Raw genomic sequence first — 57,671 nt, forward strand, 5'->3', positions numbered from 1 at the left:
GGAGCAGGGAGGAACGTGCCAATCAAGGCTCAAACCCCAAGAGAGCCGACACTTCCCTCCCGCGCCCCCACCACACTTCCGCCTGCGGGGATACAGGCAGACCTCTCTCGTTTCCGCCCAGGAAGGGAGATGAACACAGCAGGGCAGGCAACAGGGCTTACTACCCGGACAAGTCTGGCCGCCGCCTGTTCTCCCCGTCCTGGCATAATTCCGTAACGTCAGCTGCCGAACTCGTTGTCTTCGGACGGCTGGCTCTGGCTTATGTGTGTTGTCTGCGGGCTGGGTGGTAGGGTGAAAAGCGGGGGATGTCGAGAAGACGACTGGCTTGCGCCATGGTTCCTGCAATCCGATGCAGGGCTGGCGTTGACAGGCAGCACGGCTTTCCGACAGGAAGAACTTTACATTGACAAGCGGCTTTGGTCCCGCTTGGTGTTTGGTGAAGGGGTTTTGGTTTCATGCATCTGGTTTCCCGTCTGCGTCGCATCCTGGCGATGACGATCGTCCTGATCAGCCTGCTGGCAGGCCTGGGCGTCGCATTCGCCCAGGCGGACGCTCCCATACTCACCGGGGGGGGGGGGTCGTCAGACCCCTCGCGTAGCTAAGCAAACCCCCGGCACCCTCCCCAGCAATGCAACCAGCACCCCACTGCCCTCACCATCACCAATACAGACCACCACACCGTTAAGCCCAACAGCAAGTCCAGAAACCACGTCATCGACGACGGGAACACCTGACAGCGCAGAACCCACTCCGGCTAAATCAGCCGAAAAGACAGATGCTCAGGCTTCACATACAGTGCGCTTCGACCCGAATAACGGCAGCAAGCCAACACAGTCAACCGTGCAAACCGGTACTCTCGCCGCTCCCTTGGGAATGAACCCTGTGCATGATGGCTTCCGGTTCGACGGGTGGATGCTTGACGGCCAGCCCTTCGACTTCCAGACCCCCATACTCCAGGACATGACCCTGATAGCCAAATTGACCAAGGTCACGGACTGGACGCTGAGCCCGGATCATGGGCCTGCTTCCGGAGCCCGGCTGACCATCAGTCCGCCCAGTCGACAGGAGCCATGTTATGTCAACATCTATGCCACTGGAGACCGGTTTATCGGTCTGACAGGCGACGGCCGCATCTACACATGGGCGCAAGACGGCACACCCAAACAGGTTCCCTTCCCCGCCCATGCTCCCGACGGGTTCCATTACCTGCAGGCCACAGCCGGCAGCCGACGGCAGGCCGCACTGGGATCCGACCAGCACATCTACACTTGGGCCAACGAGCAAGCGGCACCCGAGATTCTCCACTCCAGTCAGAAAACCAAGTTCAGCAGCATCAGCATAAGCGACGACCGGCTGCTGGCCGTGGACCAGCAGGGACAGATCCACACTTATCAGGCCAGTCAAAATCCGAACCCGAAGCCCACCGAGCAGGAAACAATCAGCCTGCCCGGAAAGGTGCAAGCCGTCCTCGCCGCCGCCTCCAGCAGCCGGATCCTCATCGTGGACTCTGATGGGCAAGCCTGGAGATGGGATGTGGACAACACCGGAAAAGCCAAAACTACAAGCATCAAGCATGACCCGGGCATGCGCATCATCCAAGCCCAGGCCCTCAACCAGGGGATCCTCCTCCTGGACGCGGACGGGCAGGCCAATTACCTGGCCGACAGCACCAACAGTCTCGCACCCGTCAGCCTACCGGACGGCGCGCAGATCGGCAGAATCAACAGCAGTAACGACCAGGTCATGATCACCAGCAAGGACGGCCGCCTCTGGGCGTGGAAGCCCGGAAAAGCGCCCAGGCACGCAGACAACGGGAACCAATTATACGTGCAAGCCGCGAGCACCGGCAGCAGGATCACCGCCATCAGCAGGCAGGGCGACATATTCACGTGGAACCTCGACGAGCAGGGCAAGGCCGGCAAACCCGACAGGATCGACACCAGCACCGCGCCCATCCTGGAGTCAGCCAGTATGGACAGCCAAACATTGACGCTCGGCAAGAACAACGGCTCATGGCAGGCGGACATACCCGCACGCAAGCCCGGGCAAGCCGCCATCCTCATCGCCGGCAGGCAGGACGGCCAGTCCTTCACCAGGAGCCTTACGTACACTGTCGACCGGCCGTTGATGCGAGGCGCCGAACCACGATCCACGCTTACGGTCCACTTCGACACGGGCGGGGGAAAACCACAACCAGCAGACCAGCATTTCCCCACCACCAACGGCAGGGTGAAACGGCCCTCCCCCGATCCGGCGCGCGAAGGCTTCCAGTTCGACGGATGGTTCATCGGGCAGGCTGCCTACGATTTCAGCAGGCCCGTCACCAAGGATCTGACCCTGACCGCGAAATGGTCGCCGGAGAGCCGGAACAGCTCGTGGAGCATCAGCCCTAATAAGGGCAGCCAGCTGGGCAGGGAGTCCACGACCATCACCCCGCCTGACGGCGCCAGCCGGGGCATCAGGTTCAGCCAGGTCAGCGGATCACAAGCAGGAGCTTTTTCTTTGACTGTGGGCAGCGACGGGAACGCCTACGCCTGGGGAGACAACAGCTATGGCCAGCTCGGCAACGGGACGAGAACCAACCAGAATGCGCCGGTCAGGGTGAAGACACCCGACCGCAACACGTACCCGGACCTGCCAGGGGATTTCACCTACGCGCAGGTCAGCGCCGGAGAATATCATTCGCTGGCCCTGGGCAGCGACGGCAACGCCTACGCCTGGGGATACGGCAGCTATGGCCAGCTCGGCGACGGGACGACCAGCTACAGCCAGGCTACGCCGGTCAGGGTGAAGACACCCGACCGCAGCACGTACCCGGACCTGCCCAAGGATTTCACCTACGCGCAGGTCAGCGCCGGAGACCGGCATTCTTTGGCCCTGGGCAGCGACGGCAACGCCTACGCCTGGGGGTACAACACGTATGGCCAGCTGGGCGACGGGACGACCAGCTACAGCCAGGCTACGCCGGTCAGGGTGAAGACGCCCGACCGCAGCACGTACCCGGACCTGCCCAAGGATTTCACCTACGTGCAGGTCAGCGCCGGACGCAATTATTCGCTGGCCCTGGGCAGCGACGGCAACGCCTACGCCTGGGGGAGTAACGACGATGGCCGGTTCGGCGACGGGACATACACCGACCGGAATACGCCGATCAGGGTGAAGACACCCGACCGCAACACGTACCCGGACCTGCCAGAGGATTTCACCTACGCGCAGGTCAACGCCGGATGGCAGCATTCGCTGGCCCTGGGCAGCGACGGCAACGCCTACGCCTGGGGATACGGCAGCTATGGCCAGCTCGGCGACGGGACGAACTTCAGCCGGTATACGCCGGTCAGAGTGAAGACGCCCGACCGCAACACGTACCCGGACCTGCCAGAGGATTTCACCTACCTGCAGGTCAGCGCCGGGGCCGAGCATTCCCTGGCCGTGGGCAGCGACGGCAACGCCTACGCCTGGGGATCCAACAGCTATGGCGGACTCGGCAACAACACCACCAACGATTCGTATGTTCCTGCGCGCGTGCGCGACCCCGCCGACCCCACTAACACAAACAAAGAACTGCGAGCCACACAGGTCAGCGCCGGACTCCATGATTCGCTGGCCGTGGGCAGCGACGGGAACGCCTACGCCTGGGGATTCAACTGGTACGGCCAGCTCGGCAACGACAGCATCCCCACAGGAATATATAACAGTAGCGCTAGGAGTCTTGTTCCTGTGCCGGTGTCGTTCAACCTGCAGCTAGTGATCATCGGCGTCAGGTTCGACCAGACCGCCGCATCAGGGCTGACGCGCGGCGACGGCAGCAGTGTCAGCGTGTTCACGCCCGCGCACCAGCCGGGCATGGTCACGGTCAGCGTGGACTACACGCTGGGCGGCGCAGGAAGCACGCTGACCGACACCTCGCTCAAATACACGTACCTGCCCGCAGGCGTGCTCCCCCAGGCCGGAGGGGAAGGCATCCTGCTCGCCCTGGCCACAGGCATGACCGGCATGGGCGGCGTCCTGGCCTCACGCCGCCACCGGAAAGAAACACACCAACTGCTACACGCTTCACCCGAGTAAGAGCGGCCGGGCGGCGTATCAATCCCCCCGCCCCCGGCCCTATATAGGGGGAGCAGGGAGGACAAGTGCCAATCACGGCTCAAACCCCAAGAGAGCCGACACTTCCCTCCCGCACCCCCACCACACTCCGCCCAGCCTGCAAAGTCTGGACGGCACATCAGGAGAGGGGCAACCGCCATGGCGGGATGTGGGCATGCAACCACCCCACCATGGCGGCCATCCCCGCCTGATTCCAACCAGAGCAAACACCTGTTATATGGCCAAACCGGCCATGTAGAATTGAACAAGACGACCATCCCGCCACAGGTGGGAAGACAAGGAGGAGCAGATGGCTTTCAACGGGAATCCGCGGCCGCAGGCCCCATACGGTCAGTACACACAGCAGCCGATGCCGACCATGCAGGGCGGTGAGCCCTACGGCATGGGCGCGCCCATCGACACCAACGCAGCATACAGCTTTGAAAAGGCGGAGCGGGTCTCCATGTCCCGCGCCTATGCGGAGATGGCGGTCGGCCTGCTGGTCACCGCCCTGACGGCCTACCTGACCGCCCGCACCGGACTGCTCCTGGCCTTCATGCAGGCCACGGGCACCCTGGGGTGGATCGGCATGGCCGTGGTCCAGGTGGCCTTCGCCATGATTCTGAGCTTCCGGGTTATGCGCATGCGCACCTCCACCGCCCGGGTCATGTTCTACCTCTATGCGGCCATGATGGGCTTCACCCTGAGCACCATCTTCATGACCTACTCACTGCCCTCCATCATGCTGACCCTGGTGATCACCGCAGGCTTCTTCTTCGTCCTCAGCATGCTGGCGCTGACCACACGGCGCAACATGCTGGGCATGGGTTCCATCTTCATGGCCGGCCTGCTCATGCTGATTCTGGTCGAGGTGGTCATGCTCTTCGTGGCCCCCTCCGACACGGCCCTGCGCGTGGTCTCGGCCATCGGCATCATCCTCTTCGCCGGGCTGACCATGTATGACGCCCAGCAGACCAGGGTCATCTTCGCCACCTACCGCAGCCAGGGGCCGGAGGCCATCAAGCGGGTCTCCATCCTCTGCGCCCTCAACCTCTACCTGGACTTCGTCAACCTCTTCCTCTACATCCTGGATCTGGTCGGCGACCGCAACTGATATAAGAAATCCCCGCCCCTAACGTTGGGGGCGGGGATTTCTTATATCTTCAGGCCTCCTGATCGGCCCTGGCCAGCAGACCACGCAGCACGTACTGCAGGATGCCGCCGTTGCGGTAGTACTCAGCCTCACCAGGGGTGTCGATGCGCACCTTGGCCGCAAACTCCACCCTGCTGCCGTCGGGCCGCTGGGCCCGCACCTGGACCTGCTCGGGCAGGGAGCTGTTCAAGGCGTCGACGCCGATCAGGTCATAGGTCTCCTGGCCGTCCAACCCCAGGCTCTGGGCCGACTGACCCGCAGGGAACTCCAGCGGCAGCACGCCCATGCCGATCAGGTTGCTGCGGTGGATGCGCTCAAAGGATCTGGCTATGACGGCCCGCACACCCAGCATCCTTGTGCCCTTGGCCGCCCAGTCCCTGGAGGAGCCTGTGCCGTACTCGCTGCCGGCCAGCACCACCAGGGGCGTGCCCTGCCTGGCATAGTCCTGCGCCGCCTCGAAGATGGTCGTCTCCTGGCCGTTCAGGAAGTCGTAGGTGAACCCTCCCGGCCGCACGTCCAGCCCCACCGAGGCCAGCAGCTGGTTGCGCAGGCGGATGTTGCCGAAGGTGCCCCGGACCATGACCTCATGGTTGCCGCGCCGGGAGCCGTAGGAGTTGAAGTCCCTGGGGGCTATGCCGTGCTCCTGCAGGTAGCGGCCGGCCGGCGCGTCGGCCTTGATGGCCCCTGCGGGCGAGATGTGGTCGGTGGTGACCGAATCCCCCAGCAGGGCCAGCACCCGGGCCCCGTGAATGTCCTCCAGGGGGTCGGGCTGGGCCTTCATGCCATCGAAGAAGGTCTGGCGGCGGATGTAGGTGGAATCCTGATCCCAGTGGAAGAGCTCGCCCTCCGGCACCTCCAGCTTCCGCCAGCGATCATCCCCGCCGAAGACGTCCGCATAGTCGCGCAGGTACATGTCCCGGTCCAGGGCGGTGCCCACCACGGACTCGATGGCCTCCTGGGAGGGCCAGATGTCCGCCAGCATGACCGGCTTGCCCTGGCTGTCCTGGCCCAGGGGGTCCCGCCAGGGGTCGAAGTCCATGGTGCCTGCCAGGGCGTAAGCCACCACCAGGGGCGGCGAGGCCAGGTAGTTCATCTTCACATCCGGGCTGATGCGCCCCTCGAAGTTCCTGTTGCCCGAGAGCACGGCCGTCACCGTCAGGTCGTGGTCGGCGATGGCCTGGTGGATGGCCGGGTCCAGGGGGCCGGAGTTGCCGATGCAGGTGGTGCAGCCGTAGCCGACCAGCTCGAAGCCCAGGGCGTCCAGGTCCTTGCTCAGGCCGGTCCGGTTCAGATAGTCCGTCACCACCTGGGAGCCGGGAGCCAGCGAGGTCTTGACCCAGGGCTTGGGCTTGAGGCCCCGGGCGCGCGCCTGGCGGGCCAGCAGACCGGCGGCCACCATGACCGAGGGGTTGGAGGTGTTGGTGCATGAGGTGATGGCCGCGATGACCACATCCCCGTCCCGCAGGCTGAACTCCCTGCCGTCGGCCTTCTTGACGGGCACAGCCTGGCCGTCTGCGTCCCTGCCTTGGTCGCTGTAATCCTTCAGGTCCCGATGGAAAGTCTTCTGGGCCTGGTCCAGCAGGATGCGGTCCTGGGGCCGGCGGGGGCCGGCGATGGAGGGACGCACCGTAGACAGGTCCAGTTCCAGCACCTGCGAATACTCGGGTTCAGGGCAGTCGGCATCCTCCGGGTCCATCCACAGGCCGTTAGCCTTGGCATAGGCCTCCACCAGGCGCACATGCTCGTCGCTGCGGCCTGTCAGACGCAGATAGTCCAGGGTGATTCGGTCGATGGGGAAGATGGCGCAGGTGGAGCCGAACTCGGGGCTCATGTTGCCCAGGGTGGCCCGGTTGGCCAGGGGGACCTGGGCCAGGCCCTTGCCGTGGAACTCCACGAACCGGCCCACCACGCCCACCTCGCGCAGCATCTGGGTCACGGTCAGCACCACGTCGGTGGCGGTGACACCTTCGGGAATGGATCCGGTCAGCTTGAAGCCCAAGACCTGAGGCACCAGCATGGAGATGGGCTGGCCCAGCATGGCCGCCTCGGCCTCGATGCCGCCCACGCCCCAGCCCAGCACGCCCAGGCCGTTGACCATGGTGGTGTGGGAGTCGGTGCCTACGCAGGAGTCCGGGTAGACCAGGGCCGGCCCCTCCCCTTGGGTCCTGTCCCTGCGCATGACCACCTGGGCCAGGTACTCCAGGTTGACCTGGTGGATGATGCCGGTGCCCGGGGGCACCACGCGGAAGTTCTGGAAGGCCTGCTGGCTCCAGCGCAGGAAGCGGTAGCGCTCACTGTTGCGCCGGTATTCCATGTCCATGTTGTGTTCCAGGGCGCCGGACACGCCCGAGCTGTCCACCTGGACGGAGTGGTCGATGACCATCTGCGCGGGGATGAGCGGGTTGACCAGGGAGGGGTCGTCGCCCAGGGCCTTGACGGCATCGCGCATGGTGGCCAGGTCGACCATGCAGGGCACGCCGGTGAAGTCCTGCATAAGCACCCGGGCGGGACTGTACTGGATCTCCCTGTCGGGCTGGGCCTTGGGGTCCCAGTCCAGCAGCTGGTCCAGCTGGTCCCGGGTCACCGTGGTCCCGTTCTGGTGCCGCAGCAGATTCTCGACCAGGATGCGCAGGCTGTAGGGCAGGTGGTCGATGCCCGGCAGGTCGCTGATCCGGTAGTATTCGAACTCCTCGGAGCCCACCTTGAGCTTGGAACGACCGGCATCTTGTGCGGATTCTGACATGCACCACCCCTTCCTTGGACGCTCAGGCACTGCCCTTGCGCCCATGTGGACCGGCGGCGGGAGGACCCCAGGCCGTCAGTGACGCTTATCTGTGCTTGTGAGGTTCATTCTTAGCGCCTATGTGTTACCTGGCCTATGTAACGTGCACATGCCGGATAGCCCAGGACGGCCAGGACCATGAGCAGGGCACCCGCCAGGGCGAAGGCCACGGTGGCGGCCAGGGCCGGACCAGTGGGCAGACTGATGGCGAAGAACCGCGCCACAACGGGGATCAGGGCCCCGATCACCCCGGCTGCGGCGAAGAAGAGGACCAGCAGCCCCCTCCAGGAGCGCAGGGGCCGGGCCACCTGGGTCAGGACCAGCACGCCCATGCAGAAGAGGACGATGGCGCAGACCGAACGCCAACGCCCCAGGTCGTCGGGCCGGGCCAGGTCCAGTCCCAGCAGGCCGGGCAGGCTCCAGGCCGCCGCCAGCACAATCAAGGCCGTGGCGATGCCCGAGGGCAGGGCGAAGGTGACCACACGCTTCAGGAAGCCGGGCCGGTAGCGCCTGGTGTTGGGGGCCAGGGCCAGGAAGAATGCCGGCGTGCCGATGGTCAGGGCGCCGATGTAGGTGATGTGCCGGGGCAGGTAGGGGAAGGGTATGCCGGTCAGGACCACGCCCAGGGAGATCAGGGCCGAGTAGACGGTCTTGACCAGGAAGAGGCCGGCCACACGCTCCATGTTGGCCATGACCTGCCGGCCGCGGGCCACCACGTCGGGCAGGTGGGAGAAGCGCGAATCCACCAAGACCAGCTGGGCCACGGCCTTGGTGGCGGCCGCCGCATTGCCCATGGCGATGCCCAGGTCCGCCTCCTTCAGGGCCAGGGAGTCGTTGACCCCGTCGCCGGTCATGGCCACCGTGTGGCCCTTCAGGTGCAGGGCCTGGACGATGGCCTTCTTCTGGTCGGGCAGGACCCGGCCCAGCACGTCCACGTCCTCCAGGACATCGGCCAGGGCTGCGGTGTCCTCGGGCAGCTGCCGGGCATCCATGGCCCGGGGCGCCCGGTCGCCGGTCAGGCCCACCTTGTTGGCGATGGCCGCCACCGTGGCCGGGTTGTCGCCCGAGATGACCCGGCAGCGCACGCCCTGCTGGCGGAACCAGGCCAGGGTTTCGGCAGCGTCGTCGCGGATGTGCTCCGAGCAGGTGATCAGGGCCAGGGGCTTCAGGTTCCCGGGCAGGTCGGGGCTGCTGGTGAAGTAGTCAGGCTGGTCGGTGCCCGGGTACCCGTCGGGGGCGGCCAGCATCAGCACCCGGTAGCCGCGGTCGGCCAGGTCGGCCACCTGCCGGTCCACCTGGGGCCAGCTGCCCGCCTGGGATGCCAGGAGCACCTCCGGGGCGCCGAAGTACCAGATTCTGCCGGACTGGTCGGCCACGGCGCTCCACTTGCGGGCCGAGGAGAAGGGCAGGCGGCTGACGGCCCTGCCCGGGTGCAGGTCGTCCATCCCCTTGAGGATGGCACGGCCGGTGGCGTTGGGGCTCTCCTCCGCGCAGACGTCCACCAGGGCCTGCCGCAGCTGCTGTGCCGGCAGGTCCTCGGCCAGCGGATGCAGGTCGTCGTAGACGATGCCCCCGTCGGTGATGGTGCCGGTCTTGTCCAGGTTCAGGGCATCCACACGGGCCAGGGTCTCCACGGACTCCATCTGCTGGACCAACGTTTGATGCCGGGCCAGGCGGATGGCGGCCAAAGCGAAGTTCAGGGAGGTCAAGAGGACCAGACCCTCGGGGATCATGCCCACGACCCCGGCCACGGCAGACACCACGGCCTGCCGCCAGGCTCCGGTGGCCAGGGCAGTCTGGAAGCCGCCCACGGTCCGCATCTGGGTGAAGATGAGCAGCAGGCAGAGGGGAATGACCACCACGGTCATGACCTTGAGGATGGTGTTGATGCCCTCGTTCAGGTCGGAGCGGACCTTCTTGTAGACCTTGGCCTTGGCCGTCAGCGTGGCGGCGTAGGAGTCGGCGCCCACGGCGGTCACCTGGGCCAGGGCCATGCCCGAGACCGCCGTGGAGCCCGAGTAGACCTGGTCCCCCGGCTTGTGCTTGACCGTGCGCGATTCGCCGGTCAGCATGGACTCGTCCAGCTCCAGGCCGTAGGTGTCGATGATCTGCGCGTCGGCGGGCACCTGGTCCCCGGAGCGGATCCAGAGCAGATCCCCCTTGACGATGGCATCGTGGGGCACGGTCAGGTTGCGCCCATCCCTGCGCACCGTATAGTCGGAGGCCACCAGGATGGACAGCCCGTCCAGGGTGTGCTTGGCCTTGAGCTCGGTGGCCACACCGATGCCGGTGTTGATGATGATGATCAGGCCGAAGACCGCGTCCTTCCACTGCCCGGTCAGCAGGACCACCACCATGGCGGTCAGGATGATGCCGTTGAAGAGGGTGAAGACGTTGTCGCGGATGATCTGGCCCAGGCTGCGGGACGTTTGGTCCTGGGAGACGTTGACCAGGCCCTGGGCCTTCAGCCGCTCCACCTCCTGGGAGCTCAGCCCCGGCCGGTCGGTCTCCGGAAAGCCTGTGTCCGCCGTTGTGCTCATCCTTGGCCCCCCTCTCAGTCGGCGCTCAGGCGCACGGCCATGATCCTGGCATGTGGTCCGTCGTCCACAATGGTCTGCAAGGCGTCGGCCAGCAGGGGCGCGTGCGGATGCCCGGCAGGGTCCACCGGATGGACCGTAGCCGCATAGTAGAGCCTACCCGGGTCAGGGGTCCAAGCCTTGGCGCTTTGAGCGAACTCTACCACAGGGATGCCCGCCTTCCGGGCTGCCTTCAGGGCGGGGGTCCAGTCGCCGGCGCCGGGCCGACGGATCAGAATCAGACTGACACCCCGGTTGATGGCATCCTGCACCCCTTCCTGCTGATCGCTGGTGGACTGCGCTGAGGAGAAATAGCCCTTCATGCGCTCGGCCTTCAAGGATGCCAGGATGCGGCTGTCCAGACCGGCATCCGGGTCTTTCTCGCCCCTCTGCGGGCAGCCAATCAAAGCCACGAGCGTGTCGGAGCGATCCACGCCGTCGTGGGGCACGGTGCCCTCGTGCCAGGAGTCGCCCACGGCCCTGTCCTTGGGGGCGCATCCGGTCAGCGTGGGCAGGCCCGCCAGCAGGGCGACCGCCAGCAGCAGACCAGCCAGCCGCCTGACCACTGCCAAGACCCGCCCCGTGCGGCTCATGTCAGCGCTGCCTTCCCGCCGTGCGGGTGAAGACCGCCACGGTCTCCACGTGGTGGGTCATCGGGTAGATGTCAAAGGCCTCGAGGTGCTTGGGGCTGTAGCCCAGGGAGATCAGGGTGGCCGTATCCCTGGCCAGGCTGGTCGGATCGCAGGCTACATAGATGATGGTCCCCGCCCCGCTGGCGGCCAGCAGTCGACAGACTCGGGCCTTGGCGCCGGCCCTGGGCGGATCCAGCAGGATCAGGTCGGGATGGCCCAGCCCCTTGGGCGCACCGCCAGCCAGGACCTTGGCCACGTCCCCTCGACGCAGGACCACCCGGTCCAGTCCGGCCTGCTTCACGTTGTGTTTCGCGCTGGCAATGGCTCCGGCGGATCCCTCCACGGCCAGGAGCCGGGCCCGTCCGTCGGCCAGAGCGGCCAGCGGCAGGGTGAAGAGCCCTGATCCGCAGTAAAGATCCCAGATGACCGGTTCGGCCACCCCGTCCAGGGCCTGCCTGGCCTGGTCCAGGACCGCCTTGGTCAGCACGACCGGTGCCTGACGGTGGACCTGCCAGAATCCGTCGGACCGGACCTGGTATTCAGGCCCTGCTCCGGCCTCCAGCCGCTCTGTCAGCAGGCGGCTTCCCTTGCTCAGGCGACCATCCACCAGCAGGGCGTAGTTGTCGCCTACCGGTCCCCCGTCGCGCGGCTGGGGCACAGCCAAGCGCACGCGGGCTCCGGCGGGCAGGCCGCCCTCCCAGATGTCCAGGTCGTCGGCAAGGTCCAGCAGCTCCTGGGTGGCCAGGGGCATGGTCTGGATCGGCAGGCGGTCATGCGATCCCCGCCGGCGCATGGAGGGGCGGCCCTGATCGTCGGCCACCAGCTCGATTCGGGTCCTCCAGTGCAGGCCGCCCAGCTCCTCATCGCCAGGAACCCTGGCCACCGGCACCTGGACGTCCACCCCGCCCAGGCGGGACATCTGCTGGCCAATCAGATCAGCCTTCCAGGCCAGCTGGCCGGACAGGCTGACGTGAATCAGATCGGCGCCGCCCAGGCCTCCTCCCCAGGCCAAGGGTCCAGCCAGAGGCCAGACGGGTTGGCGGCGGTCAGGACTGGCCTCGAGCACCTGGGTGACCTCGCCCGTGGCGAATCTGCCGGCCCGGCCGTGAGGCTCATCCAAAAGGACATCCACCAGCTCCCCGGGCAGGGCGAAGCGGACGAAGACCACCCGCCCGTCCTCCAGGTGGCTGACACAACGGCCTTGGTCGGCGTAGCGTTCGATGCGCAGACGAACCCTGGTTTCAGTCATGATCGGCGTGAACCTCCTGGTCGGTCTGAGCCTGGTCGGCTTGGCGACGATGGTAGGGGCCCCCGATCAGCAGCCAGCTGATCCAGATGCCCAGTGCAAACAGGGGCAGGCCCAAAATCAGGCGTGCGGCGCCCAGCAACCCGACGGAACCGGCCAGGTAGAGCGGCACTTGAACCAGCAGGCGCAGCGCGAAGACGGCGATCCAGACCAGAGTGGCCTGGGTATAGGCCCGTGCCAGTTCTGGCTCGCCCCGCCAGGAGGCCAGCCACTGCCTCCAGCCTGAGACGACGGGCCGGCGCAGGTACTCCACCAGCAGGCCTATGCCGGGCATCCGTGCCAGCAGAGAGGCCCCAAGAACGATAATCCAGAATCCGTTGGTCAAAAATCCTGGCAGATAATAGTTGCGTGCATCCCGGGTCAGCCATGCGGCCACCAGGCAGATGCCCACCGAAAGCAGACCGGCCAGCGCCCCCAGGAAGGACTGCCGCTGGATCAGACGAATCAGCAGCTGCACCAGGGCCAGGGCCGCCGAAACCGCCACGGTCAGCCCCAGACGGCCGGTCACCAGGAAGACAACCAGAAATACCAGCCCCGGCAGCAGGGACTCGACGATCCCCCGCCATCCGCCGATGGCCTCCATGACGGAGAAATCGTCGTCGGCCAGTGCTGCCAGCCCGGAATGCTTCTGCTTCACAGCCTTAGCGGACCTCCGAGAACATGGGTCCGCGCGACAGTGTGGTCTTCACCTCGGTCTGCTGGTCCGAGTCGAAGGGGCCCTCGGGCCTGCCGGGGATCTGCGCACTCTCATCGTCCTTGGACTCCGAGTCTTCGTCTTCTCCGCGGCGCTGGTTGGGGGTGATGGGCGCATGCATGGGCACCAGGTCACGGGGGGCCAGGGGCTCATCGCCACGGACCACCACCAGGTCGGCCAGGTAGCCGTCGAGCACATCCTTCTCCTTGCCGCCCTTGGCTGCCGGGCCTGAGAAGATGCCTCGCAGCATCCAGCGAGGTCCGTCGACGCCCACCACCCGGGTCAGCAGGTTCTTGCCCTTGACCTTGACGGGCAGGGTCAGCTCCTTGCCGAAGACGCCGTCCACCTCCTTGCAGGAGGGGTTGGCCTTGAGCAGGTCGGCCCGGACCTCGTCCCAGAGGCCCAGGGACTTGGGGGCCGCGAAGGGCTCCAGCTCCAGACTGGAGGACCCGTAGGTGATGGTGGCTCCCAGCACGTCGCCGGTCTGCGAGTTGGCCTTGAGCCTCAGCTCGCTGCCCTTGAGGAAGGGCAGCATCAGGGCGCCGATGTCCAAGTACTCATCGGTGTCGGGGGCCTCGGAATCCAAACTGTCCCAGGGGCCTTTCCCGCTCTGCTCGGCTTCATCGCGGTCAGCCTGAGATGTTTGGTCGGATTTCTCCGCGGACTCCTCAGCGTCCTTGGACTCGTCGAGCTCCTTGGACTCCTCGACGGCCTCCTCAGCCTGCTTCTTGGCGCGTTTCTTGCCGAAACCAAACAATCCCATGATGCCTCATTTCCTTGTGAGTCTGTGCAAAGGATACCTAGTCAAGACCCAGGCGCAGCTTGCCGCCGGGGATGGCGTCCAGCAGATCCTTGGTGTACTGGCGCTGGGGGTGATCGAAGACCTCGTCGGTGGTGGCGTGCTCCACCAGCCGGCCGTGCTGCATGACCACCACCTCGTCGGCGATCTGCCTGACCACGGCCAGATCGTGGGTGATGAACAGGTAGCTGAGCCCTTGCTCGGCCTGCAGATCGTTGAGCAGCCGCAGCACCTGGTCCTGGACCAGCACGTCCAGGGCGGAGACGGCCTCGTCGCAGATGATCACATCCGGATTCAGGGCCATGGCCCGGGCGATGGCGATGCGCTGACGCTGTCCGCCGGAGAGCTCGTTGGGGTAGCGCCCCATGACCGATTCAGGCATCTCCACCATGTCCAGCAGCTCCTTGACCCGCTTCTGCCGGGACTTGGCGTTGCCGATCTTGTGGATGCGCAGGGGCTCCTCGATGGATCGGTAGATGGAGTACATGGGGTCCAGGGAGCCGTAGGGGTTCTGGAAGACCGGCTGCACGTGCCGGCGGAACTCCATGAGCTGACGGCTGCCGAAGCCGGCGATGTCCTGGCCCTCGTAGGTCACCAGGCCCGAGGTGGGCTTGAGCAGGTGCAGGACCATGTTGGCCACGGTGGACTTGCCGGAGCCGGACTCCCCCACGATGGCCAGCGTGGTCCCCCGCTTGACCGAGAAGGAGACGTCGTCCACGGCCTTGAACATCTCCTTGCGCCGGGGCAGCCTGAACTCGCGGGTCAGGTGCTCCACGGTGATGACGTGCTCGCTGCGCTCCAGGGTGCTCTCGCCCTTGACGTGATGCTCCAGCAGGTCTTCGGCATCCTGGCCGCGCTGCTTGGCGGAGATGATGCGCTGGGAGGCCAGCGAGGGCGCGGCCTGGACCAGCCGCTTGGTGTAAGGGTGCTGAGGGTGCTGCAGGACCTCCAGGCTGGGCCCGGACTCCACCACCTGGCCCCGGTACATGACCACGATGTGCTGGGCGCGCTCGGCTGCCAGACCCAGGTCGTGGGTGATGAAGAGCACGGCGGTGCCCAGGGATTCGGTCAGGCTGCGCAGGTGGTCCAGAATCCGCTTCTGGACGGTCACATCCAGGGCGCTGGTGGGCTCGTCGGCAATCAGCAGGTCGGGCCGGGAGGCCAGGCCGATGGCGATCAGGGCGCGCTGGCGCATGCCGCCGGAGAACTCATGCGGATACTGTCGGGCCCTGGTGGCAGCCTCAGGCAGCCCGGCCTCGGACAGCAGGCCGGCGATGCGGTCGTCCATGTCCGAGCCGGTGACATGCTCCTTGGCCAGCGTCCAGGCCGCATCGTCATCCACACCGGCGTCGATCAGGGACTTGGCCACGCCCCATCGGGTCTCGGAGCCCACGTCCCACTCGGCCTTCAGGGCCTCCATGGTCTGGTCCACGTCAGCGACCCCGGCATCGCTCAGGGCCTGGCGGGCGGCCTGAAGCAGGCCGGGCAGGTCCTTGGAGGAGATGAAAAGCTCGTCGTCCGACTTCTTGAGCGTCACCTCTTCGTCGCTGGCCAGGGCCTTGGCCAGCCGGGAGCGCTTCTCCCGGGAGACATCCATATGGTTGGCGGTCAGCGCCTCTTTGACCTGGGAGCCGATGCGCCAGACCGGGTTCAGGTTGCTCATGGGATCCTGCGGGACCAGGCCCACCTGGGAGCCGCGCAGCGCCTCGTAGTCCTTGCGGTCCAGGCCCACCAGCTCGCGGCCATTGAGCCGGATGCTGCCTCCGGTCACCTTGCCGGTGCCGGGCAGAAGACCCAGCACAGCCATGGCCGAGGTGGACTTGCCCGAGCCGGACTCCCCCACGATGGCCACCCACTGGCCGGGGTAGACGTTGAAGGAGGCGTCGCGAACTGCGTGGACGGTGCGCCCATCGGCGGTGAAGTCCACCTGCAGGTCCCGCACGTCGAGCAGAGGCTGCTGCTCCTGATTGGTGGTCATGTTCTTGTCTGCTTCAGTCATGCTTCCTCCGCTCAGGCCGTTCTGCTCTTGGGATCCAATGCATCCTTGACCGCGTCGCCCATCATGATGAAGGCCAGCACGGTGATGGCCAGGGCTGCGGAGGGATAGAAGAGGACCGAGGGGTTGGTGGTCAGGAGGTTCTGGGCCGTCGAGATGTCCCCGCCCCAGGAGACCACGGTGGAGGGCAGGCCGATGCCCAGGAAGCTCAGCGTGGCTTCAGAGACGATGTAGGTGCCCAGCGACATGGTGGCCATGACGATGACCGGGGCCAGGGAGTTGGGCATGATGTGCCGGAAGAGGTTGCGCAGGGGCGTGGAGCCCAGGGCCGTGGAAGCGGTGTTGAACTCCAGGTTCTTGGCCTCCAGGACGGCGCTGCGGGTGATGCGGGCCATGTTGACCCAGCCGAAGAGGGTCAGAGTCAGGATGATCTTCCACAGGGAGGTGGAGGTGCGGAACATCTGCAGGAGCACGATGGCGCCCAGGATCATGGGAATGGCGAAGAAGATGTCGGTGATGCGGCTGAGCACGGCGTCAACCCAGCCCCCGAAGAAACCGGCGATGGCGCCGATGAGGCCGCCGAAGACGGTAACCAGGATGGTCGTCATGATGCCGATGGCCACTGAGGTCCTTGCCCCGTGGATGACGCGGCTGTAGACGTCGCAGCCCTGCAGATCGAAGCCGAAGGGATGCCCGGGCCGGCCGGGCTCCAGGGAGTCGGACAGGCTGCAGGCCATGGGATCCTGCCTGGCGAAGAGGTTGGGGAAGAGGGCCACCAGGATGACCACGATCGCCAGGATTGCGGAGATGATGAAGAGCGGGTTGCGCCTCAGGGTCTTCCAGGCGTCGGCCCACATGCTAGTGGGCGGCACGTCCTCATCCACCGAGTCCACCTCGCGCAGGGGCGTCTCGTCGATGGGGGCCACGAACCGCTCCTGGCCCGGCAGGGGGTCGGGGAAGTAGACGCGGGCCTGGCTTTCGTTCTGTTCGCTTGACTCGTTCATTGCCGTTTCACTCATAGTCGGTCCCTCTCCCTCACGCATACCGGATCCGCGGATCGAGCACTGCGTAGAGCAGGTCGACCAGGAGGCTGGTGATGACGAAGATCAGGACCAGAATGGTCACGATGGAGACCACCAGGGTGCCTTCGCCCCTCAGGATGGCCTGGTAAAGGGTGTTGCCCACGCCCTGGATGTTGAAGATGCGCTCGGTGATCATGGCCCCGCCCATGAGTCCGCCGATGTCGGCGCCCAGGTAGGTGACCACGGGGATCAGGGAGTTGCGCAGCACATGCCGCACGATGACAGACCGATTGCTCATGCCCTTGGCCCGGGCCGTGCGCACGTAGTCCTCGGAGATGTTGGAGGTGATCTCCGTCCTGGTCAGACGGATGATGGAGGCCATGGACACCGACCCCAGCACAATGGCCGGCATGAGCAGATCAATAAAGCCCGGATTGGCCCCGGCTGTGGCTGGCAGCAGATGCCATTTGACGCCGAACAGGTACTGCAGGATGAAGCCGGTGACGAAGGTAGGCACCGAAATCAGCAGCAGGGAGAGGACCAGGATGATGTTGTCCGACCACTTGCCCTTGGTCAGGCCGCCGATGATGCCGAAGATCACGCCGAAGACGCCCTCGAAGACGAAGGCCATCAGGGCCAGCTTGATGGTCACCGGGAAGGCCCTGCCGATCACGCTGATCACGGGCTGGCCGGCGAAGGTGTTGCCGAAGTTCAGGGTCAGCGCGTTCTTCAGGAAGAGCACGTACTGCACGATGAAGGGCTTGTCGAGATTGTATTCCGAACGTATCTGTGCGGCAACGGCCTGATTGACCGGCTTGTCCCCGAACATGGCGGCCACGGGGTCGCCGGGAAGCGCGAAGACCAGCGCGTATATCAGCAGTGTCGTGCCGAGAACGACGGGGATCATCTGCAGAATACGTCGCAGAAGATATTTTCCCATCGGCTATTCTCCTTTGTCATCCGCGACCGGGATCGGCATGGGGATCGGGGCCGCCGCAAAAATTCTTGTTTGAGTCTACCAGCACACCTCAACAGGGGTGCAAAGACGCCAAGGCCGGCGCGGAGTGGATCCTTCCGTGCCGGCCCGGGCGATGTCAGCTGTCAGGTGCGGGATTCAGGCTCCCGTCACCTCACTTGCTGATGTTGTAGTAAGCAGGGACGCCCTTCCAGGTGAAGGAGAATCCTTGGATGTTCTTGGCGGCCACGCCGTTGGAGTTCTGGTAGTAGAGCGGGACTGCGGGCAGATCGCGGAAGAGCAGCTCCTCGGACTGCTGGTAGATCTTGTTGGCCTCGTCGATGCTCTTGGCGGAGGCTGCCTTGTCCATCAGGCCGTCGAACTCGGGGTTCTTGTAGTCGCCGTCGTTGGACCCGTTGCCGTTGGCTGCCGAGCTGGCGAAGTTGCTGGACAGGTAGCTCTCGGGCGAGGGGTAGTCGGGCTGCCAACCGGAGCGGAAGGCCGAGTCGGTGAACTTGCGGTTCTGCACGTTGGAGCGGAACTCGCTGAAGGTGGGCAGAGGGTTGCCCGAAGCCTGGATGCCCAGGGCGTTCTTGATGGAGTTGGTGACGGCGTCATAGATCTCCTTGTGGGCGCCATCGGCGTTGTAGGCGATCTTGAAGCTGTCGCCCTCGCCCCAGGGGGAGATCTTGTTGGCCTCGGCCCAGAGCTCCTTGGCCTTGGACGGGTTGTACTTGAGCACGTCGGATCCCTTGATGCTGGTTGAGTAGCCGGGGATGACGGGGGCGGTGAAGTCGTGGACCTCCTTGGCGGTTCCGGACAGCACCTTCTTGATGATGGTCGGCCGGTCGATGGCCATGGAGATGGCCTGGCGACGGAGCTTGCCCTCCTGATCCTGGCCGAAGTGCTTCATGTAGGTGGGGATGGTGAACATCTGGATGACCGAACCCGGATCGTTGATGGCCTGGACCGTGTTATCGGTCTGGAAGGTCTTGCGAGCCGAGGCGGGCAGGGTGTCCAGCACGTCCAGGTTGCCGGCCTGCACGTCGCGGTAGGCTGCGGTGGCATCGGTGTAGGAGCGGAACTCGACGCCGCCGTTCTTGACCTTGATGCCGCCCTTGTAAGCGGGATCCTTGACCAGCTTGATCGACTTGTTGTGCTCCCAGGACTGGAACTTGTAGGGTCCCACGGTCACCGGCTTCTCGCCGAAGGCCTTGGTGTCCTTGTAGAAGGACTCGGGCAGGGGCGCAAACGCGGTGTAGCCCACCTGGATGGGGAAGGTGGAGGAAGGCGAGGTCAGATCAACGGTGAAGGTCTTGTTGTCGATGACCTTGAGGCCGGACAGCTGGGCATCGCCAGGGGTGCCCTCCTTCTGCAGGTCGTCATACCCCTTGATGTTGGCGAAGAAGCTGGAGCCCAGCTGCTTGTTGGCGATGTCGGCCGCCCAGGACCAGGCCTTGGTGAAGGACTGTGCGGTGACCGGGGTGCCATCCGAGAACTTCCAGCCGTCGTTGATGGTCACGGTGTACTGGGTGTTGTCCTCGTTGGCCTTGATCTGCTTGGCGATCTCGTTGACCGGCTTGCCCTTGTCGTCAAAGCGGACCAGCTTGGAGAACATGACGTCGATGGGGTTGCCACCCCCCACCTCGTTGGTCATGCTGGGGATGAGCGGATTGGCCGGCTCAGGGTTGAAGACCGAGATGACGGCGTTCGAGCTGCCGCCGTTGCTCCCCTGGGCAGAGGAGCCGGATCCGCCGGATCCGCCGCAGGCGCCCAGCGTGAGCGCCATGACGCACAGTCCGGCGCCCGCAATGGTCAGGGCCGATTGCTTCTTCATATATCTTGCTCTTTCCTTTGGTTGGTTTCCCGAACCGCCAGTCATCGACGGCGGTTTATGCCGTTTCCGGCACGATCATTACTGGTCCTTGGACAGCTCCGAGAAGATCGGATAGCCATCCCAGCCCAGACGCATCCCATGAACCTTCTTGGCGGACGCGCCGATGTTGTTTCCATAATAGAGCGGAACCGCCGGCATGTCCTGCAGAAGGATCTCCTCAGCCTGCTGGAAGAACCTGTTGGCTTCATCGGTGTCCTTGGCCTTGGCAGCCTGCTTCAGCAGGGCGTCGAACTTGGGGTTCTTGTAGTCGCCATCGTTGGATCCGTTGCCATCGGCCGCCGAGCTGGCGAAGTTGCTCATCAGATAGCTCTCAGGCGATGGGTAGTCGGGTGACCAGGAGGATCTGAAGGCCGCATCCGCGTAGAGGCGCTTTTTGATGTTGCCGCGGAACTCGCTGAAGGTGGGCACAGGAGTGGCCTCGGCCTTGATGCCCAGCGTGTTCTTGATGGAGTTGGCCATGCCGTCGTAGAAGTCCTTGGCGCCGCCATCCGAACTGTACAGCATTTGGAAGCTCTTGTCGGCTGGCCACTTGCTGATGGCATCGGCCTTGGCCCAGTACTCCTTGGCTTTCCTGGCGTTGTACTTGAGGTTGTCCGAACCCTTGAGATCCTTGGCATAGCCTGGGATGGTCGGCGCGGTGAAGTCGGTGGGCTGCACGCCCAGACCGCCCAGGACCTTGTCGATCAGCATCTTCCGGTCAATGGCCATGGAGATGGCCAGGCGGCGCAGGTGGCCCTCCTGGTCCTGGCCGAAATGCTCCATGGTGGCAGGAATGGTGAACATCTGCAGGGTGGAGCCAGGCTTGTTATAACTCTGCACCATGCTGTCGGTCATGAATGTCTTGACAGCGGAGGTGGGAATCCTGTCGATCACATCCAGGTTGCCCGCCTGCACATCGGAATAGGCAGAATTCAGGTCAGTATAGACCTTGTAGTCGATGCCGCCGTTCTGGACCTTGACCTCCCCGCCATAGTCGTTGTTCTTGCGAAGCCTGATCATGGCGTTGTGCTGCCAGGACTCAAACGTGTACGGACCCGAGCTGACCGGATTCTCCCCGTAGGCCTTGGGATCCTTGTAGAAGGACTCAGGCAGGGGCGCAAAAGAGGTATAGCCCACCTGAATGGGGAAGGTGGACGAGGGCGATATGAGGTCTACGGTGAAGGTCTTGTCATCGATGACCTTCAATCCGGAGAACTGGGCATCCGCAGGCACACCCTGCTTCTGCAGGTCATCAAAGCCCTTGATGTCAGAGAAAAAGCTGGCGTTCAGCTGGCCGTTGGACACATTGGCGCTCCAGGACCAGGCCCTGGTGAAGGACTTGGCGGTGATGGGGGTGCCATCCGAGAACTTGCGCCCGTCAACCAAGGTGACCTTGTACTGGGACATGTCGTCGTTGCCCTTGATCTCCGCGGCCAGATCGTTGTGGGCCTTGCCCTGATCGTCGAAGCGGATCAGCTTGGAGTTGATGGCATCCACGACCTGCCCGCCGCAGCTTTCCGCAGTGCTGCTGGGAATGAGCGGGTTGGCCGGCTCGCACCCACGGACCGACACCACGGCGTTGTTGCTGGGCTGGCTGCTGGACGACTGCTCGGCACCCTCGGTATTGGTGCTGCTGCCTCCACTGCCGCAGCCGCTGGCCAAGAGCGCCAAGGCACAGATGGCGGCTGACGCCACCGTGAGCTGTGAATTCTTCTTCATTCCTGCTGCTCCCTTTAGCTGGTTGCCAACATTGCGCCTATGATCCCGAAAGTCTTTGACTGATGTTCAAGCTAGAATACGCCATATTCTGATACCAGGATGTTTCCCGAGACAAGTCGTATCTCATTTACCGGATCTCAGGCCCGGGGAAAAGCCTGCCTGTACCGGGCCCGCAGCTGCTCGATGGAGACGTGGGTGTAGCGCTGGGTGGTCCGCAGGGAGGAATGGCCCAGCATCTCCTGAACCTCGCGCAGGTCGGCTCCCCCATCCAGCATGTGCGTGGCGGCCGAGTGCCGCAGGGCATGGGGGGCGATGTCGGGCACCCCGGCCTGACCGGCCGCCTGATGGACCACCTTGCGGACCTGTCGTTGGCCAACTCTGCCGCCAAGCTGACCCAGGAAGAGGGCCTGACCTGCCTTGCGGGCCGATCTGGCCCTTGAGCCCGCCAGGACCGGCCGCCCCTCCCCCAGCCAGCGGTCCAGGGCGCGATCGGCGGGCAGGCCATAGGGCAGGACCCGCTCCTTGGAACCCTTGCCCAAGACCTTTACGGTGCGGCTGTGCCGGTTCACGTCATCCAGGTCCAGCCCGCAGAGCTCGGCCACACGCATGCCCGTGGCGTACAGCAGCTCCAGCATGGCCGCGTCCCGGGCCTGCAGGGCCGCCTGGACTTTCTGGTCCTCCCGGGGCTCGACCGGATCCTGGTCGACCGTATCCATCAGGGTGCGGGCCTGGTCGTGCGTCAGGACCCGTGGAAGGTGCTCGGACTGCTTGGGACTGCTCAGGGCCAGGGTGGGGTCGGTCTTGATCCGGCCGTGCCGGCTCAGCCAGCCGAAGAAGGATCTCAGTGCGGCCGTCTTCCGGGCCATGGTCGAACGGGCGTGGGTCGATGCCTCGTGGGCCAGCCAGGACCTGATGGTGGCCAGGTCGATCTGCGCGGGGTCGTCGAAGCCGTGCAGATGCATCAGGTGCAGAAAGCCCGACAGGTCGGCCCGGTAGGAACGCACGGTGTTGGGACTCTTGCCTGCCACCCGGGAAAGATAGTCGGTGAAGTCCTGCAGATCCTGGTCCACTGCGGGCACTCCCTTCGCTTGGCTGTGCAGTATGTGCAATACAGTCTAGGCGCTTTCGCCCTCGTCGCAGCCGCAGGCGATACTGACCCCGGAGGTGGATGGCCATGCGTTTGCCAGCAACCATACCGGCCGGAGCGCGGCTGGTGGTCAGGATCGCCCTGGGGTCGGACCCGGAAGATGGAAGGCCCAAGTTCCGAGACTACGTGGGCCATGTGGTCGACTGGGACGGACACCGGCTGATCCTGGACAGGGACCCGGCGGCCAATGGGTCGCGTCCCGGGGAACGGGTGACCCTGCAAGCAGAAGACATGGTGGCCCTGAAACCGGTCCCGGAACGCCGTTCGCCCCGTCCGGACCCACCTGATCTCAGTCGATGACCGGCGGGTGCAGCACCCGGGCACGGCTGGTGGTCAGGAAGGCCGAGACCTGCTCGCCGCGCAGGGCCGAATCCAGCAGCTCCTGCCGCCAGTTGCCCTCCTGCGGATCCAATTCAAGGTCGGTGGTGGGCATCGGCTCCTGGCCGGCCAGGGCAGCCTTGTAGCGCCGGAAGGGATCGGCCTGGAGGAAGAAGTCCCGGCGTTTTTCATCGGACGCCGGCTCCTGGTCCCGCAAGAGAGAGGCCATGCCCTGCAGATTCTCGGCCAGGGCATCCAGAAGGTCGGCCACCTGGTCGGCGTTCTCCTCCACCATGGCCCGGGTCCGTTCCGGATCGGTCAGGGCCACCCGGGTCATGTCACGCCAGGATCCGGCCGACAGGGCCGAGGCCACACGGCGGTCAGGCGACCTGGTCAGCATGTTGGCCAGGGCGGTGGCCACCACATGGGGCATGTGCGAGATCAGCGCAGCGGCCCGGTCATGGGTGGCATCGTCCAGGGCGATCAGCCGGTTGCCCAGACCCTGGGTGACCATGTCGGCCACGGTTAGGAATCGGCTGTAATCCGTTTGCTCATCGACGCAGAGAGCCCAGAGGGCATCATCCAAGAGGGCCGGGTCCGAGTCCTCGTAACCGGAGCCCTCGCTGCCCGCCATGGGATGGGCGCCCACATACCGATCGGCCAGACCGGCCTGCTCGACCTGACGGCGGACCGGCCCCTTGACACTGCCCACGTCGGTCAGGGTGGTGCCCCGGGTCAACACCGGAGCCAGGGCCTTGAGCACCTCGGGCATGGCCCGCAAGGGGGTAGCCAGCACCAGCACGTCTGCCTTGCCCTTAGCCAGCTCTTCCAAGGTGTCCACACAGTGAATTCCCTGGCTGCGGGCCTGCTCATAGGGACGGTCATTGTGGTTCCATGCGATCACGAACCGGCCCCGGGCGGCCAGGCGGCGGGCCAACGATCCGCCGATCAGACCCAGCCCTGCCACGGCGATCTTGTGGGCCGAGGTCAGCACCGGCGAGGCGGCCATGCCTGCCATGGGGTGCATGTGCTCGGGACCGGACAGGTCCATGTGTGGAAAGGGTGCGGATTCATCTACCATAACAACTCCTTGCTGATCGTCTCGGTATCGGGGTCCTCACCCCGGAAGGCCCCCGCCCTGGGCAGCATCCATTCACGGATGGGGGGCGCTGGATGCGGGGTGCGCGGATGGACCGCCAGGGTCTTGAGCCAGTCCCCCCTGTCCAGCAGGTCGGCCAGCACCTGATGGAGCCCCTTCTGCCATGGTGCGGCGTCGATGCTGGCCACGAAGCTGTAAGTCCCGTCGTGCCCCTTGATGGGCCGGGACATGAATGAGGTCATGTTCAGGCCCGCATCGCGCAGACGGTCCAGCAGGTTGGCCAGCACGCCCGGCCCGGTGTTCAGGGGAATGAAGGTGACGATGGACTCGAAATCCCCGCCCGGCGCCAGGCGGCGTGCCAGTCGGGCGGCCCGATCTCGGGGAGCCAGCAGAAGAAAGTCGGTACGGGCCCCCTGATAGTCCTGCACCTCGCGCCGGTAGGTCTCCAGTCCGTAGAGGCTCCCGCATATGCGCGGCCCCAGAGCCACCTGGTCGGGGCCCAAGTCACGACAGGCCGCAGCGTTGGAATTGGCCGGCACCGGATTGAGGCCGGTCTCTGCGATGAAGCCCTTGCACTGGGCCAATCCATGGGGATGGGCGCCAACCTGGCGCAGGGGGCCATGGTCGGCCCGGACGAAGGCGTCAAAGACGATGGGCAGACGGACCATGCCGAAGCCCGCTACCGATTGAGCGTCGATCAGGGCGTCCATGTTGGGCACCACATGGCCCTCCACGTTGTTCTCCCAGGCCAGCACCCCCCAGCCCCGGCCCTCCTCCACGGCGGCCACGATGGCCGCCGCATCCGTGCAGGGCTTAAGTTCCGCCTGGCAGCCCAGCCTTGTCGCCATGAGGCTGGCGGCCTCAAGGGCGGCCTGATGGGTGAAGGTCCCCTCGGGACCCAGGAAGTGCAGGGGAATTCGGTCGGATGAAGTCGCCGGCCTCGCTGACGGGTCCTGGCTCATGCGGATCGCCCCTGACGACGCAGGGGGCCATCGGCAAACCAGGAGGCCGGCAGACAGATGGCCAGGGTCTGGATCAGGACCAGCCCGCCCATCCAGAGGAAGACCGCATACTTGGCAAAGAATGTCGGGAAGTTGGCATAGGGCATGAGCACGTCGCCGCCAGGCCCCCGCATGGAGAGCAGCCAGACCGTGACCGTCGAGGCCACCAGATGCAGGGCCAGCCCCATGGTGCCGCTGTCGCAACGGACCCACCAGGAGGCCAGGGCCACCAGCAGATAGGCCAGGACCATCCCCCAGGGCAGACCCTGAGCGGCCCCGGAGCGCTGGACCAGGGTCCCCAGCACCCCCACCGCCAGGCCGATGGGCAAGCCCAGCAGGCAACGGAAGGCGCTGACCTTGCCATTCTCCCCCGTCGAACGGGAGGGGGCCTGATCCTTGGATTTGGAAACCTGAGACTTCATGGGTTCCAGACTAGTCCGACCCGGTCACCGTGGGACGGCCGGGTCGGACTAGTCTAATTGTGAGAGCAAGCTTACTTCTTGTTGGCCCTGCGCTGGCGGGCGTTCCACTTGTACCAGGCATCCCTGTCCAGGATGATCTTGCGCACGCGGATGGACTCGGGGGTCACCTCCACGCACTCATCATCGTTGGCGAAGTCCAGGGACTCCTCCAGGCTCATGTCGATGGGCGGGGTCAGGGTCTCCAGCACGTCGGCGGTGGAGGAACGCATGTTGGTCATGTGCTTCTCCAGGGTGATGTTGATGTCCAGGTCGCCGGGCTTGTTGTTGATGCCCACGATCTGCCCCTCGTAGACGGGCGACTGGGGCTTGACGAAGAACTCGCCCCGGGCCTGGAGCTTCTGCATGGCGTAGGGGCTGGCCTTGCCCGAGCGGTCGGAGACCATGGATCCGTTCTGCCGGGTCTTGATGTCGCCAGCCCAGGGGGCGTAGCCGGCGGAGATTGAGGCGGAGATGCCGGTGCCGCGGGTGGCGGTCAGCAGGGCGGTGCGGAAGCCCAGCAGGCCACGGGAGGGCACAGTGAACTGCATCCTGACCCAGCCGGAGCCGTGGTTGGTCATGGTCTCCATACGGCCCTTGCGGTCGGCCATGAGCTGGGTGACCGCGCCCATGTACTCCTCGGGCACGTCGATGGTGTCGGACTCCATGGGCTCCTGAAGCTTGCCGTCCACGGTCTTGGTGACCACCTGGGGGCGGCCCACGGTCAGCTCGTAGCCCTCGCGGCGCATCTGCTCGGCCAGGATGGCCAGGGCCAGCTCGCCACGGCCCTGAACCTCCCAGGCGTCAGGCCGGTCGGTGGGCAGCACCTTGATGGAGACATTGCCGATCAGTTCGCGGTCCAGACGATCCTTGAGCATGCGGGCGGTCAGCTTGTGGTCCTTGCCCTCGGTGCCGGCCAGGGGGGAATCGTTGGTGCCGAAGGTCATGGAGACGGCAGGGTCGTCCACGTGGATCAGCGGCAGGGGGCGGGGGTCGTCCTGGTCGACGATGGTCTCGCCGATCATGATGTCCTCCACGCCGGCCACAGCCACGATGTCGCCGGGGCCGGCCTCCTCCACAGGGAAGCGCTGCAGGCCCTTGGTGCGCAGGATCTCGGTCAGTTTGAAGTTCTCGATGGAACCGTCCACGCGCGACAGGCCGTACTGGCGGCCCTTGGTCAGGGTGCCGTTGTAGATGCGCACCAGGCCCAGACGGCCCAGGTAGTCGGAGGCGTCGATGTTGGTCACATGGGCCTGCAGGGGGGCGCCCTCCTCGTATTCCGGTGCGGGAATGTTGGTCAGGATGGCCTCGAAAAGGGGCTCCAGATCATCGTTGTCAGGCACGGCGCCGTCGGCTGGCTGGTTGACGGAGGCCTTGCCGGCCTTGGCTGCGCAGTAGATGACCGGCAGGTCCAGGAGGGAATCCAGATCCAGGTCCACTCCCTCCTCGCTCACGTCCTGGGCCAGGCCCAGGAGCAGATCGGTGGACTCGGAGACCACCTCGGAGATGCGGGCATCGGGCCGGTCGGTCTTGTTGATGACCAGGATGACGGGCAGCTTGGCCTCCAGGGCCTTGCGCAGGACGAAGCGGGTCTGGGGCAGGGGCCCCTCGGAGGCGTCCACCAGCAGGACCACGCCGTCGACCATGGAGATGCCGCGCTCCACCTCGCCGCCGAAGTCGGCGTGGCCGGGGGTGTCCACCACGTTGATGGTGATGCCGTCGGGCTCGCCCAGCTTGGCGGCCAGCGGGCCTGTGTACTTGACGGCGGTGTTCTTGGCCAGGATGGTGATGCCCTTCTCCTTCTCCAGGTCGTTGGAGTCCATGACCCGGTCGGGCACCTCCTCCCGCTCGGAGAAGACGTGCGACTGCTGCAGCATGGCGTTGACCAGGGTGGTCTTGCCGTGGTCAACGTGTGCCACAATCGCCACATTTCGTATATCGCCGCGTACCGCCATCAAAACCTCATTCTCGTGAATGCTATCCCGGAATTGGACAAACAGAGACAAGTGTAACCGCCTTGTGTGACAGGTGATCACTCCTCCTCGCCCTGGGGCGAACCTTGGACTGGATCCGGAGACTGAAGCTGGCCGGACAGCTCCTGGCGGGCCTGGGCCAGAGCCGAGTCCTCGTCGGGCAGGAAGGGGGCCAGGGAGGGCAGATCCTCCAAGGATTGCAGGCCCATCCGCTCAAGGAAAAGGTTGGTGGTGACCAGCAGCGCGGCATGGGTCTGCTCGTCCAGGCCCTCCTCGCGAACCAGGCCGCGCACCAGCAGGGCCCGGATGACCCCGTCTGAGTTGACCCCGCGGATCTGGCCCACCTGGGCACGGGTCATGGGCTGGCGGTAGGCCACGATGGCCAGGGCCTCCAGGGCCGCCTGGGAGAGGCGTGCCGTCTGGCCGTCCTTGACGAAGGCCGCCACCACGGGCTGGTAGGCGGTCCGGCTGGTCAGCTGCCAGCCCCGAGCGGTCCGGCGCAGTTCGAACCCTCGGTCGCTATAGGACTCGGCCAGCGATTCCAGGGCGGCATTGACCGGGCCCGGATCCACGGCCAGCACCCGGGAGAAGTCCTCTGCGGTCAGCGGCCGGTCCGTGGCCACCAAAATGGCCTCCAGACAGGCGGTCAGTCCGCCGGGAAAGTCCTGTACGTCGAAGTCCACATATTCGGGACGGGTGTCGGGAGCCGAGGATTGGCTCATGCGAAATCCCCCTCACTGATCAAGGCCGTTTCCGGCTCCTGTGTCGGCCCAACCCATCGCAGGTAGAGCGGCTGGTAGGGCCCATCCTGACGATACTGGATCAGCTCCTGCCTGAAGAAAATCAGCACGGCCAGGAATCGTGCCACCACCTGCGCCCGGCCCTGGGACGAGGCGACCAGATCGGCGAAGGCCACCGGTTGCCCGGGCTGTGCCAGCAGGGCCTGGCGAACCTGGTCGGCCTCCTTGTTCAGGTCGACCAAGGGCACGTGCAGCTGATCCAGCCGGACCTGGGAGGCCGGAGCGTTGACCAGGGCGTTGGCGCAGAGCAGGGCCAGGTCCTCTGGCTTCAGGGTCCAGACCAGATCAGGCAGCAGATGGGCCAGCTGGGGCTCCAGATGGCCGGGATGCGGGTAGCGGCCCGAGTTGGCGGCCAGCCTGGCTCGAAAGTCCTGTCCTGCCTGCTTGAAGGCCCGGTACTGCAGAAGCCTGGCGAAGAGCAGATCACGCTCCCGGAGGGCATCCATGGAGGCCTGGTCGCGCATGGACTCGTCCTCCACAGGCAGGAGGGCGGCGCTCTTGGCCTCCACCAGAACCGAGGCCACATCCAGGAAGGCGCTGGCCTGGTCCAGTCCCTGGCTGAAGTCCAGGGTGCGCACGTAGTCCAGAAACTCCCCGGTTATGGCGGCCAGGGAGACCTCGGTCAGTGAGAGCTTGCGGTTGGCCAGCATGCCCAGCAGCAGGTCGAAGGGCCCCTGGTAGACATCCAGGTCGACGGCGAAGCCGTCCGATGATCCGCTCACGCCACAATGCCGCGGGCGATCAGCTCCCGGGCGACCTCCCGATACTCCTTGGCGGTCTTGTGCTCGGGGGCGAACATGGTGATGGGCTCGCCGGCCACCGTGGCGTCGGGCAGCTTGATGGACCGGCTGATGATGGAGTGCAGCACCTTGCCCTTGAAGGCCTCGTAGATGCGCTGAAGCACCTCGTCCGAATGCAGGGTCTTGGTGTACATGGTGACCAGCACCCCGTAGATCTGCAGGTCGGGGTTGATGCGGCTGCGGACCTTCTCGATGGATTGCATGAGCAGGGCCACGCCGCGCAGGGCGAAGAACTCGGCCGCCACGGGAATGATGACCCCGTCCGCAGCAGTCAGCGCGTTGACGGTCAGCAGGCCGAGCGAGGGCTGGCAGTCGATGATGATGGCGTCATACTCCTGCCGCAGGGGCCGGATGGTGGCCGCCAGGGCCTGCTCCCGGCCGACCTCAGTGACCAGCTGAATCTCGGCGGCCGACAGATCGATGTTGGCCGGGATGATGTCCAGACCGTCGAAACGGGTGTGCCGGACCACCTCGTGAACATCCAGGGAGGTGTCGAACATGGCGGTGTAAATGGTGTTGTCCACGCTGTTGGCGTTGATGCCCAGGCCCACGGTGGCTGCGCCCTGGGGGTCGAAGTCCACGATCAGCACCCGACGCCCATACTGGCACAGGGCCCCGGCGATGTTGATGGATGAGGTGGTCTTGCCTACGCCGCCCTTCTGGTTGCACATGGCGAGAACACGGGCCGGGCCGTGCTGTTTCAAAGGCTCCGGGGCAGCGAACGTCTCATACTCGCGCCCTAACAAATCCGTAGGCATGCTTCTACCCTATCAAGTTTCCGGCCGCATTCGCGGGTTGGCGGGTCAGCGAGCGCGGGGATGGGCCGTCTGGTAGGTCTCGATCAGGGCCTGGGGGCTGACATGAGTGTAGATCTGCGTCGTGGTCACCGAGGCGTGGCCCAGCAGCTCCTGGACCGAACGCACATCGGCGCCTCCCTCCAGCAGATGAGTGGCGAAGGAGTGCCGCAGGGTGTGGGGGTGCAGGGGTCTGTTCAGGCCCGCCCGGCGGCCGGCATCCCTGACCACCTGCCAGACGGTCTGCCTGGTCAGCCGCCTGCCCCGCTTGTTCAGGAAGACGGCTCGCAGCTCCCTGCCCTTGGTGGCCCGATCGCACAGGCTGGACCGCCCCAGATTCAGGTAGGCCTCCATGGCCTGGCAGGCGTAGGAGCCCATGGGCACCAGACGCTGCTTGTCGCCCTTGCCGGTCAGACGGACCACACGCTCGTCAAGGTCCATGTCTTCCAGATCGGTGCCGACGGCCTCCGAGACCCGGCAGCCGGTGGCGTACATGAACTCCAGCAGGGCCTTGTCCCGCAGGACCACCGGATCCTTGGACCCGCCCATGGCGGCCACATCCAGCAGCCGGGTCACCTGGTCCACGTCAAGCACATCCGGCAGGGCCGAGGTGCCCTTGGGAGCCTTGACGGCACGAGAGACATCCTGGTCGGTCACCCCCTGCTTGAGGGCGAACCGGTGCCACTCATGGACGGCGGCCATCCTCCGCGAGCGGCTGGCTGGACTCTCGTCGGCCAGGTGGGCCAGAAAGCCCTCCACATCGGCGGTGTGAATTTGCTCCAGGCTGGTGATGCCACGACCGGACAGCCAGTTGATGTACATGTTCAGATCGGACTTGTAGGCCTTGACCGTGGCAGGGGCCAGACCCCGCTCCAGACCGGTGTAAGCCAGGAACTGATCCAGCAATGCAGTCAGCCCCTCCTGATGATCACCGTCCACTACCGCATAACCTCCGGTTCTCTTCATCAGTGCTGGTCTTTAGGCCATATTCTAACGCTGCGCTCCCCTCTTCCCGTGCTTCCAACGCGCCTGGGATCGAGATGGCCGATATCAAGATGGCCGATATCAAGATGGCCGATCAAGAGACCTCCTGGATCAGCCCCTGGATCCCTTTTTGCTGAAGAATCCGCCGGTAGGGGCCGGCCTCCCTGCCGATGATCCGGTCGATGGCGTGCATGCCCAGCAATTCGACCGGCGCATTGTCATCGGTCAATACCCTCCCCTTGGCATTCCCAACCGTACCCAGACGGGAGCTGACCTGCGCCATCATCCCCGACAGGTCAGGATCAGGGCTGACCCTGGCGGCAGCCTCCGACAACAGGTCGGAACCCGGGTAGTCCCCCATCGCCGCCTTCTTGCCCTGGGTATCCACTCCTGATCCCGAGCAATTCCCGGAAGAGGGGCGGCGCGCAAAGAGCTCGCGGTTGGTGGTCTGGGGCACGTCGGCCGTCAGGATGGCATCGGATCCGAAGACTCTGGTGATGGTGTTGGTCAGGGCCGCATTGATGGACCCCTGACCGTCGTCGATCATGTTCATGTTGACCACCATGATCCCGCCCGGATTCAGGTGGTTCCTGACCAGGGTGAAGAACTCGGTGGAACTCATCTGGAAGGGTATGGTGATGTCCTGATAGGCATCGACCATGATCAGGTCGTAGCGCTGGCCACTGGCCGCCAGCCAGGCCCGGCCGTCATAGGTGGAAACCGGGATATCGGCGGGCTGATCAAAATACTTGATGGCCAGGCTGCTGATGGCCTGGTCGATCTCCACCCCCTGGATGGCCATCCGGGGATAGTACCGCCTCAGCTGCCGGGCGTAGGTCCCGGTCCCCATGCCCAGGATCAGGGCCGAGCGGGCCTGCTCGGCCATGAGCGGCGCAGCCAGGGCCGTGTCGTAGTACATGCCAGTCATTCCGGGATGCTTCATGGTGACCGACTGGACGCCGAAGAGGACGTTGGTGGAGAGGATGGTTCTGTCCGCCAGGGTTTTGACCTGCAGGTAGTTGTAGATGGACTCGCCCTCGTAGGCCAGGCCCTTCTCCCAGAAGGCGAACCCCGTCATCGGCGACAGGGCGGCCGAGACCACAAAGGCCACCGTGGCGATCAGGCAGGCCAGGCGGTGGGCATGGGAGGAAAGGAAGTAGACCAAGGCCACCAGGAGCAATATCCCGGAGAAGATCAGAAAGGTGACGAAGGTCCCCACGGCCGGGATGGTCACAAAGGTGGGCAGGAAGGTGCCCAGGATGGACCCCACAGTGTTGCAGGCGCTGAGCCGGCCGACCACCGAAGCGTTGTCGTCCAGGGAGTCGGTGGCGCTCTTGACCAGGCCGGGGGTGATGGTCCCCAGGAGGAAGAGGGGCGGAACAAAGATGATCAGGCAGGAGATGAAGGCCGCCAGGACCAGGAAGTTGGTGGAGACGGCCACGATCAGCAGCCCCGAGATCAGGATGATCAGATACTTGCCGACCAGGGGGATCAGGGCGATCCAGACCGCCGCGGCCAGAATGCACAGGTAGAGCCTGTCCGGGTCAGGGTTCCGGTCGGCCCAGCGGCCGCCGACGACGGCACCCAGGGCCAGGGCGATCATGATGGTCCCGATGATGATGGTCCATACGATCTGGGAGGACGAGAAGTACGGAGCCAGCAGGCGGGAGGCCCCCAGCTCGGCGGCCATGACGGCCATCCCCGAGAAGAACTCCGTCACATAGAGAAAGATCCGCGACCGCAGAATAGGGCGCGACCGATTGATCCCCGCTGGTTTTGATCCACCGCTGCCCCGCGGTGGACTGGCTTGACTTGCCAATTCTGCCGATACAGCCGACGCGTCTGCGCTGTGATCATCGTTCATGGCGGCTCCCGGCATCATTGTCGTCAATCAACTTACCGTCCCCATGAGGAATGGTCAAATACGCAAAGAACCCCGCGAAAGGCGAGGTTCTTGCAGTAGGGTGTCCCAGTCCGCTGATCAGGCAGCGACCGGAGCGTTCACATCGGCAGGCAGGGCCTTCTTGGCCTCGGCCACGATGGCGTTGAAGGTGTCGATGTCGTTGACGACCAGGTCGGCCAGGGCGCGGCGGTCCAGCTCGATGCCGGCCAGGCGCAGCCCCTGGATGAAGCGGTTGTAGGTGATTCCCTGGGCGCGGCATCCGGCGTTGATGCGCTGGATCCACAGCTTGCGGAAGTCGCCCTTGCGGGCCTTGCGGTCCCGGAAGTTGTATGTATATGAATGGAGCAGCTGCTCCTTGGCCTTGCGGTAGAGACGGGAGCGCTGGCCACGGTAGCCTGACGCCCGCTCCAGGACGACCCGACGCTTCTTATGCGCGTTGACTGCCCGCTTGACTCGTGCCATAGATATTCCTCAGCTTTCTAAAATCTCACTCGACGCGACAGCACCCGCTCAGCGGGCCAGCATCCTCTTCATGTTCTTGGACTGGGTCGGAGCGAGCACCTCGTCAGTGGACAGGTGACGACGCTTCTTGGCCGACTTGTGCTCCAGATTGTGGCGCATACCGGTCCCGGCGTGCATGAGCTTGCCCGAACCCGTGGTCCGGACGCGCTTGGATGCGGCGGAGTTACTTTTCATCTTCGGCATTGCTGCCCTCCTTGGATTTCATCTGCTTGGGAGAAGTATTGTTGTCGGCCTTGGCAGCCAGATGGGCCGCCTGACGGGCCTTGCGCTCGGCACGGGCCTGGCCGCCCCGCCGACGCTGCTCGGACTGGGTGTGGACCTTCTTGCCCTTGGGCGACAGGGTCATGATGATGTTGCGCCCCTCCTGCTTGGGGGCGAACTCGATGGAGCCCAGATCCGCGACGTCGTCAGCTAGCTTGCGCAGGAGCTCCACGCCGCCGATGGGCCGGGACTGCTCGCGCCCACGCAGCATGATGGTGACCTTGACCTTGTCTCCGGCGGACAGGAAGCGGCGCACGTGCCCCTCCTTGACCTCGAAATCGTGGTCGTCGATCTTCAATCTGAAGCGGATCTCCTTGATCTCCGACATGCTCTGATTGCGGCGCGCCTCACGAGCCTTGATCTTCTCGTTGTATTTGAACTTGCCGTAATCAATGAGCTTGGCGACCGGAGGCTTGGCCTTGGGCGCAACCTCGACCAGGTCAAGGTTGGCCTCCTTGGCCAGGTTGAGGGCGACGGAGGTCGCAATGATTCCCACCTGTTCGCCGTTGGGCCCGATCAGGCGTACCTGAGACACTCGTATATCGTCGTTAATCCTTGGTTCGTCGCTAATGATGACTCCTTCTCAAATACCACAACATCCACTGCCTGCAGCCGATCCACATGAGTCCAGACGAAAAGACCATCGCTGTAAACGACGCGCTTCCGCGTTCATGAGCGATTCTGTAGAATACAACAGAATATCGCCACTCCTCGAACCCGAAGTCATGAGAGACTTCCAGGTGGGTCACCCGCTTTCTTGATTGCTCAAGCCGTTGGATATATTAGCACAATGCCGATAAGCGGTCAACTCTGACCGTTCTGGACCTCCGAGTCCTGGCTGATCAGGCGCCAGGCCTCTTTCACGACTTCCAGGAAAGCAGCGGGATCATGCGCGAAACGGCCTAGAAAGACCCCATCGACAGTTGGCCATAGCTCAGTCAACAATCCCGGAGCAGCAGCCCCTCCATATATGAGCGACAAATTGTGGCATTGGGGGCCAAGCTTGTTTTTGATAATCGAACATACCTCTTGGACGTATTCAACTGGAGCGGGGCGGGAAGCTCCGACGGCCCAGACGGGTTCATATGCAATCCAGGCTGGAAGGTCAGGCTTCTCACCCAGCCCCATTTCGATCTGTTTTAAGCAATAATCAGCGGCTGCCTCAGGACCGTGGTTGCTAAGCTCACCCACACACAGCAGGGGTGTCAATCCATTGCGCCAGCATGCACGAACCTTCCGCCCAATGAGTTCATCATCTTCCCCATACAGGCGACGGCGTTCCTCATGACCCACTTCGGCCACGGTCACACCCAGATCAAAAGCATCCCGGGGTGAGACCTCTCCAGTAAACGGGCCACGATCTTGATCGCATACATCCTGAATACCAAGATGAACATCCGTGGACAGCAGGGCCTGCCCAGCCTGCTCCACCGTAAGGTAATCCGGCAAAACCGCCATCGTCACCTTGTCCAGTGGAAGGGCTGCGGCATTGAGAAGATCGGCTAATCGTCGACAATATGCCAGTGTCTGTTTTCTTGTAAAATACATTTTCAGGCTTATAGCTACAATCGGCTTGTTCATCTTCCCCACTCTGCGCTATTAAAATTGACTATCTGCCGCCCACGGATTCATCATTGCTGATGAAGCTCAAATTCGCGGATGCGCGCCACCTTCGGGCCGCTTCTGGAATCAGGATCGAACTCACTGTCCAGATAAGCCCTTAACAGGGATTTGGCTGTTTCGGGCCCCAGAACCTGAGCTCCCATGGCGATGATGTTCGCATCATTGCTGCGGCGGGCACGCTCGGCTTGATATATGTCCGATACGCAAGCGCAATAGGCTCCCGGCACTTTATTGGCCGAGATCGAAACGCCTAGACCCGTCCCGCAAAGCAGGACTCCTCGATCCGCTTCGCCCCTAACCACAGACTGCGCAAGGGCGATGGCCACGTTGGCGTAGATCGGATCATCGGTAGGAAAATCGATCACCTCGTGACCTAGACGTCTTGCCTCCTCCATGAGCACATTCTTCAACCCTGCAGCATTAGGATCGGCTCCAAACGCCAGTCTCATTATCTTTCACCTTTCCTTGAATCTCGAATATCGACGTAGCGGGCTAGCGGGCTATACCACAACGCCTATGACGGCATCCACCAGCAGCAGAGCAATCAGACCTACCACCGATTGGACAGTCACCAAGAAGCTCCATGTCTTCAGCGTCTGAGGAACGGTCATGTCCAGATACTCCTGGAAGAGCCAGAAGGCGCCGTCATTTACATGAGAGAAGATCATCGCGCCTACGGCGATGGCTAACACAGCCAGTGCCTTATGCAAATCATCTGCTTGTGCGACCATGGGAGCCACGATGCCCGCCGCAGCGGCCACAGCGACCGTGCCGGATCCAAGAGCGACACGGAAGAGCGCAGCGATAAGCCAAGCCAGCAGAACGGTGGGAATGGCCCACTTGGCTGTGGTTGTCGCTATTTGATCGCTCAGACCAGTGCTCTGCAGCATTTCCTTAAGGCCACCGCCTGCGCCAATGATCAGCAGAACATTGACCACACCTTTGAGACTGGTCTTGCTCTGACTCAACGTCTTCTTGGCGGTCATACCCGAGCCGAGTCCCAGGAAGATCAGCGCGTACAAGGCCGACAGGAGCAAGGCGACCACTGTATTGCCAAAGAATTGCGTAATCACATAACCGACGGAGCCCTTGGAGAAGACCGCCTTGCCAATGGTGCCGATGATCAGCAGAACCGGAGCCAGCAAAACCGAAGGCAGTGATTTGAGTATGCCGGGAGCCTGTGCCAGGTCATCGTCCTTGGTGGCGTACTCAGAGCCATCGCTTACTTGATAACGAAGGTAGTACCGTTGCATGAGCTTGGGGAACAGCCAGACACCGGCCGCGAACACAGGAATGCAGATTACGATGCCGATCATGGACACCAACCCGAGATCCACTCCGATTGCACCTGCACCGATGACGGTTGCAGGGCCGGGAGGAAGCAGACCATGGGCGGTCATCATACCGGCGGCCATAGGAATGGCTACGTAAAGCGCACTGGTATGAGTCCTCTTAGCCACAGAGAACACAATTGGAATGAGGAGCACGAAGGTGACCTCAAACAAATTGGGCAATTCGATGATCAAAGCCACCAAACCTACAGCAAGAGGGATCAAAGCCTTCTTGCTCTTGCCCACGATCACGTTGGCTATGCGTTCGGCTCCGCCACTGCTGACGAGCATCCCACCGATGATGGCTCCCAAACCTATCACGATACCGGTGGTGGACAGCTGAGAACCGAACCCCGTAGTAAAGGATTTGACGGTCTTCTCCGTGCCCAGGCCATTGACCAAACCAAGGCCCAAAGATGAGATGATGAGCGCCACAAAGGGATGCAGTTTGCAGTACACAATCAGAACTATTAAAACAATGATGGCGGCAATGCCGCTGAGAACTGGAAGCATGACACTCTTTCCTTGAATGTATGACCAAAAGACGGCCCCGAAATCAAGAGGATGCCGGGGCACGTCGAACAGTCAGGCAAATGGATCACATCCGTTGTCGATCCTCTTCACCTGACAGTCGGTAAGATCTTGACGATCAGCGATTCACCCTGCTTGATCCGATAGCGCAGGCAATGTTGAAGGCATTCTGGCTTGAAGTGATGTTGGCCTTGTTCTTTCCAACCAGATCGAATGCCGTTCCATGAGCAGGCGTATCTATGAAGACAGGAAGACCGCCTTGGACAGTGACTCCACCGTCAAAGCCCATCAGCTTTATAGCGATCTGGCCCTGATCGTGGTACATCGTCACGACACCGTCATACCGGTCCTTGGCACCAATAAATATGGTGTCAGCCGAATAGGTTCCCTCCACGTTAATGCCGGCCTGCCGCGCCTGCTCGATACCAGGACGAATGATATCAATCTCCTCGCGGCCAAAAATGCCGTTCTCGCCATTATGGGGGTTCAAAGCGCAAACCCCAAGGCGGGGTTCCGCTATGCCCGAGTCATGCAACAAGTTGTGCAGCAGAGTGATAGCGCTGACCACACCATCCTTGGTGATACGGCCCGGCACGTCCTTGAGTCCCATATGACTGGTCACCCTTGAAGTCCACAATCCTGGAATGATATTGATTTCACTCGTAAATCCATCGAAGTCCAATTTCTTGGCAAACCAACGGAGCTCGTCGAGCTCGTTCATGCCGCCCAGGTGCAGGCTGGTCTTGTTCAGCGGCATGAAGACCATGGCTTCAATTTTGCCATTGCGCGCTAGATCCAGTCCGCGACTGAGCTGATGCAGTGCGCGCTCACCAGCTTCCTTGGATGTTTGCTTGATAGGGATAGCGGTTTCAGGCAGCGAATGGTCGTCGAGAACGGCTACCGCATCATCATTAGGTTGATCAGCAATGGGGACTTCCAGACCGGCTTTCTCGGCCGCGGACTCCACCTCAACCCTGTCAGCCAAAACATAGATGTCAGCGGACTTGCGGTTTTTGGGATCAGCGAGCAACCTGACGCCAAGTTCAGGGCCGATGCCGGCCGGATCGCCGAACGTCATGGCAATACGTGGTTTTGTTGATGCATTTGCACTCATATGTACTCCTTTGTTGGATATGGTGTTGGTTTATTTCCCCAAATCTTTGACCGATTGGTTCATCGTTTCGAAGGTCACGGCCGGGAAAGCAGTTTCTGCAGGTATTCAGCGTTGTGAGCGCAGACGGACAGAACATCGCCTCCGTAGTGCTCACAGATGAACATGCCCTGGTACCCGCAGCTTTGGGCATAATGAACCGCCCAACGGTAATCGATGATGCCGTCACGCAAGGTTGCGGGTATAGCAACATGCCAGGAACCGTCAGGGGCTTCGTCGCGCTGATAGTTCTTCAGATGCCAGTAAACCGCATATGGAAGCGTCTTCCGATAGGTTTCGCGCCAATCATCGATACGCCGGTGCAGGCGGACCAGGTTGCCCACGTCAGGATTGAGGCCCACGTTGGGCAGGCCTACTTCGGATACGAAACGGACGGCGGAGTCAGCGCGACCCAGATAGGTGTCCTCGTACATCTCCAAAGACATGACCATTCCTGCGTCATTAGCATGCTGGCCCAGCTCTCTGATTCTGCGTACCGCGGTCTGCCAGCGCTCAGGGTCGTCAGGCGGATCCACCGGACCTTGCCCCAACCAGAACCAAAAGGCCTTGCGCTGTGAGGAATTCAGGGGCTGATGCAGTCCGGTTGAAAAGATTTTCATACCCATCTCTGCCGCAGCGTCAATGCTGGCATGCGCATAAGCCAGATTGTTCTGCCCGATTCCCGGCTGAATGACGCTGGCGCGCTGCACATGCAAGGAGGGCAATTCAACCCCGCAGCTGTGTGCAGTCTCCACCAATTCATGCCTCCTTGCAGGAGTCATATCCGCCGGCCTGATCCAAGCATCCGAGAGTTCGGCGTAATGGAAACCGGCGCCTGCTATCGCTGTGAAAACCTTGGCCCAATCGCTTGGGTCGGCCTTGGTCATCGATCTACCATCCGCTCCTTGCAGAGGCGCTCCATTCAGGCAGGTGGCAATCACTGGCTTATCGGTCACGGCCACACTCATGAGAGCACCACCTTGTCGGCATTGCGCTGTTCTTGGCTGGCCAAATCGTTCAATACGGGACTTACAGCTTGGACAATCATGGCGAATGAGACCGCTCCTGGGTCTGGGGTACCCAGATCCTTGCTGCCATGGGCTTTCGCGCGACCCTTCTTGGGCAGCATATCGGCTGTCTCCTCAGCCCCATGGCGAGCAACTTCTGCAGCATGACTCCAAGTGTTTGCCAGCGAATCCCCGCCGCTGGTAAAAGCTTGCACAAAAGGATGCACGGCATCGATCATGGTCTTGTCTCCCGGTTTCGCCCCGCCAAACTCCATAAGCTGCTTGTCAGCGTCGCGCCAGCCCTCAGCAATCTCCTCCTTGCCAGGTCTCGATGAATCGGAGAGATGACCTGCCAGGGATGTCAGCAATTCACCCCAGAGCGCTCCTGACGTGCCGCCTGCCTTATCGGCCCAGGCTTCAGCCGCTTGCTTCAATGCAGTTCGGCAACCGGACCCAGTTGCTATTGCTTCATCTGCAGCTTTTGATGCTGCTTCAGCACCGCGCTGCATGCCGAGTCCATGATCCCCGTCACCCGCCACCGCATCTATTCGTCCCAGATAATCCACGTTGTCGTTAACGCATTGCATCACAGTGTGCATGATTCTGGCCAGGCTTTGAGCAGCCTGTTTTGACTCCGGAGTGGCCTGCTCTTCTTTTTCGGTCGGACCGTCCTCCTGCGCGGACACTTGGGCATCTATATCAGTCTGGCTGGAATCTACATGATTACCCAAATGCAAAGCCGGCGTCTCTGCGGAAGCACACCAAAGGGGCTCCAATTCCTCATCCAGCCAGCACAAGGAAAGCGACAATCCGCTCATATCAAAACTGGTGCAAAACTCCCCCACCAGAGGTTGGATCAATCGCAGACCCAGCTGTGACAGATGTCGTTGGACAGCATCGTATACGGCAAAGAGCTCATCAGACTTAAGAGCGCCCAAGCCGTTAAGAATGGGAGCCACATGCGCCCCATGCATTTGACGATCCTCGGGTCTTTCATCCATGAGGCGTCGGACCAGCAGATCCGCCAAACCATCGATAGTAGGCCGATCTGTTTGACCGATTCCAGGCTCCCCATGAATGCCGAGCCCTAGCGACATACGGCCTTCAGGGACACTGAACAGTGGTTTGTCCGACCCGGGCAGCGTGCATCCGGAAAATGCCACACCCAAGCTGCGTGTGCAAGCATTAGCACGTATAGCCAAGGCTTCCACAGAATCCAGGTCCATTCCCGTCGCACAAGCGGCTCCGGCGATTTTGAAAACCGCCATATCACCCGCTATGCCTCGGCGTTCCTGGATTCGATCCGGAGGGGCGGAATACAGATCATCAGTAACCGGCAGAACCCGCACATCATGGCCCTCGGCACGAAGCGTGCGTGCAGCCTGGTTGAAATTCAACCGATCCCCCTCGTAGTTGCCGAAGATGAGGATTATGCCTCGCCCTTGATCGGCTCGACGGCAAACGTCAACAACCTGCCTGGCGGATGGAGATGCGAAAATATTGCCCTGCACGGCCGCATGAGCCATGCCCGGCCCCACGAGTCCCGCGAATGCCGGATAGTGCCCCATGCCTCCGCCGATTACCAGCGCAACCTGATCATTCCTGGAGCGTGTAGAACGAATCACGCCACCCGGGCATGCCTTGACATACCCAGGATTGGCCTGGACGAATCCTCTGATCGATTCCGTTGCGAATTCACCGACATCATCAATCCGACACGCCATCGTGCGCAGTCCTCTCTGTCCTCGAGCTCTTCACCCGCAAAGTTGGTGAGCCCAGGAGCATGACACTGGGCTCTTCTGTTTTTTGAGATCCGCTTCAGGACATCGCCATCCCTTGCGGTACTTTCAGTGATAGCAAAAATACCCATCGAAAGCGAATGCTTTATGCATTAATGGTGATATTCAGCATGAAATACCATATATTTGTGGGAATATTTTCATTTATCAGGTATTTATTGGTATCGGATAAATGAAACAAGATGCTGTATAAACAGCCAAGCATTTGGGCATAGTCCTGCAAAGAACAGGTTGATCAGTCTATAAAATCCACCACAATTCAGACCATGCCGCGATGCACGTCTGTATTTGTGTGTGGAGAACTATCGCCTACTGCCGGACCAGATGTGCTGCCGTCGTCTGGTCGATGACCAGGTGAGTAACCAAGCCGGCATTAAGAGCCGTAGTCAAGGCTTGAACCTTGTTTTCATCGGCTACGATGAACAGACGAGTCGGCACCCTGAGCAATTCCTCTCGGCTCAGCCCGGTCGACCTTTTATTGATGGCCAAATCACGCATGCTGCCGTCGCTGCGGTAGAAGGTGGAGGTCACATCCCCCACTACATGCTCACGTTTAAGCTCTTCTCGATCATGACGGGACAGCACTCCCGGACTAAACAAGGGGCTGGGCGTGGCCCCATACGGAGTGCCGACAGAGGTTATGATCAGATCCAAGGAACGCCGCAATTCCAGCATCTGACGAATGCTGGTCTCCTTCCACATCATCTCACGAGTTTCACTGGAATCGAAGATTGCAGGGGCGGGGAACAAATGAACTTGAGCGTCATATGCGGTGCCAAAGCGAGTGAGGATCTGGGTAAAATAATTTTCGCCGAAGGAAAGTGTATTCCCGAAACCATGAAGCTGCAGAATCTCAACACCCGATAGATGCTTGGGTATCAGCTGAAGGGAGAGAGATTCTATAGTCCTGCCCCACGCCACCCCGATGACCGTATCGGAATTGACCATCTTCCAAATCTGCGATTGAGCGGCATCTCCTACGGCAACCCTCCGCCTGGTAGCATCCAATATCTCACCAGTACCCACAACAACTGCATGGATATGGAACTCCTCCTCAAGATGATGCCTCAGCTCGAGCGCCGAGTCCTCCTGCCGATTGACGGTGAACTCGATGATGTGGCGACGTTTCGCCTCAGACAGCAGACGCGAGACAGTTGACGTGGACACATCAAGCTCTCTTGCCACGGCTGCAACTTTCATGCCGTGCACCCAATAGAGTTCGGCGGCATCCGCCATCCTGCTTCTGGCAACATCAGGGCGTAAAGCCATGGAGGGTACCCCCTTATCCAGCTCTGTGAAGCTGTTTCAAGGGTACCGCGTTATTTTCCGAGATCTTGAAGCTCCGGCTTGGTTCCGTCGTGGATGAAGTAGACGTCATACCAGGTCAGGAAGGAGTAGACGGTCCAGATCTTGCGGCGGGCGTCGTTGCGCTTGGCGTAATTGTCGTCCAGCATGCGCAGCAAGGCCTTCTGGTCGAAGAACTCGGAGACCCATTCCTGCTCGAACATGCTGCGGACCAGCCGGTAGTAACGCTCCTGATGCAGCCAGTCCCGGATGGGCACGGGGAAGCCCAGCTTCTCCCTGGCGGACCACTCCCGGGGAATATGGCGGTCGGCAGCCTTGCGGAAGGCGAACTTGGTGTTCTGATCAGTGATCAGGTATTTGGTCGGCACCTTCTCGGCCACATCCATCAGCTTGCGGTCCAGCAGGGGCACACGCAGCTCCAGGGAGTGGGCCATGGTCATCTTGTCGGCCTTGAGCAGGATGTCCCCGGGCATCCACTGATGCATGTCCAGGTACTGCTTCTTCTTAAGCTCGGACAGGCTGCGCCCCTTGAGCCGGGCGTAGATTCGCCCAGTGATCTCAGAGACACGGGGAGCCTTGCGGTAGGCCGGCTTGAGCAGTCTGCCGGCCTCGTCCTCGTCGAAGACCTTGGCCTGGCCGATGAAGCTCTCCTCGGCGGGGGCCAGGTTGGCGTACAGGTGCCAGGCCCCGTGGAAGTGCTTGCCCTTGGCCCAGCGTCCGATGGCATACCGGGCCTTGCGGGGCAGTCGGCCCAGGAGACGGGTGACATCCTTGATGATCCGCGAGCGCGTATGCACGCCGTAGTCTATGTAGCCGGCGAAGAGCTCGTCGGCGCCCTCCCCGCTCAGGACCACGCGCAGGTCTCGGCTGGCCAGCTCGGAAAGGAAGAAGAGCGGCACGCAGGAGGGGTTGGAGTCCGGCTCGTCCATGTACCACTGGATCTGCGGGAAGTAGCTGAAGGCCTGGTCGCCGTCCAGGGACTCGGTGGTGTTGTTGAGCTTGAGTATGGAGGCCAGCTCGCCAGCCTGGTCGGACTCGTTGTAGGTCCCCTTGCCGAAGCCGATCGAATAGGTGTGCCGGGGGCGTGCCAGGGCTGCGACATAGCTGGAGTCCACCCCGGAGGAGAGGAAGGAACCCACCTCCACATCGGCCACCTGGTGGGCCTTGACCGAATCCTGGACGGTCTGGTCGATGGAGTCGACCAGGTCCTGCAGATCCTGCTTGCTCTCCCCAAAGGCCGGGTCGTAATACTGGTGGATGTCCATCTTCCCGTCCCGGAAGGTGAACCAATGGCCCTCGGGAAGCTTGAATACACCCTTGAAGAAGGTCTCGGGGAGCGCCGGGTACTGGAAAGTCATGTAGGGACGCAGGGCCTGGGTGTTGAGCTCCTTGTGGAAGTCCGGATGCTGCAGGAGGCTCTTGATCTCCGAGGCGTACATGAATGTGCCGCCCATCCGGGCGTAATAGAAGGGCTTGATGCCGAAGTGGTCCCGGGCCCCGAAGAGCTCGCCGCGGCCGCGGTCCCAGATGACGAAGGCGAACATGCCGCGCAGGCGGTTGACCACCTGGTGGCCCCACTGCTCGTAGCCGTGCAGGATGACCTCGGTGTCGGACTCGGTGGAGAAAGTGTGGCCCAGGTCGATCAGCTGGCGGCGCAGTTCACGGTAGTTGTAGATCTCCCCGTTCATGGTGATGGCCATGGAGGAGTCCTCGTTGAAGATGGGCTGGTCGCCGCCCTGCAGGTCGATGATGCTCAGGCGCCGAAAGCCCAGGGCCACCCGCTCATCGACGAAATGCCCCTCGTTGTCGGGGCCTCGGTGGGCGATGATGTCCGTCATCCGCTTGAGCACGGCCGTTTTTTCCTCGGCAGAGGTGTCGTTGACGAACCCAGCAATTCCGCACATTGGCATGACTCCTTATCGATCCACCAGCAGTCCACAATAGCCCAAAAGGGCAACAGGAAACAGAGGGGCCTCATGCGTGGACTGCGCCGGAACCCCATGGGTGAGAAGCTCCGGCGTGTCACTGGAGGCAGAACGGTCAACGGGTGACTTGGTCCACCAAGGGCAGGTAGTCGCCGTAGCCCTCCTCCTCCATCCGGTCCCGCGGCACAAACCGCAGGGCGGCGGAGTTCATGCAGTAGCGCTGCCCGCCACGGTCGGCAGGACCGTCGTCGAAGACGTGTCCCAGATGGATGCCGGTCTGTGCCGTGCGGACCTCGATCCGGGGCCGGCCCAGCAGCTTGTAATCCTTGCGGTTGACCAGCAGGTCGGGATCGATGGGCTTGGTGAATGCCGGCCAGCCGCAGCCCGAGTCGTACTTGTCCGCCGAGGAGAAGAGCGGCTGCCCGCTGACCACGTCCACATAGATGCCCGGGCGGAACTCCCCGTCGTAGGCGTTGGCGAAGGGCCGCTCGGTGGCCGAGTGCTGGGTGACCTCGTAGCTTTCGGGGTCCAGGGACCAGATGCGCTCGATGTAGCGCTGGCGGGAGGCGGCGTTGGCGATGGCCTCCAGAGGGATGTGGCAGTATCCGCCGGGGTTCTTGAGCAGATAGTCCTGGTGGGACTCCTCCGCCGGATAAAAGTTGATCAGGGCTTCCACCTGCACAGCGGGATGACGGCCAGTCCTGCGCTCCAGCTCATCCAGGGCGCGGCGGAAGACGGGCTCCTCCTGCTCGCGATCCTCAGGATGCCAGTAGAGGCCGCTGCGGTACTGCCTGCCCCGGTCGTTGCCCTGCCGATCCACCGAGAAGGGATCGATCAGATCCAGCAGAAGCAGGGTCAGGGTCCGCAGGCTGACCGTCTGGGGATCATAGGTCAGCCGAACGCTTTCCACGGCGTCGGTGACACCGCTGCAGACCTGCTCATAGCTGGGGTCGGGCACTGTGGACTGGGCGTATCCCACCTGGGTATCGATGATCCCGTCCACCTCCTGGAAGAACCGTTCGATGCCCCAGAAGCATCCCCCTGCCAGGACGACCGTGGCCGGGTTGTTGGTCGAAATCTTGTTCTTGTCCATGATTCCTCCTCACATACCGGTGCCTATCGCTAGGTTCAACAGGAGCGGGAGAGCGCCTATTCCGCTCCCGTCCCGTCTTGACAGCCTTCTCACATTGTCGACCGGCCTATCCCTGCGGCGCGAGAGGGGATTATCATTGCTGACCATTCCCCAAAACGAAGTCAGGAGGCGGGTCATGCAGCAAGCGCAAAAAGACGCTGACGAAGATGCGAGGTCCTCCGGGACCATCCTGGGCTCCTTGGCTGCGGCCTTCCCACGGACCCTGCCCATCATGGCCGGATTCCTGGTGCTGGGGATCTCCTACGGCTTTCTGATGACCAGCCGGGGCTTCCCGGTGATCTACCCGCTGGCCATGAGCGCCCTGATCTACGCCGGTTCCATGGAGTTCGTGACCGTGGACCTGCTCATGTCCACCTTCAATCCCTGGGGCGCGCTGATGCTGACCCTGATGGTCAATGCCCGCCACCTCTTCTACGGCCTGGCCATGCTGCCGGTCTTTCGCGGGACGGGCCGGAAGAAGCCCTACCTGATCTTCGGCATGTGCGACGAGACCTTCGCCCTGGAGTCCGCCGATCCCCACCCGGCCGGGACCGACAAGGGCTGGTACCTCTTCTTCGTCACCCTGCTCGACCAGATCTACTGGGTGGGCGGCGCCACCCTGGGCGCTGTGCTGGGCAACCTGGCCAACTTCGACACCCGGGGGCTGGATTTCGTGCTGACCGCCATGTTCCTGGTCCTCTTTCTGGAGCAGTGGCGGCAGGCCGAGGCCCGCCTGCCGGCCCTGACTGGTCTGCTGGCCTCCCTGGCCTGCCTGCTGATCTTCGGACCCGACCGGTTCATCATCCCGTCCATGGTGGTCATCCTGGCCATCTTCATCCTCTTGGACTTCCACAGCCAAAGGGAGGCCTCATGACCACCACGCAGCAACTGATCACCATAGGCATTGTGGTCCTGGGAACCATGGCCACCAGATTCCTGCCCTTCTTCATCTGGCCGGAGGGACGTCGGCCGCCGGCCCTGGTGACCAGGCTGGGAGGTCTGCTGCCCGCCGCCGTCATGGGGCTGCTGGTGGTCTATTCGTTGAGGCACACCAACCTGGTCGGAGGCGACCACGGGCTCTACGAGGCTCTGGCTCTGCTGGTCACAGCCCTGGTCCACCTGCGCTGGCGGAACATGATGGTCAGCATCGCCTGCGGCACCCTGACCTACATGGCCTTGGTGCAGGGGTGGCTGACCTTCCTGGTCAGTCTGGCTGGTCTGGGATGATGGAGGCGCCTTCAAGGGACGATCGCAGAAAGAAGAATCGTATGCAGGATGACGGTCAGTCGGGCGAGACTGTCCAGGCGCGGCTCTGCCGGATCTGGGGCGCCGGACAGTACTTTGGCGAAGAGGTGGTTCGCGGCGGACAGGCCCTGGTCATCGCAGCGGACGGAGGACTGGAGCCGGCCCTGGAGCACGGGGACGAGCCCGATCTGGTCGTCGGCGACTTCGACTCCCTGCCCGCCGGCAGCCGGAAGCTGCGCACGGACATCCCCCGCCGCGTCCTGCCTGCCGAAAAGGACGACACAGACCTGCTGGCTGCAGTCAAGGTGGGCTGGCAGCGCGGTTGCCGGCGATTCCTTATATATGGTGGCCTGGGCGGACGCATAGACCACACGCTGGCCAACCTGAACCTGATCCATCTGATCGCGGCCAGCGGAGGCCGGGCCGAACTCTGGGGAAGGGGAATGCTGGTCACGGCCCTCGGCCCTGGAAGCCTGGACTTCCCCGCCTGGGACTGCCCGCCCAGGTCCATGATCTCCGTCCTGGCCGCCGACGACCAGGCTCTGGGCGTGGTCGAGCAGGGCCTCAAATACCAGACGGATGGCATGACCATGACCAACCAGCAGGTGACCGGCGTCAGCAACGAGTTCCTGCCTGGCAGACCGGCCCACATAGCCCTGAAACAGGGAACAGTTTTCGTCACCTACCCCACCTCGGCGCCTCAGCCGGCCTGGAGCACCAGCCTGGAACCCAGGGCCGACCTGGGCTCCTTGGAGACCCGGCCCTCCCGTCGGCTGGCCTGAGCCCCATTTTGACTTTGAAAACCGACTTGGAAAGGAAAAACTATGACAGCATCACCTACAGCCCAGCACCCGCTCTTCATCTGCTACAGCCGCTGCTCAACCTGCGCCAAGGCCCGCACCTGGCTGCGCGACCACAATGTGGACTTCACCGAGCGCGACATCAAGGAGGACCGCCCCACCCAGGAGGAACTGACCGCCTGGCTTGACATGAGCGGCCTGCCCGTCCGACGATTCTTCAATACCTCGGGCCAGGCCTATCGCAGCCAGGGCTTAAGCAAACGGCTGCCGCAGATGGACACGGAGCAGGCTCTGCAGCTGCTGTCCACCGACGGCATGCTGGTCAAGCGTCCCATCCTGCTGGATGGCCGGCATGTCCTGGTCGGATTCCGTCAGCAGCAGTGGGAGGATTGGCTGGCCGATACGAACGAAAATTCTCACAATTCATGATCGTTTTGTTGCGCAAACAAACAACAGAACCTACCAATTTTTTTGTTCGTTTTTTCCTTGGCAGAACCCGCGTTATCGCTTGCTATAAGTACACAGGGTTCTATAAACTGTGAGATGTTATCAGTAATCGGCCATATACGGTCCGGTAATTTTTGTGCTGTATACGGCCAATCTCCAAGGGAGAATTGAATGACAGTAAAGATTGGCATCAACGGATTCGGACGTATCGGTCGTCTGGCCTTCCGGCGCATCTTTGAGCTCCAGGCCCGTGGCGGTGACGCCTCCAACATCGAGGTTGCCGCCATCAACGATCTGACCACCCCGGCCATTCTGGCCTATCTGCTCAAGTACGACAGCACCCAGGGCACCTTCCGTCACGACGACGGCACCAATGTCTCGGTCACCTCCACCGACACCGCCATTGTGGTGGACGGCAAGGAGATTCCGGTCTACGCCGAGAAGGACGCCAACAACATCCCCTGGGTCAAGAACGACGGCGTGGACTACGTGCTGGAGTGCACCGGCTTCTACACCTCGGCCGAGAAGGCCCAGGCCCACCTGAACGCCGGAGCCAAGAAGGTCCTGATCTCGGCCCCCGCCAAGGACGACACCACACCCACCGTGGTCTACGGCGTCAACCAGGAGACCCTGAAGCCCTCCGACAAGATCATCTCCGCCGGCTCCTGCACCACCGGCTCCCTGGCCGCCATGGTCAAGATGCTGGATGACAACTTCGGCATCCGCATCGGCTACATGACCACCATCCACGCCTACACCGGCTCCCAGATGCTGCTGGACGGCCCCAAGGGCAACAAGCCGCGCAATACCCGCGCTGCCGCCATCAACACCATCGAACACTCCACCGGCGCCGCCAAGGCCATCGGCAAGGTCGTTCCCTCCGTTGACGGCAAGCTGCAGGGCCATGCACAGCGCGTTGCTGTTCCCTCCGGCTCTGTCACCGAGCTGACCTGCGTCCTGGACAAGAAGGTCACCGTCGACGAGATCAACGACGCCGCCAAGAAGGCCTTCGAGGGCAAGGACTACTTCGGTTACAACGACGAGGGCATCGTCTCCTCCGACGTGATCGGCGACACCCACGGTGGCATCTTCGATCCCACGCAGACCGATGTCAACACCTACGGTGACGACCAGCTGGTCCGCACCGTTGCCTTCTACGACAACGAGTACGGCTTCACCAGCAACATGATCCGCACCCTGCTCTACTTCGCTGAGTTGGGCGACTGAGCATCCGGCCGGTTCTTCCGGCCATACTGATTACGGGGTCCGTTCCCTACGGGGGCGGGCCCCTTGCTTATCATCAGCGCCTCCGGGTGAGCGCCCGCATAGCCAGGTCGCAGACCAGTCCGACGACCATGCCCGTCAGAAAACCGATAGCCATGACAGCCAGTGGGTTGTTCTTCAGCCAGGAGGAGGCCAGATACCCCAGGGTCCACATATACATCGACCAGAGCAGTCCGGCCAGGGCAGCCAGGGGCAGGTAACGGTTCAGCGGATACCTCGCCGCCCCGGCAGTCAGATTGACCACGGTCCGGCCCGAGGGCACGAAGCGCGAGGCCAGCGTGAAGAATCCGCCTCCCTGCAGCAGGGCACGATGGGCCCATGTGGTTACCGCCTTGCCTGCGGCGCCCCGGAAGACGGCCAGACGATTCAGCGGGACCAGCCGCCCCAGCCCATAGGTGCAGGCATCGCCGCCAGCGAAGGCCAGGGCGCATACCAGAAAGACCTGGATGGGCAGAGGTCGTCCCGAGGCCCGAAAGGCCGAAGCCGTGGCCAAGACCATGAGTTCCGTGGGTATGGGAATGATCAACGCATCCAGAAAGGCAGCCAGAAAGAGCACGGCCAGCCCCCAGCCGCCCGTCACCGCATCGAGCAGCCAGGCATTGACAGCGGTCATGGACTACCCTTTCCGCGCAATGGCGCCAAAGACACCCCTCAGCCTACCCAAACGGTCAGTACCTTAGCATGGAGTCATGAGCAAGAAGAAGCGGGCGGACTCGGATGCCGCGACCCCGGCCATGGCCCAGCTGGAGCGTCTGGGGGTGCCCTTCACCATCCACGAATACCATCACAGCGCCGACCACATGGACCAGGGATACGGCATCGAGGCCGCCAAAAAGCTGGGCCTGGACCCGCGCACGGTCTACAAGACCCTGATGGCCGACACGGGCAAGGAGCGGGTCATCGGCATTGTGCCGGTGACCGGCCACCTGAACCTCAAACACCTGGCGGCGGCCGTGGGCGCCAAGAAGGCCCGCATGGCCGACAAGGCCCAGGCCGAACGAGAGAGCGGATACGTCCTGGGCGGCATTTCCCCCTTCGGCCAACGCACCCGACACCTGACCGTACTCGACCAAGGCGCCCTGGAGTTCGACACCATCATGGTCTCCGGCGGCAAGCGCGGAATCAGTCTGGGTCTGGACCCACGGGATCTGATCCGTGTCCTCGAGGCCAAGACCGCCCCGCTGGCCACCGACTGAGCGATCTTAGCGCTGGGGCCTAGCCCTGCGGCTGTGGAACTTTCCTTGATGCACGTGCTGAGCGCAGGGCAGCAGGCAAGACGAAGTGCATATGCTCGTCGACTGCCCGGGCCCGGGTCACCTGGGTGAACCCTCGGGAGGCCAGGGTCTCCAGCACCCCCTGAACCAGGTTTTCGGGAACCGAAGCACCCGAGGTGAGTCCTACCGAATCCATGCCCTGCAGCCAGGTCGGATCCAGCTCGCCAGCATCGTCGACCCGATGGGCCCTCTGCTCGCCCTGACCGGGAAAGCGCGCATCCAGGGCCTGACGGGCCACCTCGACCAGACGCACCGAATTGGAGGAATTGGCCGAGCCCACCACAACCATGCAGTCCGCTTGGCCGGCCACCAGCTTGACCGCCTGCTGCCTGTTCTGGGTGGCGTAGCAGATGTCGGAGCCCGGCGGCTCCTCTATCCAGGGGAAGCGTCGACGCAGGGCCGCAGCCAGGTCGGCGGTCTCATCCAGGCTGAGGGTGGTCTGGGTCAGCATGACCAGCGGGGTGTCGGGTCCGAAGTCCAAGGCCTGAATATCGGCCTCATGCTCGACCAGATGAACCCGGTCAGGGGCCTCCCCCATGACCCCCACAGCCTCGTCGTGCCCCCGGTGGCCTATGTAAATAATCCGGTAGCCGTCCCGAACGAAGCGCTGGACCTCCCGGTGAACCTTGCTGACCAAGGGGCATGAGGCATCGACCACACGCATCCCCCGCCGCTGGGCCTCCTTGACGACCGAGGGGGCGATGCCATGGGCCGAGAAGACCACGGGAACCCCGGCACGGACGGCCTGGTCGGGAATCTGGTCCAGCTCGTCCACGAACACAGCCCCACGCCGGGACAGGTCCTCGACCACATGGCGGTTGTGGACTATCTGCCGGCGCACGTAGACCGGCGGCAGATCCCGATGGGGGTTGTCCGCATCCAGGATGGTCTGCACGGTCTGGATGGCACGGTCCACCCCCGCGCAGAACCCACGCGGATCAGCCAGGATGACCCGCCCATGCCCCTGCGTGGTCGGCTGTTCGCACACGGTGGTCCGAAATACTGCCACTGCCGCTCCTTATCAACGTCCATCCGGGCGGTCCCGGACATTGCAAGACCATGGTAGAAAGCCTGAGCGGCTCCCGGTAGTCCATCCGCCACTCTTTCACCAAGAAGCCAAGACCACCCAGGCGCTAGGATGGTGGCGTAGCAAGCATCAACGGCACTATGGAAGTGGGAGCATGCATACGAACGAGATGATGGGCGGGGCCGTGCCCCGGACAGGACAGCAGTACAGCATCCGTCACGGGGACTACGAGGCAGTGGTGACCGAGCTGGGAGCCATCCTGCGCGTCCTGAAATACCAGGGCAAGGATCTGCTGGCCTCATTCGACCCGGATGGGACCGTACCCTGCAGCAACGGGAACGTGCTGGTCCCCTTCCCCAACCGGATTGAGGACGGCACCTACGACTTCCAGGGCCACACCTACACCCTGCCCATCGATGAGCACGACCGGCGCACTGCCATCCACGGCTACGGCTACCGGTCCTACTGGCGCCTGCAGGTTCTGGCCGAAGACTCCGTCAGCCTCTCCTGGCGGGTGCCCGACATGGCCGGATACCCCTTCGACGTGGTGGTCACCGTCACCTATACCCTGGACGACCAGGGGCTGACCATGACCACCCGGGCCCTGAACCTGGGCGACGAGGCCGCGCCCTGGGCCTTCGGCATCCACCCCTGGCTGGCCAACGGCAAGCAGGGCGTCGGTGACCAGATCCAGAAGGACAACGCCCCCTGCACCCTGTCCATCCCCTGCCGCACCCATGTGGTGGTCGATCCGGACAGGCTGCTGCCCACCGGCACCGAATCTGTCCAGGGACGAACCGATCTGCGCCAGGGCCCTGTGTTGGGCGAGGATGCGGCCTTCGACGACGCTTGGACCGATGTGGAACGGGACGACGACGGCACCTGCTCGGCCTGGTTCACCAGGCCGGACGGCATCCGCATTCAGCTCTGGGGCGATGAGACCATCACCTCCTGGCAGGTCTGCACCGGGACCGGCTTCGACGCAGGCATGCGCCCGGCCGGCGTCGCCGTGGAGCCCATGACCGCCTACGCCAATGCCTTCAGAACTGGCCGGAACCTGGTCATTCTGCAGCCTGCCGCCGTCTACACCACCCAGGTGGGTTACCGGGCACAACAGCTCTGAGCAGCCTGCTGGTCGACAAAGGTCAGCCCGGTGTGCGATAATCGGCAAGGCTTATCGGATCATCAGTAGCAAAGGAGTCCAATCATGGGCATGCGCGGACGCAAGCGCAGGGATCGCCGCAAGAAGGCCGCCAACCACGGCAAGAGGCCGAACACCTGATCGTCTGCCCCGGCACCATTGGTGCCGGGGTTTTGCATATATGCGTAAAAAAAAAAAACCATGGCTGCATATGCATGACCATGATCCCTGCAATAGCCTGAACGGCCGGACAGCAGCGATGCTCTGCCAAGAAACCGGCTGGTTTTACTTGACTTTATCTACTTGTCCCTGGCGCGATCCGGAGTCCCTTGCTCCAGTTCACCCATCTGGTCGAACATGTGCCTGAGCCGATCCAGCAGACAGTCCGGCGCGCACTCGGGGCGCAGATACCGGCGCAGCTCCTCGATGACCATGCGCTCCCGATCGTCGCAGCAGGATTCCGGATCGAAGCAGTCGCTGGGATCCACGCAGGAGGCATCCCGGTAGATGCGCAGGCTGGTGTGGGACACCTTGACAGAGCCGCCGTCATCGTAGGCGTAGTGACTCATCTCCACGCGTCCGTCCATGCTGCTGCCCGCTTCCTGATACCCGATCTTCGGGGGCCCTCAATGCCCCTTGCTGCTGATCTCTTTTTTTATACTAGGCCTGGCAGCACCAGTGCCATGGTGTTCCGCTGAGGGCTTGCCTGCAGCCTCACGCTCCTGCTGGTAGCCGCGCTCCTGGGCATAGCGCTCCAGCTCCTGGCGCAGCTGCGAGCGCGCACGGTTCAGCCGGCTCATGACCGTGCCGATCTTGATGCCCTCCTCGTCGGCCACCTGCTGATAGCTCTTGCCGTCGATGGCAGCGTCTATGAAGACCCGTCGGCGCTCCGGGCTGAGCCGGTTCAGGGCGGCCATGATCTCCTCGGGGGCGAAGGTCTCCATGTACTCCTGCTCGGCGGATTTGAGCCCCTCAGACCCGTGCTCAGAGGCCGAATAGATGTCCCAGTCGTTGTACTCGCCGGTCGAGTCGTTGGCCCTTTGCGGGCGCCGCTTGGCCTTGTGGTACTGGTTGAAGTAGGCGTTGCGCTCGATGGTGGTCATCCAGGCTTCGAAGTTGCTGCCGGGCTGGAAACGGTCGAAGGCCTTGAATCCGCGCTCGAAAGTGTCCTGAACCAGATCCTGGGCATCGTCGGGGTTGTTGGTCAGGCGCATGGCCTGTCGGTACAGCACATCCACCGCAGGCATGGCCAGGGCCTCGAATTGACGTTTTCTGCTTTCGAGTTCGCTGGTATCTGCCACACCCCTATTGTGCCATCCCCCCTCGCCCGTGGCGGTTTCGACCCGGTCGCGGGCCGGTCGGTCCTCGGTTACCATAATGACGAAGGAGAAATCACGCTTATGGAAAACACCGAGTACACGAGCATGGAGCAGGCGCTGGCGTCCGCCCCACAACAGGAGGGGTCGACTCGCCTAGGGGACTCCTGGCTTCTGGGGTTCGACACCGAAACCACGGGCACCAGACCAGGCAAGGACGGCATCGTGTCGGCCAGCCTGGTTCTGCGCGACCCGAGCAAGGGCTACTCAGGGGATGTCGTAGCCACTTGGATAGTCAATCCGCACCGGCATATCAGCAAGGGGGCCAGCCGGGTCAACGGGTTCACCGATCAGCAGCTGGCCACCGAGGGCATGGAGCCTGAGCTGGCCACCGAGCAGATGGCCGGGTTCATCGCGCGCGCCCAGGACAAGCGCATCCCCCTGCTGGCCTACAACGCTCCCTTCGACGTGCAGATGCTGGACGGGGACATCGCCCACTGGTGCGCGGAGTCAGTCAAGCCCTTAAGAGAGGGGGACCTGCTGGTAGTGGACCCTCTGGTTCTGGACAGGGAGATCTCCCACCGGTCGGGCCGCCGGACCCTGGGGCTGACCAGTGAGTACTACGGCGTCATCCCCCATGGCAACTTCCACAATGCCACGGCGGATACGGTGGCGGCCGTCGACCTGATCAAGCCCATGACCACCCTCTTCCCCCAGGTGGCCCGAATCACCATGGACTCCCTGATGGACTGGCAGCGGCAGGCGCAGGCCAAGTGGCGGGAACAGTTCAACCAGCACCTGATCTCACAAGGCCGTCGCCCAGTCACCGACTCCTGGCTCTGAGGCTCAGCTCCAAGGCCGATCCGCTACCTGCTTTTTGCCCATTCAGTCAAGGGGTCGTCGGATCCTCCTGCCCTGGCCTCGAGGCGGTTTAGACTGGTATCTGGTCTCGCTCGGGGGCACCGATCCGGACGGGAACCATTGAAGTGACGAACCTACAGACAAGGGGGAAGCCGGCATGGCGCTGACGATGGCTTCAACTCTAGAGCTGCTGCGCAGCCATCATCAACTGCGCGAGGTGATCCAGGGCGACCAGTGGACCTTGCATACTCCAGAAGAGACCCAGTCATCCAAGCCCTTCACCGACATCACCTACGACACCCGCCAGGCTGGACCCGGCAGTCTGCTCTTCTGCAAGGGCCACTTCCTGCCCGAATATCTGGACGCTTGCGATCCCGAGGGGCCGCAGGCCTATGTGGCCCAGCAGGATCTGTCCGCCCACACCAAAGCCCCGGGGATCATCGTCAACGACGTACGCAAGTCCATGAGCCTGCTTGCCGCGGCCTTTTACGGGTATCCCCAGGAGCAGCTGACGCTGGTGGGCATCACCGGGACCAAGGGCAAGACCACCACCGCTTACTTCCTGCAGGCCATGCTGTCCAGGATCTCCGGAGGTCGCGCCGCCCTGCTCTCCTCGGTGGACAACTGCCTGGACGGCCGGCACTACCAAGAGTCCCAGCTGACCACACCCGAATCGCTGGACCTCTTTCGGATGATGCGCCAGGCGGCGGACGCCGGCATGCGCTACCTGGTCATGGAGGTCTCCTCCCAGGCCTACAAGGTGGACCGAGTCTACGGGCTGACATTCGACTTGGGGGCATTCCTGAACATCTCCCCTGACCACATCAGCCCCATCGAGCACCCCAGCTTCGAGGATTACTTCTACTGCAAACGCCGCATAACCTACAACAGTCGGCAACTGGTTCTGGGAGCCGATGCGCGCGGAGCCGACCTGATCCGTCAGGATGCCCGCGCCGTCAACGTCCCGGTGACCACATTCGGCGATGGAACCCAGCAGGCTGATTTCCTGGTTCGCAAGGCTCCCGGGCAGGGCGACGACTACCTGATAGGACCCTCCGGCGGAGCCATGAGGCCGGTCAGCCTGTCCATGGACGGGGATTTCAACGCTCTGAACGCGGCCGCTGCCCTGGCCATGCTGACCCGCCTGGGCCTGGAGCCCGATGCCGCCGCAGTCCGGGCCATGGAGAGCGTCAGAATCGCCGGCAGGATGGAACGCTTCAAGGCCGACAACCGAGTGGTCTACGTCGACTACGCCCACAACAAGGCCTCGGTCACAGCCCTGCTGGATTTTGTGGACGAGCGTTACGGCGAGCGCAAGCCCCTGATTACCCTGGTCTCCGGTTCCGCTGGCGGCAAGGCCATCGACCGCAGGGAGGGCATTGTCGCCGCCGCCCAGGACCGCGTCGACCGGCTGATCCTGACCGCCGACGACGAGGAGGGGGAGAGCGCGGACCAGGTGGACCGGCAGATGCTGGGCTTCGTGACCAACCCAAGCCTGGATGTCAGCATCGTTCCGGACAGGGCCCAGGCCATCCAGCAGGCCTTGGGAGACCCGGGCCTGCCAGGGGAGCGTCTGCGCGTCACACTGGTCATCGGCAAGGGTGAGGAACGTTGGTTCAAGACGGACAGCGGCCACGTGCCCTATGAAGGCGATGACCACGTAGTGGCGCGTCTGCTGGGCACGGAAAGCTACGACCTGGGAGCCACCGGCGCAGCCCAAGGATGACGATCCTGACAGGACCCTAAGATGGAAAGCCAAATGCCCCGCGGCAGGGCGGAGCGCACGAGCATATAGTAGGTGGTTTCATACAGATGCAAGAATTCCAACCGGTCATACTGGGCAGCGACATCAACGCCTACGGCATGGCGCGCGCTTTTCATGAGGCCTATGGACTGGTCTCCACCGCCTTCGCCCACCAGCAGCTCTCCCCCACCAAGTACAGCAGGATCATCGACGTGCACCTGGTACCGGATTTCACCAATCCCCAGGTCTTTGTGCCGGCTCTGAACGACTGGGCCGACGCCTATCACCGGGACCACCCAGACGTCACCCTGCTCCTGCTGCCCTGCGGGGACACCTATGCCAACCTGTTGGACGAGTTCGGCGACCCCCTGCGCGAGCGGTTTGTCTTCAACGCCATCGATGCCAAGCTCAACCGCGCCCTCTCGCTCAAATCCTCCTTCTATGAGCTCTGCGACCGCTATGACCTGCCCCACCCAAAGACCTTTTCAGTGAATGCCGATGACGTGAAAGCCGGACGCCACCGGAACCTGCCCTTCGACTACCCGGTGGCCATGAAGCCGGCCGACAGCGACGAGTGGCTGGGCATCGACTTCCCCGGCAGGAAGAAGGCCTTCATCTTCAGCAACCCGGAGGAGCTGGACACCATGATCCGCAGATCCTACCAGGCCGGATACACCTCGCAGATGGTCATCCAGGACTTCGTGCCTGGGGGCGACGACCACATGCGGGTGCTCAATGCCTATGTGGACCGCCACCACCGGGTGCGCATGATGTTCCTGGGGCACCCGCTGCTGGAGGACCCCACCCCCGAGGCCGTAGGCAACTACGCAGCCATCATGCCCGACTACAACCAGGACATCTTCGACCGGATCAAGGCCTTCCTGGAGGACATCAACTACAGCGGAGTGGCCAACTTCGACATGAAGTACGATCCGCGCGACGGCGTCTACAAGCTCTTCGAAATCAATCTGCGCCAGGGCCGCAGCAGCTACGTGGTCACCCTGAACGGCTTCAACCTGGCCCGCTGCTTCGTGGAGGACCTGGTCCTGGACACCCCCTTCAACGGACGCACCGTC

At 63.1% G+C, this 57,671-nt stretch carries 50 protein-coding genes and 1 pseudogene (1 of these 51 running past the window's edge); 14 read left to right on the top strand and 37 right to left on the bottom strand.

The annotated features are described in order from the left end of the window. The first annotated feature begins 455 nt into the window (after positions 1 to 455). Positions 456 to 4,065, top strand: a pseudogene (locus tag AC0AII_RS05845) (RCC1 domain-containing protein). Between the two features lie 328 nt (positions 4,066 to 4,393). Continuing rightward, positions 4,394 to 5,197, top strand: a complete 804-nt coding sequence (locus tag AC0AII_RS05850; protein ID WP_490446460.1) for a Bax inhibitor-1/YccA family protein — start codon at positions 4,394 to 4,396, stop codon at positions 5,195 to 5,197. Between the two features lie 49 nt (positions 5,198 to 5,246). On the opposite strand, the gene acnA is transcribed toward AC0AII_RS05850, so the two are convergent. From acnA to AC0AII_RS05910, 12 genes are all read right to left on the bottom strand, one after another. After that, positions 5,247 to 7,979 (bottom strand): aconitate hydratase AcnA, encoded by a 2,733-nt coding sequence (gene acnA / locus AC0AII_RS05855; RefSeq protein ID WP_490446461.1) that lies wholly within the window; start codon positions 7,977 to 7,979, stop codon positions 5,247 to 5,249. Between the two features lie 110 nt (positions 7,980 to 8,089). After that, entirely contained in the window at positions 8,090 to 10,558 is a 2,469-nt protein-coding gene (locus AC0AII_RS05860; protein WP_490446462.1) for an HAD-IC family P-type ATPase, read from the bottom strand. Between the two features lie 14 nt (positions 10,559 to 10,572). Beyond that, complete coding sequence (locus AC0AII_RS05865; RefSeq protein WP_490446463.1) at positions 10,573 to 11,187, bottom strand: substrate-binding domain-containing protein; 615 nt, start codon at positions 11,185 to 11,187, stop codon at positions 10,573 to 10,575. Between the two features lies 1 nt (position 11,188). Next, a complete protein-coding gene (locus tag AC0AII_RS05870) occupies positions 11,189 to 12,475 on the bottom strand; it encodes a class I SAM-dependent RNA methyltransferase (RefSeq protein WP_490446464.1) in 1,287 nt (428 codons plus the stop codon). Next, on the bottom strand, positions 12,468 to 13,169 hold the full coding sequence (locus AC0AII_RS05875) for a DUF3159 domain-containing protein (protein ID WP_490446465.1): 702 nt from the start codon (positions 13,167 to 13,169) through the stop codon (positions 12,468 to 12,470). Before AC0AII_RS05875 ends, AC0AII_RS05870 begins: the two co-directional genes overlap by 8 nt. A 4-nt stretch (positions 13,170 to 13,173) precedes the next feature. Further along, the gene (locus AC0AII_RS05880) at positions 13,174 to 13,989 is read right to left on the bottom strand and encodes a DUF3710 domain-containing protein (protein ID WP_490446466.1); all 816 of its coding nucleotides are present in this window, start codon (positions 13,987 to 13,989) and stop codon (positions 13,174 to 13,176) included. Positions 13,990 to 14,026: 37 nt separating this feature from the next. Beyond that, positions 14,027 to 16,024, bottom strand: coding sequence for a dipeptide ABC transporter ATP-binding protein (locus AC0AII_RS05885; RefSeq protein WP_198189482.1), 1,998 nt, complete (start codon positions 16,022 to 16,024; stop codon positions 14,027 to 14,029). A gap of 11 nt (positions 16,025 to 16,035) precedes the next feature. Further along, entirely contained in the window at positions 16,036 to 17,025 is a 990-nt protein-coding gene (locus AC0AII_RS05890; RefSeq protein WP_034524826.1) for an ABC transporter permease, read from the bottom strand. A 31-nt stretch (positions 17,026 to 17,056) separates the two neighbouring features. Beyond that, positions 17,057 to 17,983, bottom strand: a complete 927-nt coding sequence (locus AC0AII_RS05895) for an ABC transporter permease (protein ID WP_024627150.1) — start codon at positions 17,981 to 17,983, stop codon at positions 17,057 to 17,059. 190 nt (positions 17,984 to 18,173) lie between these two features. Then, positions 18,174 to 19,835, bottom strand: coding sequence for a peptide ABC transporter substrate-binding protein (locus AC0AII_RS05900; protein WP_198200717.1), 1,662 nt, complete (start codon positions 19,833 to 19,835; stop codon positions 18,174 to 18,176). A 78-nt stretch (positions 19,836 to 19,913) separates the two neighbouring features. Further along, complete coding sequence (locus tag AC0AII_RS05905; protein WP_490446467.1) at positions 19,914 to 21,593, bottom strand: peptide ABC transporter substrate-binding protein; 1,680 nt, start codon at positions 21,591 to 21,593, stop codon at positions 19,914 to 19,916. Positions 21,594 to 21,730: 137 nt separating this feature from the next. Beyond that, a complete protein-coding gene (locus AC0AII_RS05910; protein WP_490446468.1) occupies positions 21,731 to 22,663 on the bottom strand; it encodes a tyrosine recombinase XerC in 933 nt (310 codons plus the stop codon). 104 nt (positions 22,664 to 22,767) lie between these two features. Here AC0AII_RS05910 and AC0AII_RS05915 point away from each other — a divergent pair, with 104 nt between their 5' ends. Further along, the gene (locus tag AC0AII_RS05915; RefSeq protein ID WP_313837007.1) at positions 22,768 to 23,040 is read left to right on the top strand and encodes a DUF6725 family protein; all 273 of its coding nucleotides are present in this window, start codon (positions 22,768 to 22,770) and stop codon (positions 23,038 to 23,040) included. Here AC0AII_RS05915 and AC0AII_RS05920 read toward each other — a convergent pair. From AC0AII_RS05920 to msrB, 21 genes are all read right to left on the bottom strand, one after another. Beyond that, positions 23,030 to 24,067, bottom strand: coding sequence for a prephenate dehydrogenase (locus tag AC0AII_RS05920; protein ID WP_490446584.1), 1,038 nt, complete (start codon positions 24,065 to 24,067; stop codon positions 23,030 to 23,032). The two genes, AC0AII_RS05915 and AC0AII_RS05920, sit on opposite strands and share 11 nt — an antisense overlap. A 65-nt stretch (positions 24,068 to 24,132) precedes the next feature. After that, positions 24,133 to 25,119: a prephenate dehydratase domain-containing protein gene (locus tag AC0AII_RS05925; RefSeq protein ID WP_490446469.1), complete on the bottom strand. Its 987-nt coding sequence runs from the start codon at positions 25,117 to 25,119 to the stop codon at positions 24,133 to 24,135. Beyond that, positions 25,116 to 25,580: an alcohol dehydrogenase gene (locus AC0AII_RS05930; RefSeq protein ID WP_490446470.1), complete on the bottom strand. Its 465-nt coding sequence runs from the start codon at positions 25,578 to 25,580 to the stop codon at positions 25,116 to 25,118. The genes AC0AII_RS05925 and AC0AII_RS05930 overlap by 4 nt, the downstream gene beginning before the upstream one ends. A 71-nt stretch (positions 25,581 to 25,651) precedes the next feature. Further along, positions 25,652 to 27,571, bottom strand: coding sequence for a translational GTPase TypA (typA, locus tag AC0AII_RS05935; RefSeq protein WP_024627158.1), 1,920 nt, complete (start codon positions 27,569 to 27,571; stop codon positions 25,652 to 25,654). A gap of 77 nt (positions 27,572 to 27,648) precedes the next feature. Beyond that, complete coding sequence (gene scpB, locus AC0AII_RS05940) at positions 27,649 to 28,311, bottom strand: SMC-Scp complex subunit ScpB (protein WP_490446471.1); 663 nt, start codon at positions 28,309 to 28,311, stop codon at positions 27,649 to 27,651. Beyond that, on the bottom strand, positions 28,308 to 29,111 hold the full coding sequence (locus tag AC0AII_RS05945) for a segregation and condensation protein A (protein ID WP_490446472.1): 804 nt from the start codon (positions 29,109 to 29,111) through the stop codon (positions 28,308 to 28,310). Before AC0AII_RS05945 ends, scpB begins: the two co-directional genes overlap by 4 nt. Further along, positions 29,108 to 29,947: a ParA family protein gene (locus AC0AII_RS05950; protein ID WP_101432174.1), complete on the bottom strand. Its 840-nt coding sequence runs from the start codon at positions 29,945 to 29,947 to the stop codon at positions 29,108 to 29,110. Before AC0AII_RS05950 ends, AC0AII_RS05945 begins: the two co-directional genes overlap by 4 nt. Before the next feature lie 45 nt (positions 29,948 to 29,992). Then, positions 29,993 to 30,949: a site-specific tyrosine recombinase XerD gene (gene xerD / locus AC0AII_RS05955; RefSeq protein ID WP_490446473.1), complete on the bottom strand. Its 957-nt coding sequence runs from the start codon at positions 30,947 to 30,949 to the stop codon at positions 29,993 to 29,995. A gap of 112 nt (positions 30,950 to 31,061) precedes the next feature. Next, a complete protein-coding gene (locus AC0AII_RS05960; RefSeq protein WP_490446474.1) occupies positions 31,062 to 32,687 on the bottom strand; it encodes a spermidine synthase in 1,626 nt (541 codons plus the stop codon). A 261-nt stretch (positions 32,688 to 32,948) separates the two neighbouring features. Continuing rightward, the gene (gene rplT / locus AC0AII_RS05965) at positions 32,949 to 33,332 is read right to left on the bottom strand and encodes a 50S ribosomal protein L20 (protein ID WP_015021618.1); all 384 of its coding nucleotides are present in this window, start codon (positions 33,330 to 33,332) and stop codon (positions 32,949 to 32,951) included. A 48-nt stretch (positions 33,333 to 33,380) separates the two neighbouring features. Beyond that, complete coding sequence (rpmI, locus tag AC0AII_RS05970; RefSeq protein WP_015021617.1) at positions 33,381 to 33,575, bottom strand: 50S ribosomal protein L35; 195 nt, start codon at positions 33,573 to 33,575, stop codon at positions 33,381 to 33,383. Continuing rightward, the gene (gene infC / locus AC0AII_RS05975; protein ID WP_029676114.1) at positions 33,556 to 34,227 is read right to left on the bottom strand and encodes a translation initiation factor IF-3; all 672 of its coding nucleotides are present in this window, start codon (positions 34,225 to 34,227) and stop codon (positions 33,556 to 33,558) included. The genes rpmI and infC overlap by 20 nt, the downstream gene beginning before the upstream one ends. A 230-nt stretch (positions 34,228 to 34,457) precedes the next feature. After that, on the bottom strand, positions 34,458 to 35,234 hold the full coding sequence (locus AC0AII_RS05980) for a triose-phosphate isomerase (protein ID WP_463428372.1): 777 nt from the start codon (positions 35,232 to 35,234) through the stop codon (positions 34,458 to 34,460). Between the two features lie 50 nt (positions 35,235 to 35,284). Beyond that, the gene (locus AC0AII_RS05985) at positions 35,285 to 35,725 is read right to left on the bottom strand and encodes an RpiB/LacA/LacB family sugar-phosphate isomerase (RefSeq protein WP_045924139.1); all 441 of its coding nucleotides are present in this window, start codon (positions 35,723 to 35,725) and stop codon (positions 35,285 to 35,287) included. 51 nt (positions 35,726 to 35,776) lie between these two features. Continuing rightward, positions 35,777 to 37,120 (bottom strand): GntT/GntP/DsdX family permease, encoded by a 1,344-nt coding sequence (locus AC0AII_RS05990; RefSeq protein ID WP_045924138.1) that lies wholly within the window; start codon positions 37,118 to 37,120, stop codon positions 35,777 to 35,779. Between the two features lie 136 nt (positions 37,121 to 37,256). Next, positions 37,257 to 38,252, bottom strand: coding sequence for a 4-hydroxythreonine-4-phosphate dehydrogenase PdxA (locus AC0AII_RS05995; RefSeq protein ID WP_490446475.1), 996 nt, complete (start codon positions 38,250 to 38,252; stop codon positions 37,257 to 37,259). Between the two features lie 74 nt (positions 38,253 to 38,326). Beyond that, the gene (locus tag AC0AII_RS06000) at positions 38,327 to 39,256 is read right to left on the bottom strand and encodes a sugar phosphate isomerase/epimerase family protein (RefSeq protein ID WP_490446476.1); all 930 of its coding nucleotides are present in this window, start codon (positions 39,254 to 39,256) and stop codon (positions 38,327 to 38,329) included. After that, positions 39,253 to 41,019, bottom strand: a complete 1,767-nt coding sequence (locus tag AC0AII_RS06005) for a dihydroxyacetone kinase family protein (protein ID WP_490446477.1) — start codon at positions 41,017 to 41,019, stop codon at positions 39,253 to 39,255. Before AC0AII_RS06005 ends, AC0AII_RS06000 begins: the two co-directional genes overlap by 4 nt. Positions 41,020 to 41,403: 384 nt before the next feature. After that, positions 41,404 to 42,363 carry a sugar-binding transcriptional regulator gene (locus tag AC0AII_RS06010; RefSeq protein ID WP_229133055.1) on the bottom strand — a complete coding sequence of 320 codons (960 nt, stop codon included), beginning with the start codon at positions 42,361 to 42,363 and terminating at the stop codon, positions 41,404 to 41,406. 50 nt (positions 42,364 to 42,413) lie between these two features. Next, entirely contained in the window at positions 42,414 to 44,303 is a 1,890-nt protein-coding gene (gene asnB / locus AC0AII_RS06015; protein ID WP_490446478.1) for an asparagine synthase (glutamine-hydrolyzing), read from the bottom strand. 136 nt (positions 44,304 to 44,439) lie between these two features. Next, the gene (msrB, locus tag AC0AII_RS06020) at positions 44,440 to 45,417 is read right to left on the bottom strand and encodes a peptide-methionine (R)-S-oxide reductase MsrB (RefSeq protein ID WP_101432166.1); all 978 of its coding nucleotides are present in this window, start codon (positions 45,415 to 45,417) and stop codon (positions 44,440 to 44,442) included. Between the two features lie 175 nt (positions 45,418 to 45,592). Between msrB and AC0AII_RS06025 the strand changes: the two genes are divergently transcribed. The 5 genes from AC0AII_RS06025 to gap all read left to right on the top strand — a co-directional run bounded on the left by AC0AII_RS06025 (position 45,593) and on the right by gap (position 49,175). After that, positions 45,593 to 46,330, top strand: coding sequence for an AzlC family ABC transporter permease (locus AC0AII_RS06025; RefSeq protein WP_490446479.1), 738 nt, complete (start codon positions 45,593 to 45,595; stop codon positions 46,328 to 46,330). Further along, positions 46,327 to 46,683: a branched-chain amino acid transporter permease gene (locus tag AC0AII_RS06030; RefSeq protein WP_101432165.1), complete on the top strand. Its 357-nt coding sequence runs from the start codon at positions 46,327 to 46,329 to the stop codon at positions 46,681 to 46,683. Before AC0AII_RS06025 ends, AC0AII_RS06030 begins: the two co-directional genes overlap by 4 nt. 41 nt (positions 46,684 to 46,724) lie before the next feature. After that, the gene (locus AC0AII_RS06035; RefSeq protein ID WP_490446480.1) at positions 46,725 to 47,483 is read left to right on the top strand and encodes a thiamine diphosphokinase; all 759 of its coding nucleotides are present in this window, start codon (positions 46,725 to 46,727) and stop codon (positions 47,481 to 47,483) included. A gap of 42 nt (positions 47,484 to 47,525) precedes the next feature. After that, complete coding sequence (locus AC0AII_RS06040; protein WP_490446481.1) at positions 47,526 to 47,930, top strand: arsenate reductase family protein; 405 nt, start codon at positions 47,526 to 47,528, stop codon at positions 47,928 to 47,930. A 189-nt stretch (positions 47,931 to 48,119) separates the two neighbouring features. Further along, the gene (gene gap, locus AC0AII_RS06045; protein WP_198189493.1) at positions 48,120 to 49,175 is read left to right on the top strand and encodes a type I glyceraldehyde-3-phosphate dehydrogenase; all 1,056 of its coding nucleotides are present in this window, start codon (positions 48,120 to 48,122) and stop codon (positions 49,173 to 49,175) included. 73 nt (positions 49,176 to 49,248) lie between these two features. On the opposite strand, the gene AC0AII_RS06050 is transcribed toward gap, so the two are convergent. Next, the gene (locus tag AC0AII_RS06050) at positions 49,249 to 49,845 is read right to left on the bottom strand and encodes a DedA family protein (RefSeq protein ID WP_024627173.1); all 597 of its coding nucleotides are present in this window, start codon (positions 49,843 to 49,845) and stop codon (positions 49,249 to 49,251) included. 76 nt (positions 49,846 to 49,921) lie between these two features. Between AC0AII_RS06050 and ybaK the strand changes: the two genes are divergently transcribed. After that, entirely contained in the window at positions 49,922 to 50,428 is a 507-nt protein-coding gene (gene ybaK / locus AC0AII_RS06055; RefSeq protein WP_490446482.1) for a Cys-tRNA(Pro) deacylase, read from the top strand. A gap of 19 nt (positions 50,429 to 50,447) precedes the next feature. Here ybaK and AC0AII_RS06060 read toward each other — a convergent pair whose 3' ends face one another. Further along, a complete protein-coding gene (locus AC0AII_RS06060; protein WP_155804687.1) occupies positions 50,448 to 51,515 on the bottom strand; it encodes a 4-hydroxy-3-methylbut-2-enyl diphosphate reductase in 1,068 nt (355 codons plus the stop codon). A gap of 172 nt (positions 51,516 to 51,687) precedes the next feature. On the opposite strand from AC0AII_RS06060, the gene AC0AII_RS06065 reads away from it, so the two are divergent. Continuing rightward, on the top strand, positions 51,688 to 52,656 hold the full coding sequence (locus AC0AII_RS06065) for an aldose 1-epimerase family protein (protein ID WP_490446483.1): 969 nt from the start codon (positions 51,688 to 51,690) through the stop codon (positions 52,654 to 52,656). A gap of 84 nt (positions 52,657 to 52,740) precedes the next feature. Beyond that, positions 52,741 to 52,815: a 50S ribosomal protein bL37 gene (locus AC0AII_RS06070; protein ID WP_099327425.1), complete on the top strand. Its 75-nt coding sequence runs from the start codon at positions 52,741 to 52,743 to the stop codon at positions 52,813 to 52,815. Between the two features lie 158 nt (positions 52,816 to 52,973). On the opposite strand, the gene AC0AII_RS06075 is transcribed toward AC0AII_RS06070, so the two are convergent. Beyond that, complete coding sequence (locus AC0AII_RS06075; RefSeq protein WP_490446484.1) at positions 52,974 to 53,261, bottom strand: hypothetical protein; 288 nt, start codon at positions 53,259 to 53,261, stop codon at positions 52,974 to 52,976. A 39-nt stretch (positions 53,262 to 53,300) separates the two neighbouring features. Next, positions 53,301 to 53,921, bottom strand: coding sequence for a sigma-70 family RNA polymerase sigma factor (locus AC0AII_RS06080; protein WP_490446585.1), 621 nt, complete (start codon positions 53,919 to 53,921; stop codon positions 53,301 to 53,303). A gap of 153 nt (positions 53,922 to 54,074) precedes the next feature. On the opposite strand from AC0AII_RS06080, the gene AC0AII_RS06085 reads away from it, so the two are divergent. The 3 genes from AC0AII_RS06085 to AC0AII_RS06095 form a co-directional block, all read left to right on the top strand. Next, entirely contained in the window at positions 54,075 to 54,833 is a 759-nt protein-coding gene (locus tag AC0AII_RS06085; protein ID WP_490446485.1) for an exonuclease domain-containing protein, read from the top strand. A gap of 175 nt (positions 54,834 to 55,008) precedes the next feature. Continuing rightward, on the top strand, positions 55,009 to 56,577 hold the full coding sequence (locus AC0AII_RS06090) for a Mur ligase family protein (protein WP_490446486.1): 1,569 nt from the start codon (positions 55,009 to 55,011) through the stop codon (positions 56,575 to 56,577). A gap of 86 nt (positions 56,578 to 56,663) precedes the next feature. Then, positions 56,664 to 57,671, top strand: the 5' portion of a protein-coding gene (locus AC0AII_RS06095; protein WP_490446487.1) for a carboxylate--amine ligase. 237 nt of this gene lie beyond the right edge of the window; the window shows 1,008 of its 1,245 coding nt (coding positions 1-1,008); it begins with the start codon at positions 56,664 to 56,666; its stop codon lies beyond the right edge, outside the window.

The sequence above is a fragment of the Bifidobacterium sp. VU/mBH4 (B4) genome (genome assembly GCF_058199535.1).

Bases quoted from the DNA above. Each gene is read 5' to 3' on its own strand.
- AC0AII_RS05850 (WP_490446460.1), top strand. From the start codon at position 4,394: ATGGCTTTCAACGGGAATCCGCGGCCGCAGGCCCCATACGGTCAGTAC.
- acnA (WP_490446461.1), bottom strand. From the start codon at position 7,979: ATGTCAGAATCCGCACAAGATGCCGGTCGTTCCAAGCTCAAGGTGGGC.
- AC0AII_RS05860 (WP_490446462.1), bottom strand. From the start codon at position 10,558: ATGAGCACAACGGCGGACACAGGCTTTCCGGAGACCGACCGGCCGGGG.
- AC0AII_RS05865 (WP_490446463.1), bottom strand. From the start codon at position 11,187: ATGAGCCGCACGGGGCGGGTCTTGGCAGTGGTCAGGCGGCTGGCTGGT.
- AC0AII_RS05870 (WP_490446464.1), bottom strand. From the start codon at position 12,475: ATGACTGAAACCAGGGTTCGTCTGCGCATCGAACGCTACGCCGACCAA.
- AC0AII_RS05880 (WP_490446466.1), bottom strand. From the start codon at position 13,989: ATGGGATTGTTTGGTTTCGGCAAGAAACGCGCCAAGAAGCAGGCTGAG.
- AC0AII_RS05885 (WP_198189482.1), bottom strand. From the start codon at position 16,024: ATGACTGAAGCAGACAAGAACATGACCACCAATCAGGAGCAGCAGCCT.
- AC0AII_RS05890 (WP_034524826.1), bottom strand. From the start codon at position 17,025: ATGAACGAGTCAAGCGAACAGAACGAAAGCCAGGCCCGCGTCTACTTC.
- AC0AII_RS05895 (WP_024627150.1), bottom strand. From the start codon at position 17,983: ATGGGAAAATATCTTCTGCGACGTATTCTGCAGATGATCCCCGTCGTT.
- AC0AII_RS05900 (WP_198200717.1), bottom strand. From the start codon at position 19,835: ATGAAGAAGCAATCGGCCCTGACCATTGCGGGCGCCGGACTGTGCGTC.
- AC0AII_RS05905 (WP_490446467.1), bottom strand. From the start codon at position 21,593: ATGAAGAAGAATTCACAGCTCACGGTGGCGTCAGCCGCCATCTGTGCC.
- AC0AII_RS05915 (WP_313837007.1), top strand. From the start codon at position 22,768: ATGCGTTTGCCAGCAACCATACCGGCCGGAGCGCGGCTGGTGGTCAGG.
- AC0AII_RS05920 (WP_490446584.1), bottom strand. From the start codon at position 24,067: ATGGCCGCCTCGCCGGTGCTGACCTCGGCCCACAAGATCGCCGTGGCA.
- AC0AII_RS05925 (WP_490446469.1), bottom strand. From the start codon at position 25,119: ATGAGCCAGGACCCGTCAGCGAGGCCGGCGACTTCATCCGACCGAATT.
- AC0AII_RS05930 (WP_490446470.1), bottom strand. From the start codon at position 25,580: ATGAAGTCTCAGGTTTCCAAATCCAAGGATCAGGCCCCCTCCCGTTCG.
- typA (WP_024627158.1), bottom strand. From the start codon at position 27,571: ATGGCGGTACGCGGCGATATACGAAATGTGGCGATTGTGGCACACGTT.
- scpB (WP_490446471.1), bottom strand. From the start codon at position 28,311: ATGAGCCAATCCTCGGCTCCCGACACCCGTCCCGAATATGTGGACTTC.
- AC0AII_RS05950 (WP_101432174.1), bottom strand. From the start codon at position 29,947: ATGCCTACGGATTTGTTAGGGCGCGAGTATGAGACGTTCGCTGCCCCG.
- xerD (WP_490446473.1), bottom strand. From the start codon at position 30,949: ATGAAGAGAACCGGAGGTTATGCGGTAGTGGACGGTGATCATCAGGAG.
- rplT (WP_015021618.1), bottom strand. From the start codon at position 33,332: ATGGCACGAGTCAAGCGGGCAGTCAACGCGCATAAGAAGCGTCGGGTC.
- rpmI (WP_015021617.1), bottom strand. From the start codon at position 33,575: ATGCCGAAGATGAAAAGTAACTCCGCCGCATCCAAGCGCGTCCGGACC.
- AC0AII_RS05980 (WP_463428372.1), bottom strand. From the start codon at position 35,234: ATGAACAAGCCGATTGTAGCTATAAGCCTGAAAATGTATTTTACAAGA.
- AC0AII_RS05985 (WP_045924139.1), bottom strand. From the start codon at position 35,725: ATGAGACTGGCGTTTGGAGCCGATCCTAATGCTGCAGGGTTGAAGAAT.
- AC0AII_RS05990 (WP_045924138.1), bottom strand. From the start codon at position 37,120: ATGCTTCCAGTTCTCAGCGGCATTGCCGCCATCATTGTTTTAATAGTT.
- AC0AII_RS05995 (WP_490446475.1), bottom strand. From the start codon at position 38,252: ATGAGTGCAAATGCATCAACAAAACCACGTATTGCCATGACGTTCGGC.
- AC0AII_RS06000 (WP_490446476.1), bottom strand. From the start codon at position 39,256: ATGAGTGTGGCCGTGACCGATAAGCCAGTGATTGCCACCTGCCTGAAT.
- AC0AII_RS06005 (WP_490446477.1), bottom strand. From the start codon at position 41,019: ATGGCGTGTCGGATTGATGATGTCGGTGAATTCGCAACGGAATCGATC.
- AC0AII_RS06010 (WP_229133055.1), bottom strand. From the start codon at position 42,363: ATGGCTTTACGCCCTGATGTTGCCAGAAGCAGGATGGCGGATGCCGCC.
- asnB (WP_490446478.1), bottom strand. From the start codon at position 44,303: ATGTGCGGAATTGCTGGGTTCGTCAACGACACCTCTGCCGAGGAAAAA.
- msrB (WP_101432166.1), bottom strand. From the start codon at position 45,417: ATGGACAAGAACAAGATTTCGACCAACAACCCGGCCACGGTCGTCCTG.
- AC0AII_RS06025 (WP_490446479.1), top strand. From the start codon at position 45,593: ATGCAGCAAGCGCAAAAAGACGCTGACGAAGATGCGAGGTCCTCCGGG.
- AC0AII_RS06030 (WP_101432165.1), top strand. From the start codon at position 46,327: ATGACCACCACGCAGCAACTGATCACCATAGGCATTGTGGTCCTGGGA.
- AC0AII_RS06035 (WP_490446480.1), top strand. From the start codon at position 46,725: ATGCAGGATGACGGTCAGTCGGGCGAGACTGTCCAGGCGCGGCTCTGC.
- AC0AII_RS06040 (WP_490446481.1), top strand. From the start codon at position 47,526: ATGACAGCATCACCTACAGCCCAGCACCCGCTCTTCATCTGCTACAGC.
- gap (WP_198189493.1), top strand. From the start codon at position 48,120: ATGACAGTAAAGATTGGCATCAACGGATTCGGACGTATCGGTCGTCTG.
- AC0AII_RS06050 (WP_024627173.1), bottom strand. From the start codon at position 49,845: ATGACCGCTGTCAATGCCTGGCTGCTCGATGCGGTGACGGGCGGCTGG.
- ybaK (WP_490446482.1), top strand. From the start codon at position 49,922: ATGAGCAAGAAGAAGCGGGCGGACTCGGATGCCGCGACCCCGGCCATG.
- AC0AII_RS06065 (WP_490446483.1), top strand. From the start codon at position 51,688: ATGCATACGAACGAGATGATGGGCGGGGCCGTGCCCCGGACAGGACAG.
- AC0AII_RS06075 (WP_490446484.1), bottom strand. From the start codon at position 53,261: ATGGACGGACGCGTGGAGATGAGTCACTACGCCTACGATGACGGCGGC.
- AC0AII_RS06080 (WP_490446585.1), bottom strand. From the start codon at position 53,921: ATGCCTGCGGTGGATGTGCTGTACCGACAGGCCATGCGCCTGACCAAC.
- AC0AII_RS06085 (WP_490446485.1), top strand. From the start codon at position 54,075: ATGGAAAACACCGAGTACACGAGCATGGAGCAGGCGCTGGCGTCCGCC.
- AC0AII_RS06090 (WP_490446486.1), top strand. From the start codon at position 55,009: ATGGCGCTGACGATGGCTTCAACTCTAGAGCTGCTGCGCAGCCATCAT.